The sequence below is a fragment of the Alphaproteobacteria bacterium genome (genome assembly GCA_040905865.1).
In the GTDB taxonomy this organism is placed as follows: domain Bacteria; phylum Pseudomonadota; class Alphaproteobacteria; order UBA8366.
Window position 1 is genome coordinate 1 of sequence record JBBDQU010000008.1, and the last position, 57186, is coordinate 57186.

The 57186-nt window shown below is 60.5% G+C and carries 53 protein-coding genes (1 of these 53 only partly in view); 26 read left to right on the forward strand and 27 right to left on the reverse strand.

Features of this window, described 5'->3' with window-relative positions; all coding sequences use genetic code 11:
• Positions 1-13: 13 nt before the first annotated feature.
• The gene (locus tag WD767_02305) at positions 14-784 is read right to left on the reverse strand and encodes a TlyA family RNA methyltransferase (protein ID MEX2614904.1); all 771 of its coding nucleotides are present in this window, start codon (positions 782-784) and stop codon (positions 14-16) included.
• Between the two features lie 451 nt (positions 785-1235).
• On the opposite strand from WD767_02305, the gene WD767_02310 reads away from it, so the two are divergent.
• From WD767_02310 to WD767_02320, 3 genes are all read left to right on the forward strand, one after another.
• Positions 1236-1784: a hypothetical protein gene (locus tag WD767_02310; GenBank protein ID MEX2614905.1), complete on the forward strand. Its 549-nt coding sequence runs from the start codon at positions 1236-1238 to the stop codon at positions 1782-1784.
• Between the two features lie 108 nt (positions 1785-1892).
• Entirely contained in the window at positions 1893-2462 is a 570-nt protein-coding gene (locus WD767_02315; GenBank protein MEX2614906.1) for a hypothetical protein, read from the forward strand.
• Complete coding sequence (locus WD767_02320; protein ID MEX2614907.1) at positions 2462-2995, forward strand: hypothetical protein; 534 nt, start codon at positions 2462-2464, stop codon at positions 2993-2995. Before WD767_02315 ends, WD767_02320 begins: the two co-directional genes overlap by 1 nt.
• On the opposite strand, the gene WD767_02325 is transcribed toward WD767_02320, so the two are convergent.
• From WD767_02325 to WD767_02340, 4 genes are all read right to left on the reverse strand, one after another.
• Positions 2950-3831, reverse strand: coding sequence for a hypothetical protein (locus WD767_02325; protein MEX2614908.1), 882 nt, complete (start codon positions 3829-3831; stop codon positions 2950-2952). The genes WD767_02320 and WD767_02325 overlap by 46 nt on opposite strands.
• A gap of 193 nt (positions 3832-4024) precedes the next feature.
• On the reverse strand, positions 4025-5941 hold the full coding sequence (gene dxs / locus WD767_02330) for a 1-deoxy-D-xylulose-5-phosphate synthase (GenBank protein MEX2614909.1): 1917 nt from the start codon (positions 5939-5941) through the stop codon (positions 4025-4027).
• A 19-nt stretch (positions 5942-5960) separates the two neighbouring features.
• Entirely contained in the window at positions 5961-6869 is a 909-nt protein-coding gene (locus WD767_02335) for a polyprenyl synthetase family protein (GenBank protein ID MEX2614910.1), read from the reverse strand.
• Positions 6862-7113 (reverse strand): exodeoxyribonuclease VII small subunit, encoded by a 252-nt coding sequence (locus WD767_02340; GenBank protein MEX2614911.1) that lies wholly within the window; start codon positions 7111-7113, stop codon positions 6862-6864. Before WD767_02340 ends, WD767_02335 begins: the two co-directional genes overlap by 8 nt.
• A gap of 296 nt (positions 7114-7409) precedes the next feature.
• On the opposite strand from WD767_02340, the gene WD767_02345 reads away from it, so the two are divergent.
• Positions 7410-7778, forward strand: a complete 369-nt coding sequence (locus tag WD767_02345; GenBank protein MEX2614912.1) for a response regulator — start codon at positions 7410-7412, stop codon at positions 7776-7778.
• 183 nt (positions 7779-7961) lie between these two features.
• On the opposite strand, the gene WD767_02350 is transcribed toward WD767_02345, so the two are convergent.
• Positions 7962-8891: a histone deacetylase family protein gene (locus tag WD767_02350; GenBank protein MEX2614913.1), complete on the reverse strand. Its 930-nt coding sequence runs from the start codon at positions 8889-8891 to the stop codon at positions 7962-7964.
• 227 nt (positions 8892-9118) lie between these two features.
• Between WD767_02350 and WD767_02355 the strand changes: the two genes are divergently transcribed.
• Positions 9119-10294: an efflux RND transporter periplasmic adaptor subunit gene (locus tag WD767_02355; protein ID MEX2614914.1), complete on the forward strand. Its 1176-nt coding sequence runs from the start codon at positions 9119-9121 to the stop codon at positions 10292-10294.
• A 13-nt stretch (positions 10295-10307) separates the two neighbouring features.
• A complete protein-coding gene (locus WD767_02360) occupies positions 10308-13499 on the forward strand; it encodes an efflux RND transporter permease subunit (protein ID MEX2614915.1) in 3192 nt (1063 codons plus the stop codon).
• A 49-nt stretch (positions 13500-13548) separates the two neighbouring features.
• Here WD767_02360 and WD767_02365 read toward each other — a convergent pair whose 3' ends face one another.
• From WD767_02365 to WD767_02375, 3 genes are all read right to left on the reverse strand, one after another.
• A complete protein-coding gene (locus WD767_02365; protein MEX2614916.1) occupies positions 13549-15327 on the reverse strand; it encodes an adenylate/guanylate cyclase domain-containing protein in 1779 nt (592 codons plus the stop codon).
• An 83-nt stretch (positions 15328-15410) separates the two neighbouring features.
• Entirely contained in the window at positions 15411-15575 is a 165-nt protein-coding gene (locus WD767_02370; GenBank protein ID MEX2614917.1) for a hypothetical protein, read from the reverse strand.
• Positions 15576-15614: 39 nt separating this feature from the next.
• Positions 15615-16493 carry a GFA family protein gene (locus WD767_02375; GenBank protein ID MEX2614918.1) on the reverse strand — a complete coding sequence of 293 codons (879 nt, stop codon included), beginning with the start codon at positions 16491-16493 and terminating at the stop codon, positions 15615-15617.
• Positions 16494-16602: 109 nt separating this feature from the next.
• Here WD767_02375 and WD767_02380 point away from each other — a divergent pair, with 109 nt between their 5' ends.
• The 5 genes from WD767_02380 (at position 16603) to WD767_02400 (ending at position 23477) form a co-directional block, all read left to right on the forward strand.
• The gene (locus tag WD767_02380; GenBank protein ID MEX2614919.1) at positions 16603-17799 is read left to right on the forward strand and encodes a class I SAM-dependent methyltransferase; all 1197 of its coding nucleotides are present in this window, start codon (positions 16603-16605) and stop codon (positions 17797-17799) included.
• 65 nt (positions 17800-17864) lie between these two features.
• Positions 17865-19310, forward strand: coding sequence for a thioredoxin family protein (locus tag WD767_02385; GenBank protein MEX2614920.1), 1446 nt, complete (start codon positions 17865-17867; stop codon positions 19308-19310).
• Between the two features lie 370 nt (positions 19311-19680).
• Positions 19681-20742, forward strand: a complete 1062-nt coding sequence (locus tag WD767_02390; protein MEX2614921.1) for a tricarboxylate transporter — start codon at positions 19681-19683, stop codon at positions 20740-20742.
• A gap of 97 nt (positions 20743-20839) precedes the next feature.
• On the forward strand, positions 20840-22855 hold the full coding sequence (locus WD767_02395) for a tripartite tricarboxylate transporter permease (GenBank protein MEX2614922.1): 2016 nt from the start codon (positions 20840-20842) through the stop codon (positions 22853-22855).
• Between the two features lie 79 nt (positions 22856-22934).
• Positions 22935-23477 carry a UGSC family (seleno)protein gene (locus WD767_02400; GenBank protein MEX2614923.1) on the forward strand — a complete coding sequence of 181 codons (543 nt, stop codon included), beginning with the start codon at positions 22935-22937 and terminating at the stop codon, positions 23475-23477.
• A gap of 23 nt (positions 23478-23500) precedes the next feature.
• Here WD767_02400 and WD767_02405 read toward each other — a convergent pair whose 3' ends face one another.
• On the reverse strand, positions 23501-24238 hold the full coding sequence (locus tag WD767_02405) for an SDR family oxidoreductase (GenBank protein ID MEX2614924.1): 738 nt from the start codon (positions 24236-24238) through the stop codon (positions 23501-23503).
• A gap of 169 nt (positions 24239-24407) precedes the next feature.
• Here WD767_02405 and WD767_02410 point away from each other — a divergent pair, with 169 nt between their 5' ends.
• Complete coding sequence (locus WD767_02410) at positions 24408-25160, forward strand: sulfite exporter TauE/SafE family protein (protein MEX2614925.1); 753 nt, start codon at positions 24408-24410, stop codon at positions 25158-25160.
• A gap of 64 nt (positions 25161-25224) precedes the next feature.
• On the opposite strand, the gene WD767_02415 is transcribed toward WD767_02410, so the two are convergent.
• The 5 genes from WD767_02415 to WD767_02435 all read right to left on the reverse strand — a co-directional run bounded on the left by WD767_02415 (position 25225) and on the right by WD767_02435 (position 29449).
• Positions 25225-26094 (reverse strand): alpha/beta hydrolase, encoded by an 870-nt coding sequence (locus WD767_02415; GenBank protein MEX2614926.1) that lies wholly within the window; start codon positions 26092-26094, stop codon positions 25225-25227.
• An 81-nt stretch (positions 26095-26175) separates the two neighbouring features.
• Entirely contained in the window at positions 26176-26964 is a 789-nt protein-coding gene (locus tag WD767_02420; protein ID MEX2614927.1) for a class II aldolase/adducin family protein, read from the reverse strand.
• Positions 26965-27154: 190 nt separating this feature from the next.
• The gene (locus WD767_02425; GenBank protein ID MEX2614928.1) at positions 27155-27676 is read right to left on the reverse strand and encodes a hypothetical protein; all 522 of its coding nucleotides are present in this window, start codon (positions 27674-27676) and stop codon (positions 27155-27157) included.
• Between the two features lie 97 nt (positions 27677-27773).
• Entirely contained in the window at positions 27774-28298 is a 525-nt protein-coding gene (locus WD767_02430; protein ID MEX2614929.1) for a nuclear transport factor 2 family protein, read from the reverse strand.
• A gap of 5 nt (positions 28299-28303) precedes the next feature.
• Positions 28304-29449, reverse strand: coding sequence for an amidohydrolase family protein (locus tag WD767_02435; GenBank protein MEX2614930.1), 1146 nt, complete (start codon positions 29447-29449; stop codon positions 28304-28306).
• A gap of 104 nt (positions 29450-29553) precedes the next feature.
• Here WD767_02435 and WD767_02440 point away from each other — a divergent pair, with 104 nt between their 5' ends.
• A complete protein-coding gene (locus WD767_02440; GenBank protein MEX2614931.1) occupies positions 29554-29811 on the forward strand; it encodes a hypothetical protein in 258 nt (85 codons plus the stop codon).
• 52 nt (positions 29812-29863) lie between these two features.
• Here the strand turns inward: WD767_02440 and WD767_02445 are convergent, their stop codons facing one another.
• Positions 29864-31366, reverse strand: coding sequence for a tripartite tricarboxylate transporter permease (locus WD767_02445; protein ID MEX2614932.1), 1503 nt, complete (start codon positions 31364-31366; stop codon positions 29864-29866).
• A gap of 352 nt (positions 31367-31718) precedes the next feature.
• Here WD767_02445 and WD767_02450 point away from each other — a divergent pair, with 352 nt between their 5' ends.
• Complete coding sequence (locus WD767_02450) at positions 31719-32621, forward strand: ABC transporter substrate-binding protein (protein ID MEX2614933.1); 903 nt, start codon at positions 31719-31721, stop codon at positions 32619-32621.
• 3 nt (positions 32622-32624) lie between these two features.
• Here WD767_02450 and WD767_02455 read toward each other — a convergent pair whose 3' ends face one another.
• Together WD767_02455 and WD767_02460 are read right to left on the reverse strand one after the other, a co-directional pair.
• Complete coding sequence (locus WD767_02455) at positions 32625-33494, reverse strand: TauD/TfdA family dioxygenase (GenBank protein ID MEX2614934.1); 870 nt, start codon at positions 33492-33494, stop codon at positions 32625-32627.
• A 33-nt stretch (positions 33495-33527) separates the two neighbouring features.
• A complete protein-coding gene (locus tag WD767_02460) occupies positions 33528-33974 on the reverse strand; it encodes a TerB family tellurite resistance protein (GenBank protein ID MEX2614935.1) in 447 nt (148 codons plus the stop codon).
• Between the two features lie 161 nt (positions 33975-34135).
• On the opposite strand from WD767_02460, the gene WD767_02465 reads away from it, so the two are divergent.
• From WD767_02465 to WD767_02490, 6 genes are all read left to right on the forward strand, one after another.
• Positions 34136-35038 carry an ABC transporter substrate-binding protein gene (locus tag WD767_02465; GenBank protein ID MEX2614936.1) on the forward strand — a complete coding sequence of 301 codons (903 nt, stop codon included), beginning with the start codon at positions 34136-34138 and terminating at the stop codon, positions 35036-35038.
• Between the two features lie 76 nt (positions 35039-35114).
• Positions 35115-35648 (forward strand): hypothetical protein, encoded by a 534-nt coding sequence (locus tag WD767_02470; protein MEX2614937.1) that lies wholly within the window; start codon positions 35115-35117, stop codon positions 35646-35648.
• 8 nt (positions 35649-35656) lie between these two features.
• Positions 35657-36787, forward strand: coding sequence for an acyl-CoA dehydrogenase family protein (locus WD767_02475; protein MEX2614938.1), 1131 nt, complete (start codon positions 35657-35659; stop codon positions 36785-36787).
• 10 nt (positions 36788-36797) lie between these two features.
• A complete protein-coding gene (locus WD767_02480) occupies positions 36798-38054 on the forward strand; it encodes an acyl-CoA dehydrogenase family protein (protein MEX2614939.1) in 1257 nt (418 codons plus the stop codon).
• Between the two features lie 24 nt (positions 38055-38078).
• Positions 38079-39290 carry a CoA transferase gene (locus WD767_02485; protein MEX2614940.1) on the forward strand — a complete coding sequence of 404 codons (1212 nt, stop codon included), beginning with the start codon at positions 38079-38081 and terminating at the stop codon, positions 39288-39290.
• Between the two features lie 126 nt (positions 39291-39416).
• Positions 39417-40841 (forward strand): YhjD/YihY/BrkB family envelope integrity protein, encoded by a 1425-nt coding sequence (locus WD767_02490; protein MEX2614941.1) that lies wholly within the window; start codon positions 39417-39419, stop codon positions 40839-40841.
• A gap of 47 nt (positions 40842-40888) precedes the next feature.
• On the opposite strand, the gene WD767_02495 is transcribed toward WD767_02490, so the two are convergent.
• Together WD767_02495 and WD767_02500 are read right to left on the reverse strand one after the other, a co-directional pair.
• Positions 40889-41554 carry a hypothetical protein gene (locus tag WD767_02495; protein ID MEX2614942.1) on the reverse strand — a complete coding sequence of 222 codons (666 nt, stop codon included), beginning with the start codon at positions 41552-41554 and terminating at the stop codon, positions 40889-40891.
• A gap of 25 nt (positions 41555-41579) precedes the next feature.
• The gene (locus tag WD767_02500; protein ID MEX2614943.1) at positions 41580-42584 is read right to left on the reverse strand and encodes a TRAP transporter large permease; all 1005 of its coding nucleotides are present in this window, start codon (positions 42582-42584) and stop codon (positions 41580-41582) included.
• Between WD767_02500 and WD767_02505 the strand changes: the two genes are divergently transcribed.
• Positions 42583-42888 (forward strand): hypothetical protein, encoded by a 306-nt coding sequence (locus WD767_02505; protein ID MEX2614944.1) that lies wholly within the window; start codon positions 42583-42585, stop codon positions 42886-42888. The two genes, WD767_02500 and WD767_02505, sit on opposite strands and share 2 nt — an antisense overlap.
• A 193-nt stretch (positions 42889-43081) precedes the next feature.
• Here the strand turns inward: WD767_02505 and WD767_02510 are convergent, their stop codons facing one another.
• The 4 genes from WD767_02510 to WD767_02525 form a co-directional block, all read right to left on the reverse strand.
• Complete coding sequence (locus WD767_02510; GenBank protein MEX2614945.1) at positions 43082-44359, reverse strand: TRAP transporter large permease; 1278 nt, start codon at positions 44357-44359, stop codon at positions 43082-43084.
• 84 nt (positions 44360-44443) lie between these two features.
• Positions 44444-44989 carry a TRAP transporter small permease subunit gene (locus WD767_02515; protein ID MEX2614946.1) on the reverse strand — a complete coding sequence of 182 codons (546 nt, stop codon included), beginning with the start codon at positions 44987-44989 and terminating at the stop codon, positions 44444-44446.
• A 150-nt stretch (positions 44990-45139) separates the two neighbouring features.
• Positions 45140-46195, reverse strand: a complete 1056-nt coding sequence (locus WD767_02520) for a TRAP transporter substrate-binding protein (GenBank protein ID MEX2614947.1) — start codon at positions 46193-46195, stop codon at positions 45140-45142.
• A gap of 400 nt (positions 46196-46595) precedes the next feature.
• Positions 46596-47630 carry a TRAP transporter substrate-binding protein gene (locus WD767_02525; GenBank protein ID MEX2614948.1) on the reverse strand — a complete coding sequence of 345 codons (1035 nt, stop codon included), beginning with the start codon at positions 47628-47630 and terminating at the stop codon, positions 46596-46598.
• A 366-nt stretch (positions 47631-47996) separates the two neighbouring features.
• Between WD767_02525 and WD767_02530 the strand changes: the two genes are divergently transcribed.
• A complete protein-coding gene (locus WD767_02530) occupies positions 47997-49841 on the forward strand; it encodes an EAL domain-containing protein (GenBank protein ID MEX2614949.1) in 1845 nt (614 codons plus the stop codon).
• Between the two features lie 19 nt (positions 49842-49860).
• On the opposite strand, the gene WD767_02535 is transcribed toward WD767_02530, so the two are convergent.
• Positions 49861-51465, reverse strand: a complete 1605-nt coding sequence (locus WD767_02535) for a thiamine pyrophosphate-binding protein (protein MEX2614950.1) — start codon at positions 51463-51465, stop codon at positions 49861-49863.
• A gap of 110 nt (positions 51466-51575) precedes the next feature.
• Here WD767_02535 and WD767_02540 point away from each other — a divergent pair, with 110 nt between their 5' ends.
• The gene (locus WD767_02540) at positions 51576-52589 is read left to right on the forward strand and encodes a hypothetical protein (protein MEX2614951.1); all 1014 of its coding nucleotides are present in this window, start codon (positions 51576-51578) and stop codon (positions 52587-52589) included.
• A gap of 28 nt (positions 52590-52617) precedes the next feature.
• Here WD767_02540 and WD767_02545 read toward each other — a convergent pair whose 3' ends face one another.
• Complete coding sequence (locus WD767_02545) at positions 52618-53400, reverse strand: fumarylacetoacetate hydrolase family protein (protein ID MEX2614952.1); 783 nt, start codon at positions 53398-53400, stop codon at positions 52618-52620.
• Positions 53401-53439: 39 nt separating this feature from the next.
• Complete coding sequence (locus tag WD767_02550; protein MEX2614953.1) at positions 53440-54072, reverse strand: glutathione binding-like protein; 633 nt, start codon at positions 54070-54072, stop codon at positions 53440-53442.
• A 428-nt stretch (positions 54073-54500) separates the two neighbouring features.
• On the opposite strand from WD767_02550, the gene WD767_02555 reads away from it, so the two are divergent.
• The 3 genes from WD767_02555 to WD767_02565 form a co-directional block, all read left to right on the forward strand.
• Positions 54501-55484: a tripartite tricarboxylate transporter substrate binding protein gene (locus tag WD767_02555; GenBank protein ID MEX2614954.1), complete on the forward strand. Its 984-nt coding sequence runs from the start codon at positions 54501-54503 to the stop codon at positions 55482-55484.
• A 122-nt stretch (positions 55485-55606) separates the two neighbouring features.
• Entirely contained in the window at positions 55607-56092 is a 486-nt protein-coding gene (locus tag WD767_02560; protein ID MEX2614955.1) for a tripartite tricarboxylate transporter TctB family protein, read from the forward strand.
• A gap of 31 nt (positions 56093-56123) precedes the next feature.
• Positions 56124-57186: the 5' portion of a tripartite tricarboxylate transporter permease gene (locus WD767_02565; GenBank protein MEX2614956.1), read on the forward strand. It continues 635 nt past the right edge of the window; the window shows 1063 of its 1698 coding nt (coding positions 1-1063); the start codon lies at positions 56124-56126; the stop codon falls past the right edge of the window.

A 57186-nucleotide genomic window follows, 5' to 3' on the forward strand; every position in this document is an offset into this window, starting at 1 on the left:
TTAGAAATCCGGTTTAATTCTGACGCGGCGCGTCGGCGTCGTTCCGCGCCGCCGCGACCAGATATTCGATATTTCCCTTCGCGCCGGCGATCGGGCTTTCCGTTACGCCCAGAACCGACCATCCGGGCTGGCTGTCCAGCCACTGTGTCACGAAATCACAGGCTTCTCGGCGCCGCTCGGGATCGCGGACGATACCGCCCTTGCCGATGGCGGCACGGTCCAGCTGAAACTGCGGCTTGATCAGGGCAACCAGGCGCGCGTCGGGCGCGGCGAGTGACATCGGGGCGGGCAGGACCTTTTCCAGACCGATAAAACTTGCGTCGCAAACGATGAGATCGACGGGGTCGGGAACGTCCCGTTGCGTCAGATGGCGGGCGTTGACGCCCTCCATGACGGTGACCCGCCTGTCTTCCCGCAGTTTCCACGCCAGTTGGCCACGACCGACATCGACCGCTATTACGCCTGCCGCATTCCGCGAAAGCAGGACATCGGTAAATCCGCCGGTGGATGCGCCTACGTCCAGGCAAAGCAGGCCCTTGGGGTCAATGGCGAAATGGTCCAGCGCGCGGACCAGTTTCAATCCGCCTCTTGAAACCCAGGGGTGCTCCGGGCCGCGCAGGGTCAGCGGCGCATCGGCATTCAGCGTCTCACCAGCCTTGTCGATCCTGCGGTCGCCGGAATAGACGAGCCCGGCCATGATCGACGCCTGCGCCCGGGTCCGGCTTTCAACCAGTTCCCGTTCAAGGAGGAGAACGTCGACCCGAACCCGCTTTACAGCCGGCATTTTTTCAAATGATCGTTCAATATTCTGACTGACTTCCGGCTGTGTGGCTGGCCTGCATGGAACCCGCCCCAGGGCCGGGTTTCGACGCTACGGTAACAAATATCGCACAGGGTACTATACAATTTTGCAATTCCCGGTACAGTTATGCCCGAAACGGGTGGGGCAATGAATCACGGCGATCCTCGCAATAGGTGACGGGCTGGGTGGCGACGGGGGAATCGGTTTTCCAGATAGAAATTACGATAGCATCGTTGCGTGTATTCCCATGTCTGCTGGAATAATAGCGAAATATGGGCAAATCATTTGACTAGGGAGTTTCAACAACAGAAATGGAATAGTTCGTGGCTGTTCGGTGCCAATATTTAATTCATAACCTGGAATATGGGTTTCACAAGTACCGGCACGTAATAATAATTCAATTTTAATCGTGTTGTTATATATTCGGCTGATTATGGAAAAAATACTAGAAACAGTACTTGGCAGAGACGGTAGCGATGTACAAAAGAGGGTATTGTATGACCTCGTAGCTATTGAAACGAGAGAGGCGGATACCTTACTCGATTTTCTGCATTACTATTGGAGCGCCCTGAACGGCGGCGGTACGCAGGTACCCAGAATTTCTGATTTCCAGGTTGAGAACATCCTTCAACCGGCGGCCCGCGAATATACCGGGTGGATCGATACCGCACCCGACGATCCCCGCTACTTCGTTATCCATCATAGTCCGACAATGAAGGCGCCGGGATTCGGCGAGGAGTATGGCAATATTCGCCTGCTCGACCTGCCGAATAAAATGCATTCCAGTTCGCTTGTTCTGGAATTCTTGCGTTGCAAGCGCTGGAAAATCCCCCTTTACCATGAAATCGATCAGCGGATCGGCGGCGTCAGGCGGCATTACACAAGATTGTTGCTGCCGCTGGCCAATGACGAAGGCGAAGTGACGCGGATTTTTTTTGGCTTCCGGTTAATTTCCCGTATTTCGCTGTCGCCTGAAGGATGACGCCTTGCCGCGAGCGTTTCGGGCATCAACGTTTCTTCTTCGTTGCGTTGGACGCGTCATGTACCTAAAATTGTAAAATTATTTAATGAATCTCGAAAGGAGGCAGGTTTGTATGCGCCTCTGGAATCAATGTTTGAAACGTCGGGTTTCGACGAACAGGCCCGCTCCCGATTCTCGATGGATGTTTTTTTCGAGCGCGAAGGCTGTGGTTCGGCGTTGTGGCACCTGTACCGGCACTGGAAAGCCCTGCCTAAGAAACAGCACGGACTGCCGGCGGCCAGTATGTGCAACCCCAAGCCGGCACTGCCCCGCGACGTCGCGAAATGGATCGCCTGGATCGATACGACCAAAGACGATCCGACACAGTTTATTATCTGGGAGCATCCGGAAAGCCATATTCCCGGAATGGGCGTGGAATTATCCGGCAAACTGCTCAATGATATTCCCGTGGCGCAACTGCATATCAGCGCATGCGCCATTGAGTATCTTTACTGCAAACACGAGCGCATACCCATGTACCACGAAATAGATCAGATTCTATGCGGGTATCGGCGGCAGTATACCCGCCTTCTGGTCCCTTTGGCGGATGAGAACGGGAACGTTTCGAGGATTTTCTATGCTATTCGGATGCTCAGTGAACTGGGGCGTGTGAACAGGCTGGCAGGTGGCGTTATCTGATGTACGGCGTGTTGAAGCGACTCGTTGAAACGGAGGGGCGAGATCAGCAGGAGCGGCTGATGCTGTCCATCGACAAGATGCTGCCGCGCGAACAGAATAACGCGATTGGCCAGTTATTCGACTACTGGCGGTATAAATCATTGCCGAACGGCCTGCCTTGCGTGGACGATTTTGATTACAAATCGGCTTTGCCGGCCGACGTCTTGCGCAAGATTTGCTGGGCCGACGTAACAGCGGAGGATCCGTTCAATTTTGTCACGCGCGACCATGCAAAATTGACGGCATTTCAGGACGCATCGAATCACCGGCTCCGGGACCTGCCGAGCCGCATGCACTACAGGGCCTGCGCCAGCGAATACATGCTCAGCATCCGGATGCGGCAGCCGATATTTCACGATATCGATCAGACGGTCGGGAACATCAGCCGAAATTACATGCGGCTGATGCTCCCGGTTGCCGATGAGACCGGACGGGTGGTCAGGCTTGTTTATGCCGTCCGCATTGTCAGTGGCGCAACGTCATCCAACTCCTGAGCCATCTCGGTGTAAATCTGGTTCATCATTTCGCCGCGATGCATCCAGTAGATATCCATATCCTGTTCACCATTGCGTCCGGGATACATGCCGGTCAGCAGGTGGCGGCGGTTCAGTAGCCCCTGCCTGTGATGTCCATATTGCCGGTGGTTGGGCGTCGCCGTGATGAAACCGATATAATAATCGGTCAGGAAGTGCCGCAGGGCCAGGATTCGCGAAGTACGGCTCATGAAGCCTGCCAGTCCATTTTGCCGCCAGTCCGGATGGACCCAGCCGCCGCCACCGAAATTTATTCGGCCGCGCAGCACCGGTACCGATTCGACGAAGTGGACCGGATAGTGGCGGAGCGACGGGCATCGATTGCCGAAGAAACGATGCGTCGCGATATACTCCTCGACGAAGTTTTCCGTTTCCACGAAGCGGTTCGCCTGGCAGGCGATCGTTTCGCCCTGGTTGTCCACGAGGTGGAGCCAGAACGAATTGCCTGGCCGGATGTCGTTTAGCAGCGGATCCAGCGTCCTGGATGCGCCGACGGTACCGGGCGCGGTACTCATCAGCTTTCGCCATTTTTCCAGATCGTCGTCGATTTTTATCTGCAGATCGAGCGCCTCCGCGCGTGCTATCTGCATATCGATGAATGCCTGGATATCGATCATTTCCTTTTCGGTGAGCATCGTCATTTTGATTCTCCTGCCTGAGTGTTTTTTGGATAACAGGAAAATCGTCTGCCTTCTGAGGTTGCAGCGAAAGCTTTTTCGCCAATTTCTTGATTCAATCCCCGGCAACGAAGCGGGGATTCCGCAAATCAGGATCGATTCAGGCGCATAGACGATCATTTTCCGGTCGGACCGGGGATACAGAGGGAATTTAATGGCGGTGCTATATCTTCAAAAAGACAGACCAGTTTCACATGGTTGGTGGATCGGCCAAGGCGATTCCAACCAATCATGACCTGATCTAACGCTCCGTTATCGCCTTCCGGTCTTGTTCCTGGCGATTTGGCGGAGAAGTAATTCCCGCCGTCAGGGGTCAGGCGCGGGCGGGTTCTTCCACCCAGTCATGGCCAAGTGCGGTTAGCGCGGTAGCGACAATGTGCCGGGCATTCAATCCGGCATTGTCGTATTGATTGAACTGGCTGTCCTGATCGATAAACCGGTCCGGCAGACAGAGGGGGCGCACCTTCAGTCCGGAATCCAGTTTTCCGGTCAATGCCAGGAACTGCAGCACATGACTGCCAAACCCGCCAATGGCGCCTTCCTCGACTGTGATCAGGACCTCATGTTCGGAGGCCAGCCGCCGGATCATGTCCTCGTCCAACGGCTTCATGAAGCGGGCATCGGCAACAGTGGTCGACAGGCCGCGTGCAGCCAGGTCTTCCGCCGCCTTGAGCGACTCGGCCAGGCGTGTGCCCAGCGAAAGGATCGCAACCGTATTACCTTCGCGCAGAATCCGGCCCTTGCCGATTTCCAGAGGCACGCCGACACTCGGCATTTCCACACCGACACCATCGCCGCGGGGGTACCGGAACGCCGAGGGGCGATCGTCGATCCGCACGGCGGTGGCGACCATGTGGACCAGTTCGGCCTCATCCGCCGCCGCCATGATGACGAATTCCGGCAGACAGCCGAGATAGGTCATGTCATAGGCGCCGCAATGGGTAATGCCGTCGGCGCCGACAACGCCGGCCCGGTCGATTGCAAATCGCACGGGCAGCCGCTGGATTGCGACGTCATGCACGACCTGATCATAACCGCGCTGCAGAAAGGTAGAATAAATCGCGGCAAAGGGCTTCATGCCTTCGGTGGCGAGACCGGCTGCAAAGGTAACACCATGCTGTTCGGCAATGCCGACGTCGAAGGTCCGGTCCGGAAACCGTTCCGCAAACAGGTCGAGGCCGGTCCCGGAGGGCATCGCCGCCGTAATGGTGCAGATCCGGTCGTCCGTCTCGGCTTCCCGGATCAGGCTCTGCGCAAAGACCTTGGTGTAGGACGGGGCGTTCGAGATGCCCTTCTGCTGCGCGCCCGTGATGACATCGAACTTGCCGACGCCATGATACTTGTCGTCGGATTTTTCGGCGGGATCGTATCCCTTGCCTTTCTGGGTGACGCAGTGAACCAGGATCGGGCCGGATTCGGTATCGTCGCGCACGTTCTTCAGAATCGGAAGGAGGTGGTCCAGGTTATGGCCGTCAATCGGCCCGACATAATAAAAGCCGAGTTCCTCGAACAACGTGCCGCCCGTGACCATGCCGCGCGCGTACTCTTCGGCCTTCTTTGCTGCCTGTCCCACCGGTTTCGGAAATTTGTTGGCAATGATACCGCCCAGATGCCGGAGCGACCGGTAGGGTTTGGACGAGATAAGCCGTGACAGATGCGCGCTCAAGGCCCCGACCGGGGGCGCGATTGACATGTCGTTGTCGTTCAGAATGACGATCAACCGGGCGTCCATCGAACCGGCATTATTCATCGCCTCATAGGCCATGCCCGCACTCATCGCGCCATCGCCGATCACGCAGACCACGTTTCGCTTTACGCCCATCAGGTCGCTGGCGACTTTCATCCCGAGACCCGAGGATATCGACGTGGAACTGTGCGCCGCGCCGAAGGGGTCGTACTCGCTCTCCGAACGTTTGGTGAAACCGGACAAGCCGCCGCGCTGGCGCAGGGTCCGGATGCGGTCGCGCCGGCCGGTCAGTATCTTGTGGGGGTAACACTGGTGACCGACATCGAAAATCAGGCGATCATGAGGGGTATCGAAAACGTGGTGAATGGCGACCGTTAACTCCACAACACCAAGGCCGGCACCGAGATGGCCACCGGTCTGCGACACGGCATCGATGGTTTCGGCACGCAACTCGTCGGCAAGCTGCCGGAGCTTAGTCTCCCCCAGTTTGCGAATATCGCTTGGAAACGTTACCGTATCCAGCAATGGCGTACTGATTTTCACGCCGTTTCTCCTTGTCTAACTAGCTGCGCCTCTCCACGACGAAAGTCGCAGCATTTCTCAATAGGTCGGCGGCTTCCTCAAACATGGCCAGATGCTCCACCGCTTGCGCCGCCAGCAGTTTTGCCTGCGCACGCGCTCGCTCTATTCCAAGTATGGATACGAACGTGCCTTTACCAGCGCTGGCATCCTTGCCGACGGTTTTCCCTGTTTCCTCTATCGTTCCTTCGACGTCAAGCAGATCGTCTGAAATCTGAAAGGCCAGTCCCAGATCATGGGCATATCCCCGCAACGCATCCCGCGCATCCACCGATGCCCGACCCAGAATAGCACCCGCCTCACATGAAAATGCGATAATCGCCCCTGTTTTCAACCGTTGCAGGCGGGTAATCGCGCCGATATCCAGTTCCACGCTTTCCGCGGCCAGGTCCAGCATCTGTCCGCCGACCATGCCACGCGCCCCGGCGGCCCTGGCCAGCGCCGAAATCAGTTCGGTGCGGACTTCGGCATTTTCATGGGTGCGGTGATCTGCCAGAACCTCGAAGGCCAGTGTCAGCAGGGCGTCGCCGGCGAGGATCGCAGTGGCTTCGTCGAACTGCTTGTGAACCGTCGGTTTGCCGCGGCGAAGGTCGTCATCGTCCATTGCCGGCAGGTCGTCATGCACCAGCGAATAACAGTGAACCAGTTCGATCGCCGCCGCCACGCGAAGCGCCGCGGCCTTCTGTACGGAGAACAGTTTCGCACTCTGGATGACCAGAAAGGGCCGGAATCGCTTGCCGCCGCCAAATGTCGCGTAACGCATTGACTCGAAAAGACGGGATTCGGGCCCGTCAGGGTTACTCAACATGCGATCCAGCACACTTTCCACATCGCTTGCGGCTTCGCGAAGGGACTTTTCCAGTGCGAATGTCGATGGGGCTACGCTACTCAATGTTTGCTTGCTCTGTTCTGGCGCCTTCATTGCTGAATGAAATGCGTTCAATACGGCTCTTTGCTTCGGCCAATTTGGCTTCGCAATGCTTTTTCAGGGCGGCGCCGCGTTCGTAGGATGAAATCGCTTCGTCCAGTTTTGCATCGCCTGATTCCAGGGACCGAACGATTTGTTCGAGTTCCTTAAGGGCATCTTCGAACCCCATTTTGGCAATGCCGTCCTGAATATCCTCGCCACCCGCCATAACGTGCCTTTCAACTGCGACAGTATTCGTCCACGCCGAAGTCTAGTCATGGGGCGAAGAACTGTCCAAGGCTATGTTCCGCCGCGGCGAGGAGGTGAAAGCGGAAACGGACCGTGCTGTTGATCCGCAGGTCAACTGGCGTTGTGAGGAACCAGTGTAAACGAAATTAATCATTCATATATAAGTTGCCGTTTATCTATAGCTGCCGTTCGTGTTGCGGCAATTGCCTGAAGACTGTCGGACTGGCGAACGATATGGTCATGCGGCCGGAAAACAGAACAATGAAAGCTGACGCCATGAAAACGTGTCTGGTAGTCGACGATTCTGAACCTGTTCGGATTGTTGCCCGTGAAATGCTCGAAAACCTTGACCTGAACGTCCTGGAGGCGGCTGACGGCTTAAGTGCGCTCGCAATCTGCGGCGAGGCTATGCCCGATGCCATACTGCTCGACCGCAACATGCCGGTCATGAACGGCATAGAATTCCTGCACGCGCTGCGTACGCGGGACGGCGGGGACCGGCCTGTTGTCATAATCTGCACTGGCGAAATTAACGTAAACCTCATTCAGGAGGCGATATCCGCCGGCGCGGACGAATATGTGTTGAAGCCATTCGACAGCGTCATGGTGAAGCAGAAACTGAACCGCACCGGCATTATCGGGTAAGGCGCCGTCCCTTGTAGCACATCAGGATTTGAAGGAACCGCAACACGTTCCATTCAAACCTGTGAAGGTGTCATATCTTCAATAAGACAGGTCGCATTCACGTATTGGTTGGATCGCCAGAGGCGATTCTAAACAAATACGATCTGACCCTGGGAGCAATAGCGCCCGATTCCGGCCCTCTGCTCATGCCTGCATCAGAGTCTTTACGTGAATGGCGGCACAGCGCGACAGGGCGGCCAGGTCATAGCCGCCTTCCAGGGCGGACACGAGGCGGCCCTCGCAGCATTCATCCGCGACGCGCGCCAGTTCGTCGGTCACCCAGCGGTAATCGTCGTCGGTGAAGCGCAGTCCGGCCAGGGGATCGTCCGCGTGGGCATCGAAACCGGCCGAAACCAGCAGGATTTCCGGCGCGAAGCGGCGCAACGCGGGGAGCACGCGCAGGGTCATGGCTTCCCGGAACATATCCGAACCCGCGCCGGGCGGCAGCGGCACGTTGACAATATTGTTGCTGCAGCCGGTTTCACGGGGCGATCCCGTTCCCGGATAGAGCGGCGACTGGTGGGTGGATGCGTAAAACAGGTTCGGCTCGTCGTAAAAGATTGCCTGCGTGCCGTTGCCGTGATGAACATCGAAATCGATGGCGGCAATACGCTCCATCCCGTGCTGGCTGCGCGCCTGCGCCGCGCCGACCGCGATACTGTTGAATACGCAAAACCCCATCGGAATGGCCGGTTCCGCGTGATGGCCGGGTGGCCGAATCGCGCAAAAAGCATTTTTTACAGTACCGGCGATCACGGCATCGACGGCGGCGCAGACCGCGCCGGCGGCGCGAAGAGCCGCCTCGCCGGATGCCGGCGAAACGACGGTGTCGGCATCGATCCGCGCATAGCCCTGTTTCGGTATTTCGTCGAGTATCCGCGTTACGTGATCGATCGGATGGACCCTCGCGATCTGCTCGATGGTTGCCAGCGGCGCCTCGATTCGGTCCAGTGACGCAAATACCTTTTCGTCAAGGGCGGCCAGGACGACCTTCAACCGGTCCGACGATTCGGGGTGCCCCATGCCGGGATCGTGCCGAATACAGGTTTCATGCGTATACAGGGCCGTTGTCATGCAAACATCCTTGTGATCGATACGTTTTCTGCTGCAGTGCGGTGTGTTAATATGGCATGAGTGCAATATTCCGTGCATTGGCGTAAACGTCAAAGTTATTGCTGGAATATCGCGTCGAACTCTGGGACTATCCGACTGTCAAGATATAGCTATTTTTACACGTAATAATGAATGCATTTGCGATACGGTGCGGGGCCGTAAGGGCGGTTCCGGTGGTGAGGTCAGGTATGAGCAGATTTTGGTTGGGGTTGACGGGGACGGCAGCCGTGTTGCGTTTCGCCGCCATGGCGACCGTGGCGGTGCTGATCCCGGCGGCCGCGGCGGCGCAAGGCATGGCGGCATCGGTCAATGTCGATTTCGTCATCGAGGAACCCCTGTCGCAGACTTCGCCCGTGATCGGGCGATTCGTTTCCAAGCAATCGGGTATTGTGGCGGCTCTGATGCGCGGGCCCGTCGGGGACGTGGCGGTGGCCGTCGGTGATCGGGTCAGGAAAGGCGACGTTCTGGCCAGCCTGGTAACCGAGCGGATCCGCTGGAGCCGGGAACTGGCGGCTGCGGAACTCAAGGCCAGACAGGCAAGGCTGAGGACGGCGAAGGCGCAGCTTGCCCTGACGCAACAGGAACTGGCCCGGCTGGCGAACCTGAGGAATTCAGCCGCCTTTTCACAGGCCCGGCATGAAGACAAACGTAACGAGGTGGCGAAGTTCCTCAGCGAGGTCGGCGAGCGCGAGGCGGAAATCAGCAGTGCGGCCGCGGAATTGCGGCTGGCGGAGATCGATTTGTACAACGCGCAAATTCGCGCGCCTTACAATGCGATTGTGTCGGAAAAGCACGTCTCGCCGGGGGTCTATCTGAATGTTGGCGATCCCGTCGTGACACTGGTCAATGGGGAAGCGCTGGAGATCGAGGCGAATGTTCCGGCGGAACGTATCAGCGGCCTCGTCCCCGGCCGCAGCGTGGATATCCGGCTCGACAACGGCATGATCCAGAAGGCGACGGTCAGGGCGCTGGTGCCGACTGAGCATACGCAGACGCGAACCCGGCCCGTTCGTTTCAGTCAGGCCTTCGACGCTGCATTCGCGACGGAACGCGCGCTGGCGATGAACCAGAGTGTGACGGTACTGGTGCCCCTTGGAAAGCCGCGCAATGTCGTATCCGTGCACAAGGACGGTGTCATTCCGCGGGGCGGACAGAACATCGTGTTCGTTGTCGAGGGCGGCAAGGCATTACAGCGTGAGGTGCAACTCGGCAGTGCGGTTGGCAATCGCTTCGAGGTGCTGGAAGGATTGCGGGTCGGCGACGCAATCGTCGTTCGCGGGAATGAGCGGCTTCACCCCGGACAGGACGTGACATACGAGGGCATGCCGAAGGACGAGACGGCTGTGGCTTCGCCAAAGCCGTAAGCGGTACATTGACATGAACCTGATCCGGCTATCTATAAAGCGGCCTATCGCCGTCATGGCGGCGGTAATCCTCGCGGTCCTCTTCGGCCTTGTCGCGCTGAATACGATTCCGATCCAGTTGGCGCCCGACCTCCATCGTCCGATTATCACGATTTCGACCAACTGGTACGGTGCCGCCCCGTCGGAAATCGAACGCGAAATCCTCAATCGCCAGGAAGAGGCCCTGAAGGGGCTGGAAGGCCTGAAGCGGATGGTCGGCAATGCCCAGGACGGCAGTAGCCAGATCGAACTGGAGTTCAGTGTTTCGCAGAACATGGACAAGGCGCTGCTGCTCGTCGCCAACCGGCTGGACCGGGTCAACGGCTACCCTGAGGAAGCCGACGAACCAAGTTTGCAGACTTCCGGCGCGGATGACAATTCCATTGCCTGGTTCCGGCTGTCCCGGGTGCCGGGCAATGACCGGCCAATTCACACCTTCGGCGATTTTGCGGAGGATATCGTCAAGGAACGTCTGGAACGCGTGTCCGGCGTCGGGCGCGTCGACGTCTATGGCGGCGCTGAACGGGAAATGCAGATCATCGTCGATCCCGCGAAGATGGCGCGCTATGGATTGACGGTGACCGATATTGTCGACCGCCTGCGCGGTGCCAACGCCTCCATCACGGGTGGCGATGTCGAGGAAGGCAAGCGCCGCTACATCGTGCGGACGGATAACGAATTCAAGTCGCCTGAACAGGTCGCCGCCGTGATGCTGCGATCCGACAGTACGACGGCGGCCAGCCAGGTCGGCCGGGTCACCGTTGGCGACATTGCGACAGTCGGCTTCGACTATAAAAAGCCCGTCGCGCGGATCAGGACGCTGGGCGATGAGTCGATTGCGATGAGCGTCAAGCGAGAGACCGGGGCCAATGTCATCGACACAATGAAGGGCGTTCGCGCGGCGGTCGAGGAACTGAAGCGGAGCGCCTTGTCGGATCAGGGCCTGGAAATTGAGCAGATTTACGACGAAACGATTTATATCGAATCGGCAATCGATCTGGTGATCCAGAACATCTATGTCGGCGGCGCCTTTGCCGTCTGCATTCTGCTGCTTTTCCTGCGGTCCGGCCGGGCGACGCTGGTAATCGGGCTGGCAATCCCGGTTTCGGTCATCGCCTCCTTTGTCGCCATGGCTGTGCTCGGGCGGTCGCTGAATGTCATCTCGCTGGCGGGTATTGCCTTCGCCGTCGGCATGGTTGTCGATGCGGCCATCGTGGTGCTTGAGAATATCTACCGGTTGCGTGAACGCGGTATGGCCCCTGCCGAAGCGGCCTATCGGGGCGCACAGCAGGTCTGGGGCGCAATTCTGGTTTCCGCGCTGACGACCGTAATGGCGTTCATCCCCATCCTGATCATGCAGCTTGAGGTGGGGCAGCTTTTCCGGGATATCGGCGTTGCGATTTCCGTTGCGGTGCTGTTGTCACTGGTCGTTTCGATAACGGTCATTCCGGCTCTTTCCCAACGCCTGCTGGGACACAGTGTGAAATCGCCGGGCGAGGGGATCCGGCTTCCGATCGTCGATACTTGTGCGCGGGGTTTCGTGAAAGCGGCAACCGCGCTTGCCTCGGCGGTCGTGCGCAGCAGGATGCTGGCCATCGGCGTCGTGTCCGTCGTTACCCTGGTAATGATCTATTCCACCTGGCAGTTTCTGCCGAAACTGGAATATCTGCCCAAGGGCAATCAGAACCTGATCATCGGATTCATCCTGCCGCCGCCGGGATATAATCTGAAGACGACCACCGATATCGCGCGGGATCTTGAAGATGCGGTGCGGCCGAACTGGGTCAAGGAAACCGGACCGGAAGATGCGTCGGACGGTACGCCAAAAATGTCGCATTTCTTTTTTGTCACCTTCCGCGACCTGACCATCGTCGGCGCCATCGCGGCCGATGGCATGCGGGTCGGCGAACTGATCCCGGTCCTGAGCCAGCCTGTTTTCCGGGAGCCAGGCACCTTCGGTGTGATGGCCCAGCGATCCATCTTCGGACGTGGCGTACGGGGCACCCGGTCTATCGACCTGGATATATCCGGGCCGGACCTGGAGACGGTCATCGGGGTCGCGCAGCAGGCAGCAGGCCTGGTGGAGGGCGTATTGCCGCGAAGCGCGGGAAATCAGATGCGGCCGCAGCCGGGGCTTGAACTCGGGGCGCCTGAATTACGTATCAGGCCCGATCCCGTACGTCTGGCGGATAACGGTGTCACGGCGCGCGATCTCGGCGATACGGTCGATGCATTCAATGACGGGCTTCGGGTCGTCGAAATCACGGTTGGCGCGAAGCGGCTCGACCTCATGCTGACGGGGTCGCATTCCGCGGTCGCCGAAACGCAGGGAATCGGGAACATGCCGATCGTCACGCGATCCGGCACCATACTCCCGCTACGGTCGCTGGCCGATATCGAAGTGACGGCCGGTCCGACCTCTATCCGACATGTGGAGCGCGCGCGGACGGTTACCCTCGAGATTCAGCCGGCGGACACTCTGGCGCTCGGCGAGGCGGTGGAGCTTCTTCAGCGTGGCGTGGTCGACAGGATGGCGACGGACGGGCTGCCGCCTGGCGTTCATATGCGGTTCTCGGGCGCGGCCGACAAACTGGCGGAAACCTGGGGCGAGATGCAGATCGACCTGCTGATGGCGCTGATCATCGTGTATCTGGTAATGGCGGTGCTGTTCGAAAGCTTTGCCTATCCGCTGATCATTCTATTGTCCGTTCCCCTGGCGACGGCCGGTGGCGTGGCGGGGCTGGTCGCCCTGAACGTGGCGTACTTCCAGCCGCTCGACATGTTGACCCTCCTTGGCTTCGTGATCCTGATCGGCATTGTCGTGAATAACGCCATCCTGCTTGTCCACCAGACCCTCTACCATATCCGCGACGAGGGTATGGCGCTCGAAATCGCAATAGTCGAAGCGACACGGAACCGGATCCGGCCGATTTTCATGTCCACGCTGACGAGCGTCATGGGCATGCTGCCGCTGGTGATCATGCCCGGCGAGGGGTCTGAAATCTATCGCGGGCTGGGTTCCGTGGTTATTGGCGGGCTGGCCCTTTCCGCCGTGCTGACGCTGGTAATTGTGCCACCCCTCCTGGGCCTGTTCGTCGGTATCCTTGAGCGCGACCGCTCGGGCGGCGCCATCGCGAAGGATGCCGCCGTAAACCCCGCGGAATAACCGGCGATCAATTGCCTCACCCCTGGGGGCAAGCCGGCCGGTTTGCTGTTCAGTTTCCCGGGCCATCGACCGTTGCCGCGTCCGCGGGCGGCGTCAGCGCCGATGCGGGCAGCCGCAGGAAAGAAACCGGCGTATCGAATCCCTTGAACCGGCTCTCCACCGCTTCGAGCGGGTAGGCGGCCAGCATTTCGGCGACGGCCGGATCCTTCACTACATCTTCCGAGAGAACGATGTCGCCGCCGTTGCTTTCACCCTGCAGGCGCGCGGCCATGTTGATTGTCGATCCGAAATAATCGAAACGCTCGCTCAGCGTTACCGCGATGCAGGGGCCGCAATGGACGCCGAGCTTGATCACGATATTCTCGCCGGAGGATTCCCTGTTGAACTCCCGAACGCCCTGCTGGACCCGTATGGCGGCGCGGACGGCGTCGGCGGGGTCGTGAAAGGCGGCCATGACGGCATCGCCGATTGTCTTGACGACGCTGCCGTTACATACGCGGACGACCCGCGCCAGAAAGGCGAAATGCTCCCGCACCAGACCATAGGCCCTGGCGTCGCCGACACGTTCATAAAGCGCCGTGGATCCGCGCAGGTCGGTAAACAGTAGCGCGACCCGCGAAATACCGACCTGGTCGCCGGGACGCAGAATCTGGTGCGAAAACAGGTCGCGAAACGTTTGCAGGATTGTCACCCGTTCGGCGATGAGCGCGTCCGCCACCCAGTCACGGGATTCGACAATCAGGGTGCGCCGGAATGCGGTCCTGTTTTCCGCCTGGACCGTATCGTTGGCCGACGTGCCGTCAGACGTAACGGCGTCCGTGTCGATGATCGTGGCGGGAAACCCGCCGCCCGCATACGTGAATTCCGCCTCCCCACCGGCTTCCAGCGTTCGGACACGGTATTCGCCGGGTGCGAGGCAGGCCGAAATATCGCGTTTTTTGCCGGGATTCAGCGAGATCTGCACTTTGACATGTGGTGTGGACATGGGCCCGAACAGGCAGAACTCGCCCTTCTGGATTTCCCGGATAGCCGGATCCGGATGAAAGGTCATTTCCACGTTGCGCGAAAAATCCGCGTCGTAATCGATGTTGCACGAAGGACAATGCGCGCCGTGCGGCAACTGGTCGAGCGACGTGACCGTGGCTTTCGCGCCGCGGCAGCGCGGGCAAAGCAGGTCCCAGCGCAGTTCCAGAAGGCCGTCCTTGACGGCTTGCAGGCACATTTCGATGGTGTCCTGCTCCGCCGCGCCCCATTTCCGGGCCAGTTCGATCGGGCGGATGCGGGCCAGGTCGACTTCCGGCGCGGACAGTATCCAGTCGGCCAGTCGTTGCGATAACCCATGATCATTCGGCGATTCAACGATGCGCGCTAATACCCTGTCGAGGCGGCTGCGGCCGCTGGGCGCCAGCGTGGTTTCGGGGGTGTCGAACGGCGCCTCGCGCTGCCCGGCGGCCCAATCGTTGGCGCTGGCGGCCAGCAGGGCAAACGATTTTTCGACGGCGCCAAAAAAGGCCGTCTTCAGGAGCAGGGCACCAAACAGGTTGGCGGGTTCCACCTCCAGCGTGTAATGGCCCGTCGCGCCATTCGCGCCGTTCGGTTCCAGCCGCAGGGTTGCCGATAACAGCCGGAACGGTCCGGCGGAAAAGACCCGGTCGTGGCGAAACCACTGTTCATTGACCCATTCCACCGGGATCTCCTCCCAAGCCAGTGCGAAAGGGCCCTTGCGCGCCCTGGCAAAGAACCGGACCGACCCGTCCGGTTGCGCGATTTCCTCAATTACATGCTTCGGCAGACCGGCGGCTTCGTTGAAACGCGCAGTGTCCGCCATGGCGGACCAGATCGCCTTCGGGGACTGCGTAAACCGCCAGACGAAAGTTCTGGAATATCTGCGGGGCATGCTTGCGGACGCGACTATGGTCGGCGGCCGAACGTAAAATCCGCCTGGACAGTCCAGAACGCGATCCCGACACCCGGCTTTGCCGGCTGCGGCGGATCATCATGACGAAGCAGCGCGCGATCCGGGCATTGCTTCACGCAAATGACCGCATCGGATCCAGGGTTGGGGTGGTCATCCATGCGGAGTCTCCTCTCTGCGTCTGCCGCGCCGGGTGCTACCTACGCGTCCTGAAAATAGGCAATAGGCCGTTTATCCGGTCCTTCGCCGAATTGCGGTAAATCGTCTTCTATCGTGAACCAGGGGGCAACGTAATTCATATAGATCCGGTTGAATGGCCGGATCACCGGATCGTCATCCAGGGAGGCCAGGGGGACAGTGACGAAGGGACGGTCGCCGCCGGGCCTGACCATGCCCGAACCGCAGATCCGGCAGAAACTGTGCGTAAAGGTGATTGCATCCGGCACGCGGTAATGCACGACCAGTTCTTCGCCCCGCACATAGTGGAAAGCGTCCCGGGCGACGGACCCGTTGGTGGTATGCGCGGCGGCGCGAGCTTTCTGGCAGCGGTGGCAATGGCAGTGGTACGAAACCCGGAAGGGTGCGGTGATCTCATAGGCGACGGCGCTGCAAAGGCAACTGCCCCGCAGGGCGTCGAAAGAATCCGGCCTGTGCGCATGCTGTTGCGGAACCGGCAGCGTCGTATTTCCCGCCTCATAGGCTTCTGCGCGCGGCAGGCTGTCCGCAATCGTGTCCCATGCAGCTTTCGATCCCGTGAAGATATGCATCGTGGGCCGGATGCCCGGATCGTCGTCCAGGCATCCGGCCGGCATATCGACATTGCCGTCATTTTCCATCGATGGCGCGACCGATCCGCAGATCGAACAGAACGCGCGGTGATATTGAGCCGAAGACTGATAGCCGGTGATATCCGTCGCGCCGGCAACCAGCCTGTACCGTTCCCGCGCTACCGAGATATAGGTCGCGAATGGCGCCCCATGCGCCTTGCGGCACATCGAACAATGGCAATGGCGCATGCGGGTGAAAGGCGCCTCCGCCTCCCAGCGCACCGTACCGCAGAGGCAGCTTCCCCTTGTCATTTCCTGCTCCGAAACCAGTTCTGTATGTTGTTTTGTATTCGCAGGTATGGTGCGCGCGCTGTCAATGTCGCGTGTTTAAAAATGTCGTTTCGCTGAGGGTGGTAGGGGAATGCTGCTGGATGTGTCACTGGCTCTCGAATGGGAAAGCGGGACGCCACGGGGGACGGTCCGCCATCGCGACTGCCTGTTCGCCGGTGGAGTCGATCCGGTCCGCGATGCGCTGCCAGGTGCTCTGGCGGCGCAATTGGCGGATTTGGCGATAGGGGAATCTGTCGTACAGCCGGTATCGGCAGCGGCGCTGACCGGCTGCGCGGTGGGGGCGGTGTTCGATCTGCCGGCGGAGGCCCTGCGCAATCCGCATGCCCTGGGATCGGCGGGTAAGCCGTTTGCCGGACGGTTCTACCCCAGCACTGTTTTCGCCCTGCCGGAAGAACGTCAAGCGCGCCAAACGATTCCGGTCCGCTACCTGGGGACGGAAGGCGGCATGATGAGGCTCGATTCCCGTCATCCGCTGACGGGTCACGACCTGCAATTGACGGCGACCGTCATTTGCCGGACCGACGGCTCATCGGTGGACCGGCCGCCCACCGACTGGGGCCGCTGGCTTGCGACGGGGCCGGGGATGCAGGCCTGCTGGCGCGGCAGGGCGACGGCGTTCATCCATGACGGCGCCTATGCACGGTCCGACGACGCGGCGGATCGTAAATTCTACGACATGCCCCGTATCACCGCTCATATCGACAGCCGGGCGCAGCAGACCGTCGGCGATTATTACGCCGGGTATATCCCGTCGGAAGGCGATGTCCTCGACCTGATGAGCAGCGCCCATTCCAACCTGCACCCGGAACAGCGCTTTGGCTCACTAACCGGTCTCGGCATGAACGCGGCCGAACTGGCGGCCAATGCGCGGTTGACGGATTCCGTCGTTGCCGACCTCAATACGGAACCGACTCTGCCGTTTGCCGATGCACGCTTCGATGCGGCCATCTGTACGGTATCCATAGACTACCTGACCGATCCGGTCCGGGTCATCGGGGAGGTGGGGCGCGTGCTTCGTCCCGGCGCGCCCTTCGCCATCACCTTTTCGAACCGCTGGTTTCCGCCAAAGGTAACGCGGCTGTGGACAGAACTGAGTCCCTTCGAACAGATCGGGCTGGTGGTCAGCTATTTCGAGGCAACGGGCCGGTTCGACAAACTGGAAACGGCCTCCTTCCGGGGCCTTCCACGGCCGTTGGACGATCCCTACGCCGGACAGACGAATGAATCCGATCCGGTTTTCGCGGTGACAGGATTTGCCCGCCGCTGATTTCCCGTGCAGCCGTACGAGTCGCCCGGTACCGTATCGGAATAAAAGATTACGGGAGTAATTACATGATTGACGATTCCATTTTATCGGATGGCTATATCGCGGTCGTGAAGCGGGACTGTCCGACTTGCGAACTGGTGGTGCCGGTGCTGGCGCGGCTTGCCGGTGACGGCGGACTGAAAATCTACACGCAGGACGACCCGACCTTCCCCGAAGGAATCGACGGGGTGGCGGACGATCGGTCACTGGATGTATCGCACCGGCTGGGTATCGAGATCGTGCCGACGCTGATCCGTATGCGCGATGGTGCGGAGGTGTCGCGCACCTATGGCTGGGACCAGGGCGAATGGGCGGCGCTGACCGGGCTGGCCGGCATCGGCGCGGACCTGCCGCCGCTGCGCCCTGGCTGCGGTGCGCTGAATGTCGATCCCGCCCAACTGACCGAATTGAAAATCCGCCACGGTGAAACCGGGATCACCGCGCGCGAGATCGCCATCGGTGAACAGGAAGACGATATCGAGGCGTGCTTCGACCGGGACTGGAGCGACGGGCTGCCCGTCGTGCCGCCGACTGCGGCGCGGGTGATGAACATGCTGACGGGCACGTCGCGCGACCCGGGTGAGGTGCTGGGCGATATGCCGCCGCTGCTGGCCCCCTGTACGGTGGAAAAAGTGGCGATCAACGCGGTCATGGCCGGCTGCAAGCCGGAATACCTGCCGGTCGTGCTGGCGGCGGTGGAGGCGGCGCTGGACCCGCTGTTCGGGCTGCACGGGGTGATTGCCACAACGCGCTATGTCGGACCGGTCGTGGTGGTCAACGGGCCCATCGCGAAACGCATCGGCATGAACGCAAAGGGCAATGCGCTGGGCCAGGGCAACCGCGCGAATTCGACCATCGGGCGCGCCCTGCAACTGGTGATCCGCAATGTCGGCGGCGGCAAGCCGGGCGGGGTGGACCGCGCGGCGCTGGGCAATCCGGGCAAGCACACCTATTGCTTTGCCGAGGACGAGGAAGGGTCCGCCTGGACGCCGTTGACGGTTGACCAGGGGCTGGAAGCGGGCACCAGTGCCGTGACCCTGTTCGCCGGTTACGGGCTGCAGGGCGTGGTGGATGAACGGGCGCGCACGCCCGAGGAGCTGGCTGCCAGCTTCGCCGCGAGCCTGCGCGTATCCGACAACGTGAACAAGTTTCCCGCGCCCGACTGCATGGTCGTGGTCTGCCCGGAACATGAAATTACTTTCATGAACGGCGGCTGGGACAAGGACCGGGTGCGCCGGGAACTGATGGACCGGCTGACCCTGCCCTATGATGACGTGAAGGTGGGTGCGGGCGGCGTCGCCACGGGTGCCGGGCCGGAATGGGAAGGCAAAATGGTGCCGAAATTCGGCGAAGGCTGCCTGATGATCGTCCGCGCCGGCGGCGGCGCGGGCAAGTTCTCGGGCATCATCGGCGGCTTCTCGCCGCGCAGCCCGGTCGCGAGCAATCCGGTGACGAAAGTGGTGCGGCATTGAGGTGCCGCGGCAGGAAAATTGCCGCAATTCCCGGTTCCATCCCTTCAGGCAAGCCGGTTGATGGACTTGCTGCAATCTTTGGTCTGGATAGCAGGCGATTGTTCCACTATCGTGCCTGATGCAGGGTTCGGAGCAGAGCGGTGTTGGCCCGCACCCCGTAATCCTGCGACTATGTTATCCGGGTTATCCGGGCGGTTTGAACTTCAACGACACATGAGGTCGGCGGATCGGCATTCGCTTTTTCACACCTCTGAAGCGGCCATGCCGCGGGTGCGAAAGGAGTGAAATGCTGACGAACGAATTCTATGGGAGTGAAAGAATGAAAAAGGTCAAGAAGACGATATCCCAGGCGGCTGCCGGTCTGGCGGTCATGTCATTCGGCATGTTCAGCTTCGGGAGCGCGACGGTTGCTGTCGGCGCCGAATTAAACCTTGAAGGGGAAACCGTTACCTTCGCCATACCCTTTTCCGAAGCGGGCGGTTCGGCGAAATGGGCTAATTTCTATGCGCCGCTGCTGAGCGAAGCGCTGCCGGGCAAACCGACCGTCGTGGTAAAATACATGCCCGGCGCCGGGTCGACCAAGGGCGCGAACTGGTTTCAGACACAGAAATACAAGGATGGCACGCTGGTATTCGGCACGTCGGGTTCAACACAGTTTCCCTATCTTCTGGACGATCCCCGGGCGAAGTATGAATACAACGACTGGCATGTGGTCCTGGCCTCCGGCACCGGCGGCGTGGTCTTCCTGCCGCCCGATATCGCCAGGAAATTCGACGGCGACGCGGATGACTTGAAGGACATAAATTTCATCTGGGGCGCGCAGGGCCCCACGCAGCTTGACCTCGTGCCGCACCTCGCCTGGGAAATGCTCGGGATGAAGGTCGAGCCTGTCTTCGGCATCAAGAGCCGGGGCGACGGGCGCCTGATGTTCGAGCGTGGCGAGGCGAATATCGACTACCAGACCTCCGCCGGTTACCTGAAGAGCGTGGTCCCGCTGGTCGAAGCCGGCAAGGCGGTCCCGATGATGAGCTGGGGCACCCTGGATGATAACGGTAATATCGTTCGCGATCCGACCTTCCCGGACCTTCCGACGTTCAAGGAAGTCTGTGAAGCGACCGCTGGCTGCAAGACGTCTGGCGAAGCCTGGGATGCATGGAAAGCCTTCTTCATTGCTGGCTTCCCGGCACAGAAGATGGTGTTCCTGCCAAAAGGCGCACCCAAGGACGCCATCGCGACCTACGACAAGGCGTTCAAGGCCGTCCTGGCGCGTCCCGATTTCAAGGAACTGTCGGAAGTGACACTGGGGGATTATCCCCAGATGACCGGGACGGCGGCGGAAACGGCGCAGAAACTGGCGACAAATGTGCCGCCGAGCGCGAAGGTCTATGTCAAACAGTGGCTGCACGACCGGTTCGGCGTGAAGCTGCAATAGTCTGAGCCGAGGCTTTGCCCCCGGGTGTCACGGCGCCCGGGGGTAACTCATTCGGCTTTTTTCCGTCTTCCAGGCGATATCCCAAGGTCGACCCCCCATGGATATGTTGGCAACCGCCCTTCCTGCACTGGGGAGCGCCTTGGCGCTGATAATGCAGCCCGAACAGCTGATGTTCCTGGCTGCCGGCGTGCTGCTCGGCCTGTCTGTCGGGGTATTCCCGGGACTGGGCGGAATCGCCGGGCTGTCGCTCGTGCTACCCTTCATGTTCGGAATGGAGCCGGTGTCGGGGCTGGCGCTGATGGTAGGCCTTGTCGCGGTCGTCCCCACCTCGGACACCTTCGCAAGCGTGTTACTGGGTATTCCCGGTTCATCGGCGAGCCAGGCAACGGTCCTCGACGGGTTTCCTATGGCTCGGAAAGGGGAAGCGGCGCGCGCCCTTTCCGCTGCCTTTGCATCCTCCCTTTTTGGCGGGCTGTTCGGGGCCTGTGTCCTGACCTTCTTTATCCTGATTGCGCGGCCCCTTGTTCTGGCGTTCGGCCTGCCCGAGATGCTGATGATCACCATTCTGGGGCTTTCGATGGTCGCGATCCTGGCCGGCCGGATCCCCGTCAAGGGCATCGCCTCGGCGGGGCTTGGCCTGATGGTCGGCACCATCGGCGAGGCCGCCGCCGGCGGCAACCTGCGCATGGCGACTTACGACGTTCCCTATCTGATCGACGGTTTGTCGCTGGTCATCGTGGGCCTGGGTATTTTCGCCATCCCCGAAATCGTTGCGCTGCTCCGGCATGACAGGACGATCTCCAGATCGGGCGGCCTGGGCGCTGGCTGGTTGACAGGGGTTCGTGACTGGTTGCGGAACATTTTCCTGTCGATCCGGTGTTCGGTTATCGGCGTCATCGTCGGCGTCATCCCCGGGCTCGGCGGTTCCGTCGTGGACTGGATTGCCTATGGCCATACCATACAGTCCAGCCGGGACAAGTCGCGATTCGGTCAGGGGGACGTACGGGGCGTGATCGGCCCGGAATCATCCAATAACGCCAAGGAAGGCGGCGGCCTGGTGCCCACCCTGATCTTCGGCATACCCGGCAGCGGCTCCATGGCTGTATTCCTGGGCGGGCTGGCGCTGCTGGGGATCGATGTCGGGCCGCAGATGATCACCAATGACCTGGACATCACCTATACCATCGTCTGGTCTCTGGCGTTCGCGAATGTACTGGGCGCGGGGCTCTGTATCGCGCTGTCGACCCCGATCGCGCGGCTGACCACCATCCGGTTCACGTTGCTCGCGCCGTTCCTGCTGATGATGATCGCCTTCGCGGCGTTCCAGTCACGCCAGTCGCTGGGTGATCTGGTCGCGCTCTTTTCGGTCGGCCTGCTGGGTATCTTCCTGCGCCGGTTCGACTGGTCGCGGCCGGCCTTCCTGATCGGCTTCGTGCTCTCGCACCAGGCCGAGAATTTCAGCAGCATGGCGAACCAGGTTGCGCAGGCGAAATTCCGCATCGCGTTCGAGGCCGGGTTCGAGTATATCGCCTCGCCCATCGTGCTGATCATTCTGGCGCTCACCGTTGTTTCAATAATCGTGGCCATCCGGCAGGCCAAGCAGATTCTGCCGGAAGGCGATGTCCCCACCGGCAGGAAGCGGGCGCCGTTGATCTTCCTTCTGGCGATCACCGCATACCTCGCTGTCGCCTGGGTTGACGCCATGCTGATCGACCTGACCACCGACAAGATATTCCCTGTTCTGATCTCGTCGGTATCGCTTGTCTGCTGTCTGGTGCTGCTCATCCGCATGATGCGGGCGCCCGAGACGGATGGCATCTTCGCCGACCGCGAGGCCGGCCGGGAAGCCACGGACGCAACACATGGCCTCTGGAGCAACCTGGCGTGGTTTGCCGCGCTGCTGGTGCTGTCCTCCCTGCTGGGCTTCATCCTGGCGCTTGCAATCTTCCTCGTCACCTTCATGCGGGTCCGGGCAGGGCTAACATGGGCGTGGACCCTGATTTATTCGGCAAGTGGCATCGTGTTCATGATCGCGTTGGCGGGAACGCTGAACCGCGACTTCCCGCCGGGGCTCCTGCAGAACTTCGTCGAACTGCCCTGGCCATTCGTATGATCCGGAACGCCGGCATTGATGTCATGGGCTCGCCACGTGTGGTATGGTTGGCAGCGTAACGAGGTTAAGAGGTGACAGGATGAACCAGACGAGGACGCTGTACGACCCGACGTCGGAGCAGCAGGCTGCCGGGCGGCCCCGCCTGCCGAGGCCCGCATCGCTGGACGGGCTGACCGTCGGTGTGCTGGATATTTCCAAGGTCCGCGGCGATGTCTTTCTCGACCGGTTGGCGAAGCGGCTGGTCGAGCACGGCATGAATGTGAAGCGCTACAGGAAAGCCACCGTGGCGCGGCCCGCCGCGCTGGAAATCCAGCAGGCCATCGCCGCGGAATGCGACGTGATGGTCGAAGGGCTGGTGGACTGAGGCGCCTGTACGTCGTGCTGTACGCATGACCTTGCCAACATCGAAGCCCGCGGCATTCCCTCGGTCGCCGTCGCAACGGAGCAGTTCATCCAGGCCGCCGCCACGCAGGCGGGGCTGCTCGGCACCGATCCGGACTACATCTGGGTGCCGCACCCGATCCAGGACCGCACCGATGCGGAACTGCAGGCGATGGCGGATAAATACCTGGACCAGATCCTGACGGCGCTAACGCGGCAGGTGGCGCAGGCCGCCGACTGAGCAGGAGCGGCAGCGCCGTGACGTTACGGCATGCCGCCGCCGACCCGGATATTCGCGCCCGCGACATAGGACGCCTTGGGCGACAGCAGCCACACGATCGCTTCGGCAATTTCTTCCGGCTGCGCGACGCGCCCGATAGGAATCTTCGGTCCGTCCCGCACCAGCCGGTCGGCGGGCGGCATGTCGGTTTCGGTCAGTCCGGGCGCGACGGTGTTGACCCGGATACCCTCGCCGATCACCTCCTGCGACAACCCGATGCCGAGGCTGTTTACCGCGCCTTTCGACGCCGCATACTGGATGCCGACATTTGGATTCCCCTTGTTTGCCGAGCCGGACGAGACGTTGACAATTGCGCCGCCCGCGCCGCCATGCGCGGTGGACATCCGTAGCACCGCCTCGCGCGAACAGGTGAACAGCCCGGCGACGTTCACCGCAAGGACCTGCATGACATCCGCTTGCGTCAGGGCATCGAGCCTGCCGCGCGGCCCGTAAATACCGGCATTGTTTACCAGCCCGGTCAGCGTGCCAAGTTCGGCGTCGACCGTCCTGAAAAGCCGGATAACGTCGCTTTCGACGGCGGTATCGACCTGTACGGCGATGCCGCGCCGGCCCGCCGCCTCGATATCCGCGACCACGGCCAGAGCTTCATTCTTCGCCGATTTATAGGCGACGCATATGTCGTGTCCCGCTGCCGCGCAAAGCCGCGCAGTCGCCGCGCCGATGCCCCGGCTGGCGCCAGTGATCACGGTAATCTGTTTCATAATCTCCAACTCCTGAATGGACGGTATCACCGGTTGCAGATCGGGCGGGTCCGGCTATGCCGTATGACGTTATTTACAGAATACACCCTGTTGCATATAGCGCGTTTTACCGTATTCATATGCCATCCTCCCGCGCGCGGCGTCGTTTCAATAATCAAAAAAGGCAATAATGGACGCGGACCAGATCGCCATCCTGACGGTAACGTCGTTCTTCACCTCCATGATCACGTCCGTTGCCGGGGCGGGCGGTGGGGCGATCCTGCTGGCGGTACTGCTGCAGTTCATGCCGCCATCGGCGGCGATTCCGTTTCATGGCTCGGTACAGTTCGCCGCCAATGTCTGGCGGTTCTGGCTGTTCCGAAAGCATATGGACTGGCCGATCATCATCCGGTTCTCGATCCTGATGCCGTTCGGAATCGCGTTTGGCGTCTGGCTGTTCCGGGGCATGCCCGCTGTGCTCGTGCAGATATCGATCGGGATGTTCATCTACGCCACGCTTGCAGGGCGTTATGTGCGCCCGATGCGGACGGAGTTGCTGCCGCTCTGGACCTTCGTCCCGATCGGCTTTATCGCCGGCGCGATGAATATTGTCGTCGGAATCTTCGGGCCGGTGGTGGGGGCGCTGATTGTGAAGCGCGGATTGCCCAAGGAATCGGTGGTGGGCACCATGTCCGTCTTCGGTTTTCTGTCGAATTTCCTCAAGGTCGTCGGCTTCACCTATGTCGGGTTCAGTATTTTCGAGTACGGCCCGGCGCTGCTGATCATGACGCCGGCGGTGCTGATCGGCACCTCGCTCGGCAAGGTTGTCCTGGGGCGGTTCAGCGAGGAAATGTTCCGCAAGGTATTCCAGGCGCTGCTGCTGATCATGGCGACGAAACTGGTCTTCTATGACGGCATTTCCTGGCTGGTGAACAACGGCTGAGGCGATTGCGATATTTCATTGCATCTGACCGCAAACCGCCTGTTTTCCGCATCGCACTTTTAAATCACCTCAGGCCCATATCCCGGAAGATCGCCTGCAGCAGCGGGCCGTCCGGGTTGGCGAACTGTTCGGCGACCTCGAAGTGATGCAGCCCGGGCAGGTCGAGTTCGGCGGCGACCGGATGACCGAGCCGGCGCAGTTCCTTCGCCCAATCCTTCGACTGACGGCGGAATTCCTTCTGTTCGCCCTCGCCATAGGCGATCACCATCGGCGGCATGCGGTCGGGAATATGCCGCATGGCGCTGAGCCGGCATTCGGCCGCGGCGTCCAGGTTCAGGTATTCCTGGCGTGAACACAGCCGCACCGGCTTCAGATCATACATGCCGCTGGCCGCATAGGCGCCCCTGATGACGCCGGCGGGCAGGCCGTAATCCTTCGCCCAGTCGGTAACGGCAATCAGGCCGACCACATGCGCGCCGGAGGAATGTCCCGCAACGTAGAGCCGATCCGGGTCGGCGCCGAATTCCGCCGCGTGATGATAGGCCCAGACGACCGACGCCTTGCACTGGCGCACCAGTTCGTCCAGCGAGACCTGCGGGACGAGGGCGAAATTCACCGGAACAAAGGTGGCGCCGGCGTTGACGAAATGCGGCGCCTGGAAACTGTTATTGTCCTTGTGCCAGCGCGTCCACGCGCCGCCATGGAAATAGACGACCAGCGGCGCGCCTTTTTGCGCGGCGGGAAAGATATCGACCTTTTCGTCGTCGCTTGGGCCGTAGGGCACATCCAGCCGGCATTCCAGTTCGGCCCGGACCTGCGCGCTCAGCACACCGTGGCGCGCCATGTATTCATTGGCGTTGGGCACCAGGATGCGCTGGTTGTACTGGTCGTCCAGCGCTTGCTGGTCGTAATGCAGCCAAACCGATTCCGGCATCCGCGTCGCTCCTGTATGATCCATTCTGAAAATGAAAGCGGCGCCGTCCCTCCCGAACGGCGCCGCCTGACCCGGGTTCCGCTAGTGGCGGTAGGACGGGTCTATCTTGTCCAGCTTGCGCATCAGCGCCGCGAATTCCATCGCTCCGATGCCGGCGCCTTCATTGTTGTTTTCCATGAAGCCGTCGATACCGGCGCCTGAGGATTGCGCCTCGTTGTCGGACAGCACGATCATTTCGCCGGCCGCTGCCGCATCAAGCTGGATCTGGCAGGCCCGTTCCAGCCGGTACAGGCGCAGGAAGGCGTCCGGCACGGTGCGGCCCGTGGTCAGCAGGCCGTGGTTGCGCAGGATCATGGCCTTGTTCTCGCCCAGATGGGACAGCAGGCTTTCGCGTTCATCCGTATCAAGGCTCGGCCCTTCGTAATCGTGATAGGACAGCTTGTTATGGAAGATCGTCGCAAACATGGACACCGGAAGCAGCCCGCCCTTCAGCGCCGCCACGGCCATGCCGGCGCGGGTATGGGTATGCATGACGCATTTGTGCTCGGTCGAATTGGCCATGTGCACGGCGGAATGGATGACGAATCCGGCGTGGTTGATGGGGTAGTCGCTGGGTTCGACGATATTGCCGTCGCAGTCGATCTTGACCAGGTTCGACGCCGTGATCTCGTCATAGTTCAGCCCGTAGGGGTTGATCAGGAAATGCGGCTCCGGTCCCGGCACGCGCGCGGTCAGGTGGCCGTATATCAGTTCGGTCCAGCCGAAATGGTCGACCAGGCGGTAGGCTGCTGCCAGTTGTACGCGCAGTTCCTGCTCAGCATCCTGCGCCGGTAAATCGTAATAATCGGTCCTGGCGAGCAATTCATTCATGACCCATTCCTTCCGGGCAGTGGTGACGGCCCCAAATCCTAGTATGCCGCAGCGGTGCTTGGCAATCGACGGGACGGCAGGCACAGGTAAGGTCGTTTCACCATTACTAAAGAATTCGAGGCCGGGTATTTGTCATTTTTCAGTCGGTATTTGCGACGCTTGTTAATTACCTTTCATTAACGTTGTTCCGTTACAAGTACCGCCAGTATTGAAGCCGCCGGCGCGACCGGAACGTTTTTGACCACTTTATCGAGAAAGCGAGAGAACCAATGGCGACCACGACGACGACCATGACCGCGAAAAAATCCACCGGTGCCAGGAAACCAGCTGCCCGGAAACCGGCGGTGAAAAAGGCCATACCGAAGAAGGCTGCCGCCAGTACGAGGACCGTGAAGAAGCCGGCTGCAAAAAAGGTAACGGCGAAGGCCGCGGCGGCAAAGGTTGCGCCGAAGAAGGCTGCGGCGAAGAAGCCCGTTGAGAAAAAGGCTGTTGCCGGGAAACCTGCCGTGATGAAATCCGCGCCTAAAAAGGCCGCTGCGAAGAACGCCACGCCCGCCAGCAAGACGGTAACAAAGAAATCCGTCGCGAAGAAGCCGGTCGCCCGCAAGGCGACACCGAAGAAGATTGCGTCAAAGGCGACGGCGGTGAACAAGCCGGTCGCCGGCATGGCAGCGCCGAAAAAGACGGTTGCGAACAAGCCGGTGACGCGCAAAGCCGCCGCCCTGAAGCCGAAGACAACCAGCCGCGGCCGCACGAGCTCGCGTAAGGTGGCCTGATCGAAGTATTCCGGGCCATGTCCCCGAATAGTCTTATCCGGAATACGGTGGTCCTTGCGGGCCGCCGTTTTTCGTTTCCCGAGAATTGCTCGGGTAGGCTGCGACCAGCGCCTGTATATCGGCCCAACCCTTATCCTTGGTGGTCATGCAGTCGACCGTGATCACCATCTTCGCGATTTCCCAGACGCCCGCGTTGCGGCGGAACGCCCAGTCGTAACTGCCCCATCCAACATAGGATTCGCCATTGCCCGCCTGCATCACGAACCAATTGGCCCATCCGGTCGCCGCGTCGTCGCCGGTCACGTCGATCACCCGGTTGACGATCAAGCGCTTGCGGTTGGCGAATTTCGACATGTAGTCGCGGAAGGTTGCGACGATCCTGGCGCGCCCGACCGCGGGTTTGACCGACCAGGGGATGATTTCCGACACGGCGTCTTCGGCATAGATCGCGTTCAGTTCCGCGTCGATATCCTCGTCCACCGCGCGGGCATAGCGGGTAATCAGCCGGTCGATCTCGATCCGCGCTTCCAGCGCGCCGATGCGTTGTTCCAGATTCATGTACGTCAGGTTTTCAGACGATAGAAATCGACCGCGTTATCGCAAGTGATTTTCTGCACCACATCGGCCGGCAGGTGGCCGAATTGTTCGGCGATGTACTTGTCCGAATCCGGCCATACCCCGTCGCCATGCGGATAGTCGGACCCCCACATCAGCGATTCGACACCGATATCGTCGACCAGCCTGGTGCCGATCGTATCGAACTGGAAGGTCGCCTTGCACTGGCGGCGCCAGTAGTCGCTCGGCTTCATCTTCAGGCCGAGGTCGTGGAAGCGGTCCTCCCATTCGAAATCCATCCGGTCCAGCGCATAGGGCAGCCAGCCGATACCGCTTTCGCCCAGGGCGATGCGCAGCTTCGGGTAGCGTTCCAGCACCCCCTTGCCGATGATCGCGGCGATGATGTTGACCAGATTCATCTGGAAGCCGGACACGACGGTGAAGGTTGCAGCGCGCGCACTCTGCTTGTCCAGCCCTACGCGCTTCGCCGGGTCCAGCGCCGGGAAGGTGTGGAAATGCAGCGGCATGTCGACATCGTCCATCGCCTGCCACAGGGGCTCCCAGCAGGGATGGTACATAGGCTCCATGTCCCAGGAGCAGGACAGTTCGACCCCGCGCAGGTTCAGGTCGTTCCTGACCCGGTAGATTTCCTGCACCGCCGCGTCGATATCGCCGTAGGGCAGGCAGGCGAGGCCGATATGCCGGTCCGGGTAATGCGTGCAGAAATCCGACAGCCAGTCGTTATAGATACGGTACATCTCGTTTGCCGCTTCATGGTCGGCCAGCTTGCTGGCGGCTCCCAGGATGCCATACAGCACTTCGGCATCGACGCCGTCGATTTCCATGTCCTTCACCCGCAGATGCGGGTCGGATACGCGGCGGATATCCTTCTTGCCGTCTTCATACAGGTTCGTCGCGGCCATCAGGTCGGCGCGTGCATGGGTGCCCGGAACGTACTTCACGCCCGCCGGGCCCAGCCCGTTCTTCAGCCCGAAGGACGTGCCGTTCCGGCAGGTCCAGTAGGGCCCGTCCGGCCCATCGGTGACATAGGGCATGCGGTCCTTCATAGACGGCCGCGCCTCGGTCACGAAAAGGTCGGGCGGCATCCAGCAAAGATCGATATGGCAATCGGCGGAAACGCGCTTGTACTCCATAATCCTCATCCTCCCAAAGATGGTGTGGAAACGTATCGGCGTTCGGCAGAGATTGTAGGCATATGGCGACGTGAGCGGCAATGGGCGCCCTTGCGGGGTGGTGTATGAGATTTTGTGTCAGCAGTGTGAGAGGGGGTACTCGTTGGATTGCTGAAAAGGCCTGCCCCAGGGCCGTCGCCTGCCTGTGCGACGACCTCGACGAACTGCTCACCTGCTTCCGATACAAAACCACCGGACGACAGATCCGGCGCACGGTCGTCCTCAACGCCAACCAGACACCGGAATATTCCGATATCAGGCTGGCGGGACATGAAGGCGGCGACTTCCTGTTCGTGCGGAAAAACTGGGGCAGGTCGCCGTAACAGAAGGACATTGTCCTCCCGGCGTCTGAATCGCACCGCAAATTACGCAGCCTCACCCCGCCTGCGCGCGGCGCGTCTGCATCGATTTTACAAACCGCAAAATGAGCGGCAGCAACCAGATCGTCAGGGTGATGGCGCCGAGTACCGCCGAAATCGGGCGGTCGAAGAAAACGGTTGGATCGCCACGGCCCTTGGCCAGTGAGTTGAAGAAATTTTCCTCCACCATCCGGCCCAGCACGATGCCAAGGATTGCCGGGGCAACGGGAATCTCGTTCTCCTCCATGAAATAGGCGACGAGACCCAGTACCAGCATCACCGAAACACCCAGCATCGACGAATTGATGGCGAATGACCCGACAATGCAGAACAACAGGATGACCGGCACCAGGATCTCGCGCGGCACGGTTATGACATGACGCGATATCCGGATCGCCGCCCAGCCGATGAAGACCATCGCGATATTCGAAATGAAGAAAATGACGAATAATGCGTATAGCAGATCCCCGGCATGCATGAAGATGGTCGGCCCCGGCGACAGGCCCTTCATGAACAGCACGCCGATGACGATGGCGGTGATGGCATCGCCGGGAATGCCGAATACCAGGGCCGGCACCCAGGCGCCGCCCAGGGACGCATTGTTGGCCGAGGTGGCCTCGACCATGCCTTCGGGATGGCCGGTGCCGAATTTTTCGGGTTCCCTGGAAAATTTCTTGGCCAGCGCCATGCATATCCATGCCGCCATGCCGCCACCGGCGCCCGGCAATGCCCCGACCAGCACGCCGACCACCCATCCGCGAACCATGTTGACCTTGTACCTGATCAAGGTCGGCAGCAGGTTCCGGAAAATCGAGCCGACCTTGCCGAGTTCCGGCCGGATATAACTTTTCATTGTTGCGGCGTTCCGGATCAGTTCGGAGACGGCGAACATGCCGATCATTGCCGGAATCAGGTCGATGCCGGCGGCGAGTTCGGGATTGCCGAAGGAGAAGCGGGGATACCCGCTCATGATATCCTCGCCTGTCGTGGCGACCATCAGACCGATCAGCAGCGAGATAACGCCTTTCACCGGGTTTCCCGTGGTGATCAGGGCCGAACAGGTGAGGCCGAGGCAGGCCAGCCAGAAATATTCCAGCGACGTGAAGTTCAGGGCGAGTTCCGCCAGGACCGGGGCGGATAAGGCAAGCGCAACGCTGCCCATCAACCCGCCGATCGCGGAACAGACGACGGCAATACCGAGCGCGAGTTCGCCCCTGCCCGTCCGGGTCATGGCGTAGGCTTCGTCGGTATACGCGGCCGAGGAGGGGGTCCCCGGCATGCGCAGCAGTGCCGCCGGAATGTCGCCGGCGAAAACCGCCATGGCGCTGCAACTGATGACCGCACCGATTGCCGGAACGGGGTCCATGAAAAAGGTTATCGGGATCAGAAGGGCCGTGGCCATTGTCGCCGTCAGGCCGGGAATGGCGCCGACGAAAAGACCGAAAATGGCGGCTGTAAAGATGACGAACAATACGTAGGGGTCGAAAACGAGCCCGAAGGCGGCAGGGAGGTGTTCCAAAATCGGTTCCTTGAACGAATACCCAAAAACGCACCGGTTCAGCCTGCGCCGGGGCCTCGCCCAGACGGATTTCAACCGGCATTAGGCCTGATTTTCTGGTTGCGCAATTGCCGCGATTGGCCGCAGACAATTCGTCCGTTTCAGCAGGTGATTGAAACGATACGCACACTGCTGGGGTTCCCGCAATACGGATTTTGTCATGTTTGCCAGTTAATTATGCGTTCACCGGAAGTTCGCGACAGCCTCCGAATACCGGCTTCTGAACGCCGTCTTCGCCGTCTGGGCGCATTCGCCGCATGGACCGCACTTGACGGCTGGTAATATAGTTTCGGATCGGTGCGGATGGGGAATCATGACGGCGACAAACGTTAATTTTGCAGTGGCGCTGCGGGCGACAGCGGAATGCCTCGGCATGTTCGCGGCGGAGGTCGGGCTGTTCGCCGCGAACGGGATCGCGTTTCAGTTGAAGGGGTTTGAGACCGCAGCGGAAAAAGGCATGGCGGGGTTGAGCGACGGGACGTGGGATTACCTGGAAATCGGAGTAACGCCGCTGATTCCGCGCATTGCCGACGGGGAGGATCCTGTGGTGCTGCTGGCGACCACGGCGGTCAATTCGAATTTTCTGATGGGGCGTCGGGATGTGACGGATCTGGCGATGCTGGCGGGGGGCAGGATCGGCTGCCTGTCCAATACGGGCCAGACGGCCTTTGCCGCCAATACGGTGCTGTCAAAATACGGCGTTGCCGATGCCGTCGAACTGGTGGCGCTGGGTACCTATCCCGCCATCTTTGCCGCCGTTGCGGCGGGCGAGGTGCAGGGCGCCATCCTGGCCGCCGACTACCGTTTTCACGGCGTGGTGCATCACGGGATGAACGCGCTGGCGGATATCGGCGCGGCCACGGGCCTGCCGGGCACGGCGCTGATATCCACCCGTCGCATCGTCGCCCGGAACCCGGCGCTGACCCTGGGCATCGTGCGGACCTATGTTCAGGCTATCGAGCGCTTCAAGTCCGATCCCGGTACGGCGATCCCGTTTCTGCACCGCCATCTGAATATCGACGAAGCGGAAGTCGTTTCCGGAATCCACGGGTATTTCGCGGAAACCTTCGAGCGACTGCCTTATCCGGCAGCGGAAAACATCCGGATCGCAATCGACGAGACCGCGAAAAAACGTCCGGATGCCGCACGTCTTACGCCGGACGATCTGATCGATACCAGCTTCCTGGATAGTATCGCGTCGGAATTGCGCGGGTAGCGGTCAGGCCGCAGCGAATTCATCCCGATCCGAATGAAAGCGCCGGATCTGCGTCCGGTGCATGCGGCGCTGCGCATCGGCGTCGAAGGAATCACGCCGGTGCAGGACTTCCAGGTTGCTCCACATCAGCGCATCGCCGACCCGCCATTCATGGCACATGTAGAATTCCGGATTGTCTATATGCGCCCAGAGCCGGTCGAGCAGCCTGTCGCTTTCCGCGACCGACAGACCCGGGATATAGCTGCGCGGCCGGCGGCCGAGGAACAGGGCCTTGCGCCCGCTGGCGGGATCGGTGCGGACCAGCGGATGGTGCGCGCCGGGCGTCTGGCGGACATCGGTTATTTCCGCATAGCCCTTGCGGCGCATGCCGGCGCTGTTATGGGAGGAATCGTGGATCGCCGCCTTGCCTTCGATTTCGGTCTTCAGATCGTCGGGCAGGGCCTCGTAAGCCCGGTACATATCCGCGAAATAGGTGTTGCCGCCCGTATCGGGAACCTGCAGCGCGTACAGGATGGCGGCCCGCGGCGGGTTGTCCTGATAGGTCATATCCGCATGCCAGACCGCTTCGCCGGCGCCGAGATTGCCGGCCGGCTTGCCGTCCCGGACGATATTGGAAATCACGTTGATTTCAGGATGCCGCTTGTGGAACGGTTCGCCGAAGGGGTTGGGCGCCGGGACATCCAGCGTGCCGAATTTTCCGCTGGCGGCGACGAGTTGTTCATCGGTGATTGACTGGTTCCGGAACAGCAGCACCAGGTACCGTGACAGCGCCTGCTGTAAGGCGGCGGCAACGGCATCGTCGATACTGCCGAGGTCCAACTCATTGACCTCAGCGCCGAGCGGCTGCGGCAGCGGTGATATGTCGAGGTTCATTGCAGGTGTTTCCTTTTCTTGTTCTTCTGACGCTTACGCTGCGGTGGCGGCGTCGAATTCACCCCATATCCGGTCTTTTTCGACCGAGAGACTGGCGCAGATACTGTCGAATTCGTGTTTTTCGCCAGCCGAAATCGTACCATCGGCGGAAATGATCAGATACGCAATGCGCAGCAATGTCCGTGCGGCCTTGTAATCGTCGGCATAACGGGAAATCCTGCCGCGCAGGACATCGTCCCAGCCATCGGGATCGTCGCGAAGATGTTCGAGAAATTCGTTCATGATGCCTATCGCCTGGTGCGGGTCGTGCACCTGCAAACGTTCGACGGCGCCAAGGACGGCGTCGATGCGGTAGCGCTCGCTCAGGCTGACGTCGTCGTCGGCGTTTGAGGCCAGAGCACAGACGGCCATTGCCGCTTTCAGGAACGATTTGTCCCAGTAGCGCGCCGTATCGTGCCGCAATTTCTCGATAACGTTCATGCGGACAATATAGCAAAATCCGCATACGCTGACAAAAGCCGCGATACATGGGACATTGCGCCGCAACCGCTGGCATGGCGCGGCACGGTTTTGTATATCTCGGCCGGGCACGAACGCGCCATGATCTGGAATGCAATTAGTATGTGCGCATAGGAAATAGAATGGACCGGATCAGGTTTGCGGCGGTGTCGCGAAATTATTTCAACATGCCGCTCTGGGTGGCATGCCATTGCGGGCTGTTCGCGGAAGAAGGGCTCGACGTCGAAGTCGAACTGCATGAACCCATAGACGAGGTGACGCGGCGGCTTGAGGACGGGCGTGTGGATCTGGCATTCGGGGTGACGGAGCATGTGATTCTCGACCGGGAGGCCGGCGGGCAAACGATTATCGTCGGCGGCAACGTAAACAAGTTGCCGTTCTCGTTCATCGCCGGAAAGGATGTCCACTGTTTCGAGGATTTGCGGGGCAGGACCATCGGCGTGTCATCGCGCAAGGCCGGCAGTTCTTCGCTGGTCATGAAATTGCTGGCGGCGCACGGGCTGGAATACCCGAAAGATTATGCGATCGAAGAGGTCGGACCGATCCTCGCGCGCTGGGAAAAACTGCAGTCCGGTGAAATCGATGCCGGGCTGCAGGGCGCGCCGCTGAATTATATCGCCGTCGACCAGGGTTACCCCACCCTGGCGGAACCGCGCGATGAATTTCAGTTTACCGCCCTGCATGTCAACAGCCGGTGGGCGGAGGAGAACGCTGACCTGATGGCGCGCTTCATGCGCGCCTTCGTGCGTGCGCACCGTCGGTTTTTCGCGGATCGTGAGACGATGGTTAAAATTGCCGGGGAAGAAACCGGAATCGCGGAAAAATACGCGATCACGGCATGGGAGGAATATACCGCGGCGGAAATCTTTCCGCCGGATGGCGACGTCAGCAGCGCCGGCGTGCAGGCGCTGATCGATATCAGCGCCCAGATCCGGGCGCTGCCAAACCGCCGGGGCCGGTCGGCCGAAGATTATATCGACCGAACCTGGCTGCATGTCGCGCAGGCGGAAACCGCGGGGGAATAGCGGCGGGCCGGATTGTTCCGGCGGCGGGAAGGGGTATAGTCCACTTCCGAGCGGAACGAATTGAGGGAAAAGGTAAATGACAAGCACGTTCTACATGGTGGAAATGCACTATCCGCCGACCGAGGATCGCCGGAAATTCGACGATTTTTACTGGAAGCATATTTCCATGCTGCTGACGATTGACGGGTTCATGTCGGCGCAGCGATTCGAATGTATCCATGAGGCACGCTCGCCCTTCCTGGCGGTCTACAAGGTCCGGGAACCGGGTACGATGACTGCGGACAGCTATACGTCGAAGGCCGGTCGTACCTCGGTGGCGCCGGAATTCCGCGAAAAGATGACGAACTGGGACCGGAACCTCGTGCAGGGCGATATCGAGAACATGGAAGTCGGGCTGAATGGCTGGATGATTGTGATCGACCGGCTGTCCGATAACGCGCTGCCGCTGCCTGAGGGATATGCCTCGCTGAACGTGGTCGGGCTGGATGCGACCATCGTTGAACGCGGGATAAGGATCGGACAGTCCGGCGAACCCGATGCGCCCGGCGATACGGCGGGTTGGTCGGTTCGGACCTTCCGCCCGCTGCATCTGACGCGTTATCCTGCCTGAGGAGCGCGATGCAGTTCACCTTTACCGAGGAGCAGGAGGAATTCCGGCGTTACCTGCGCCGCTTTCTCGACGCCAAATCGCCCGCGGTGGAAGTCCGGCGATTGATGGAAACCGAGGATGGTTATGACCCGGCGGTCTGGCGGCAGCTTTGCACGGATCTCGGGCTGCCGGCAGTCCAAATTCCGGAAACCTATGGCGGGCAGGGTTTCGGCTTCGTCGAACTTGGCATAGCACTGGAGGAAATGGGGCGCGCGCTGTTGTGCGCGCCGTATTTCGCATCCGCGGTGCTGGCGTCGAACGCCATCCTGAATGCGGGAACCGAAGAACAGAAGCGGGAATTGCTGCCGCCTCTTGCCGCCGGAGAAGTCGTGGCGACGCTCGCCCTCGCCGAGGAAAGCGGTCGCTGGGACAGTGCCGGTATCGCCATGACGGCAACCCGGACCGGGAGCGGGTACACGCTGGATGGCGTCAAGAGCTTTGTGCTGGACGGCCATACGGCGGGACTGATCGTGGTTGCGGCCCGTCGCGCCGGGACCGTTGGGGATGCGGGTTTGTCCCTGTTTACTGTCGACGCCGAAGCGCCGGGATTGAACCGGCGCCTGCTCCGGTCGGCCGATGCCACCCGCAAACTTGCACGGCTTGAATTCAGCGGGGTACCGGCAGGACTGCTGGGCAAGGAAGGCGCGGCGGCAGCGCCCCTTGCGAAGACACTGGATCAGGCGGCGGTGTGCCTTGCCAGCGAAATGGTGGGTGGGGCCGAGCATCTGCGTGAATCAGCGCTGGAATATGTGCAGATGCGCATGCAGTTCGGGCGCCCGATCGCATCCTTTCAGGCGATCAAGCACAAATCCGCCGAATTGCTGCTCGATGTCGAACTGGCGAAATCGGCGGCCTATTACGCGGCGCAGGCGGCGGATGACGATGCGGATGACCTGCCGGCGGTTGCCTCGCTGGCCAAGGCCTGCGCGGCGGATGCCTATACCCGGACAGCGATAGAGGCGGTGCAGATGCATGGCGGTATCGGATTCACCTGGGACAACGATACCCATTTATGGTTCAAGCGCGCGAAAAGTTCCGAAGTATTCCTCGGCACGCCGGCATATCACCGCGAACTGATGATGCAGCGCTGGAACGGGTAGGGGGCGAGGAATGAGCGAACCGACCGAAGGCTCCGTCCGGCAGGAATCGCGTAACTGGCTGGAAGCCAACTGGGACCCGGACCTCAGCCTTGTCGAATGGCGTAACCGGCTGGTCGATTCCGGCTGGGGCGCGCCGACATGGCCCGTGGCGTGGCATGGCCGGGGATTGTCGGATCCGCTGGGCCGCGTGGTCGAGGCGGAAATGGATCGCATCGGCGCCGTCGGTGTGGCCAGGACCGGCATTCGCAATCTCGCCGCGGCGACGATCCTTGTCCACGGCACCGATATGCACAAGGAAAAATTCCTGCGCCGGATCCTGACCGGCGAGGATACCTGGTGCCAGTTGTTCAGTGAACCGGGGTGCGGATCGGATCTTGCCGGCGCGACGACGCGGGCGGATTTCAGGGGCAACAAGTGGATCGTCAACGGCCAGAAGGTCTGGACGACCAGCGCGCATCACGCGCAGTACGGGCTGCTGCTGGCGCGCACCGACTGGGATGCGCCGAAGCATCAGGGCCTCAGCTTCTTCATCATCGATATCGAACAGCCGGGCGTCGATGTCCAGCCGCTGCGCCAGATGAACGGGCATGCCTCGTTCAACCAGGTGTTCTTCACCGATGCGGAGATCGCGCCGGAATTCATCCTGTCTGAAACCGGTAATGGCTGGGCGGTTGCGACCACGACGCTGATGCATGAACGGCGCGGGGCGGATTCGCTGCGCCGCTACGCGAAGGCTTCCAACCGGCCGGGCCGGGTGTATGAGGAAGAAGCCGCCGAAATCGCGATCCAGCTGGAACCCTATAAATGGTACCCGCAGCGCGCCGGGCGGGTCGACCTGGTCATTGAGCGGGCGAAGGCGACGGGTGCGTTCGACGACCCGGCGGTCCGGCAGGAAATCGCGAAGCTGCTGACGCTGTCCAGGGCGGCGGAATGGACGGCGCGCCGCGCCCGCGCGATGCAGGATCGCGGCGGGCCGCAGGGACCGGAGGGATCGCTCGGCAAACTGGCGGCCAGCAATGTCGCGCGCATGGCGGCGCGGGTGCATACCTTGATCGCCGGCGCGGATGCGATGCTGGCCGGTCCGGACGGCGCGCTGGACGGCGTTATCGCCGAGGTGCTGGTTTCCGTTCCGGCGGTCTCCATCGCCGGCGGGACCGATGAAATCCAGAAGAACATCATTTCCGAACGCGTCCTGAAAATGCCGAAGGAACCGCGTTCCGATACAAAGGGGCCGTTTCGCGACGTGCCCCGCAACACGGTCGGCTGACCGGAAAACCGGGGGATTGCTTAAGTGACTGACAGACCGCGCGGCCCGCTGGACGGTATCCGGGTCCTTGACCTTACCACCGTCATGCTTGGTCCGTTTTCGACCCAGATCCTGGGGGAAATGGGCGCCGACGTCATCAAGATCGAATCGCCGGGCGGCGATATCGGGCGCATGACAGGCGTTGGAAAGAGCCCGGGCATGTCGGCGGCCTATATGATGAAGGGCCGCAACAAGCGCAGCGTCGTGCTGGACCTGAAGATGCCGGAAGCGCGGGACGCGCTGAAGCGCCTGGTCGAGACCGCCGATGTCTTCGTGCACAATATCCGCCCGAAGGCGACGGTCCGCCTCGGAATCGACTATGACAGCATCGTCAAATGGAAGCCGGATATCGTTTACGCGGCAGCCACGGGGTATGGCGAGGACGGTCCCTTTGTCGACAAGCCCGCCTATGACGACCTGATCCAGGGGGCCTCCGGTCTGGCGGCGCTGTTCGGCGCCGTGACCGGCACGCCGCGCTATGGCCCGACGGTCCTGGCGGACAAGACGACCGGCATGTTCCTGACCTATGCGATCACGATGGCGCTGTTCCACCGCGAACGCACGGGCGAGGGGCAGCGGGTGCATGTGCCGATGTACGAATCTTTCGCCGCCTTCGTGATGAACGAGCACATGCAGGGCCGCATGTACGAACCCCCGGTCGGCCCCGCCGGCTACCAGCGCATGCTGACTCCGCACCGGCGCCCCTATCCGACGGCGGACGGGCATGTCTGCGTGTTGCCCTATAACGACCGTCACTGGAAGAAATTCTTCGAAGTGGTGGGTCGTGGCGATCTGATCGGGGACGAACGGTTTTCCAGCCAGGCGGCGCGGTCGGCGAATATCGACGCGCTGTACGGAATCGTCGCCGAGGTCATGCCGACACGAACGTCCAGGGAATGGCTGACCCTGCTGGAAGCGGCGGATATTCCCGTGATGCCGATGAACACGCCGGAAGATCTGTTCGATTGCCCGCATCTGAGCGCGGTCGGCATGTTCCCCGTGGTCGATCACCCGACCGAGGGGAAGCTGCGCCATATCAAGGTGCCGGTGAGCTTTTCCAGGACGCCGGGCGGCTATTACCGCCATCCCGAAAGACTTGGCCAGAGCACCGAGGCCGTGCTTGCGGAAGCCGGGTTCACGGCGGAAGAAATCGCGGCGTTGCAGGACAAAGGCGCCGCGGGCCGCCCGCCCGAATAGGCGCCCGTTCCGCCTACCGGGAGGGGCGATCAGGAACCGGCCGCCCGACCTCGCGTTCATTTTGTTGTGCTATCCGATGGAAACCGTGAAGATGGCGCAAAAGGTCGCAGCTGACGGACCGTATTCGTGGACGACGAAAAGCAACAGGATCAGGGGTTTCGTTTCGCAGGGCGTACCGTGCCCAGCATGAGCGAGGCGAAGGATGCGATTGGCAGTATGGTCTGGCGCTACCGCGAGGAGTCGCTGCCGTTCTGGAAGGCTGTTCTGCTGCGCAGCTTCCGCATTGGATTCGCCACTGCACGAGACCTGATGGAAGGTCAACTCACCTTGCGGGCGATGAGCCTCGTCTACACGACGCTGTTGTCGCTGGTGCCGTTGCTGGCGATCAGCTTTTCGGTCCTCAAGGGATTTGGCGTACATAACCAGATCGAACCCGTCCTGAACAATCTGACCGCGCCTCTTGGCGATCAGGGTGGCCAGATTACCCGCCAGATCATCTCCTTCGTGGAAAATGTAAAGGTCGGCGTACTTGGCTTTATCGGCTTCGGACTGCTGTTCTACACCGTCGTGTCGCTGATGCAGAAGATCGAGCGCGCGGTAAATTATATATGGCGGGTGACGCGGGAGCGCTCCTTCGCCCAGCGTGTTCGCGATTACCTCAGCGTCGTGTTGGTTGGCCCGGCATTGGTGTTCGCCTCCGTCGGTATCTCGGCGACCGTTGCCAATAACGCCGTCGTCCAGTCGCTGATGAAATTTCAGCCCTTCGGCTGGCTGCTGGAAGTCGCGGCCATGGCCGTTCCGTACCTGATGGTTGTGGCGGCTTTCACCTTTATCTACATGTTCATGCCCAATACCGGCGTGCGCCTTCGCTCCGCCTTTGTCGGCGCGCTGGTTGCGGGCGCCTTGTGGAATATTGTCGGCTGGGGGTTTGCTTCCTTTGTTGTCGGTTCGACCAATTACGATGCGATTTACTCCACCTTCGCAACGCTGATCCTGTTCCTGATCTGGCTTTATATCGGTTGGCTCGTCCTGCTGACGGGCGCCTGCATCGCCTTCTATCACCAGAACCCGAGCGCCACCGCCGGGGCGCACAAGCCGCTATCCCTGTCCAACCGCGTAAAGGAGCATGTCGGCCTCATGACGATGGCTATGATCGGCCGGCGCTTCCATGCGGGCGAGCGGCCCTGGACTCTGGAGCAACTGACCAGCCGCCTGAAAGTTCCCGGCGAGGTGGCGGAACGCGCCATAGAAGCGTTGGAAACCGGGGGGCTGGTGTTGCATACGGGCGAGGTTCCATCCCGCTACATGCCGGCCCGTCCGCTGGAGAAAATAACGGTGATCGAAATCCTCGACGTCGTCCGCAACGCCGGAGAGGAGCGGGTGCTGTCCATGGAACGGTTGCCCCCGGATCCGGCAGTGGCGCATGTTGGCGAGGACGTGAAAGAGGCGGTGATGCGGACGCTGCGCGGCCGAACGCTTCGTGACATGATACTTGACGACGGCACCCTGCATGACCTGACGCCCGACACAAGGCGTGCAGCCGGCGGCTGACTCGGCTTTCTCTCGATCCGGACGGGGCGCACGGCTTCTGAACCGGTTCAGGCCCAGCGAACGTTGTCGGCGCGGTCGTCGGCGGTCAGCAGCGTCGTGGTGAATACCGACGTCCAGTCGCACAGGTCGTAACGCCGGCTCAGCTTGCGGCGCACCTCCGCCTCACCGGGGCTGTCCGGAATCTTGGACCGTTCCCACATGGCGAGGTCGGGGCGTCGGGTCATCAGCAGGGTTCGCCGCAACTCATCCGGGTCCTGCCCATCGTCGCGGTCGAGGAACCGCCACATGCCGATTATCTGCGAATCATAGGCGGATTCGAAACCGGGCCAGGCGCCGGCGCAGAGGTCCAGGAACTCTGCCCAGTGGGCCTTCGGCGTGTCGAACCAGCGGAATGCGAAATTGCCCTGGCGGCGTGGCGGCTCGATCCGTTCCGGCCGCAATGTCGGAATCATGGCGGCATTGGTCGCAGCGCGTATCCCCGCGATATCCGCCAACAGTATCCGGTCCGATTCCGGCGCGCCGCTGCCGTCGGGCCAGGCAGTGATGACGTTCAGTTCGTCCCGCGGCGTTCCGATCTGGCTACGCCATATCCCGTAGAGAACGCCACCCTGCGCCGCGAGGCGCGCCGCGCCGGCGTCCCGCAACGTGTCGGATACTGTCTGCCACTGACGTGGCGCACAATCGATACGGTGGTGCACATAAAGGTCCGGCATCGGGCTATTCCTTAATTACGGTCGTTCATTGCGCGCCAAATACGAGATTGGGCAGGACCAGGGTGATCTGCGGCACATAGGCGATTAACAGCGTATAGCAGAGCAGCATGATAAAGAACGGGATCGAGGCGGACCATGCCTTTGTGATCGGATAGTTGGCGACGCCGCAGGTTGTCAGCAGAACCGACGCAACCGGCGGGGTCTGTTCGCCGATGACCACGCAGAAGATGAACAGCATGCCGAAATGGACCCGGTCCATGCCCATCTGGTCGACCAGCGGCAGGAAGATCGGGACCAGCATCAGGATCATCGGTGCGCCGTGCAGGAATGTGCCGGCTATCACCAGGAAGCTAACGATGACGAGCGTCACGAAAAATGGCGACAGACCCCAGGACATGATTTCCGTCGCCATGGCTTGTGGCACGCCCTCGGAGATCAGGTAGTGGGCGAATACAGAACTGATCGACAGCAGCAACAGGACGTTGGCCGCCCGCCGGCCGGCGACCATGAAGCTGCGTGGCAGATCGCGCACGCGCATGCCGCGATAGACGACGATGGCGGCGAAAATGGCAAGCGAGGTGCAGATTGCCGACGCTTCGGTCGGTGTGAAGGCGCCGCCGACAATGCCGAAGATGATCGTCGCCGGGATCAGTAACGCGATCCAGGTCCGGTTGAACCGGTGGACGACGTTGCCGAAGCTGAAAGGTTCGTGCGTCGGGTATGCGCGCTTTTTGGCGATGACATAGGCAACTATCATCAGGCAGACGCCGTAGCCGACGCCGGGGATATATCCCGCAATGAACAGCCGCGCGATGGAGACGTCGGAAACGACGGAGTACAGGATCATGCCGATACTCGGCGGGATGAGGATGCCAATCGAGGCCGAATAAGAGGTCACGATGATGGAAAAATCCTTGGCGTAGCCGCGCTTTTCCATCTCGGGAATCAGGGATCGAGCCGACGGAGGCCGCATCGGCCACGGCCGACCCCGACACGTTTGCGAACAGCATCGAGGTGACGATATTGGCATGGGCCAGCCCGCCGGACATCCAGCCGACAAGGGCGCTGGCGAAGTCGATCAGCCGGGCCGCGACCGCGCCGGAGCCCAGTACCTCGCCGGTCAGGATGAACAGCGGAATGGCGAGTATGACAAACGAAACCAGCCCGTCCGTCATCTGGCCGTGGAAGTTGATCAGGTTGTGGTCGCCAACGATATAGGACAGAAGGCCTACCATACCGAGAGACAGCGCGATCGGCAGGGCCAATACGATGAGAAGGATGATCAACAGGATAAAAAAGCCGGCCATTTTCGTTCTCTATGTAAGTTTTTCTGATAGTTAGGCTATACCTAATCCGTCATCGGCGTATAGCGATCTTTTTGGAAGGGAGACGGCGATCCCGTAAACTATCCGCGCGTAAAATCGACTCGCCGCGCCATTATAAGTATATATACCTATCTTGCGCGTTCCGGATTTTGCGGCGTTTTGCCGGTGGGGGCGGGCGTCGTCCGGGGCTGTCTCCCGACCCTTAAGGACCCAGGATCAGGTTTGGCACGAAGAGCGTAACCTGCGGAACATAGGCGATCATCAGTGTGTAACACAGCAGCATGATGAAGAACGGAACGGACGCCGCCCAGGCGCGGGTTATGGGGAGATTCGCCACGCCGCACGTGGTCAGCAGTACCGACGCCACCGGCGGGGTCTGCTCGCCTATCACCACGCAGAAAATGAAGAACAACCCGAAATGCACCCTGTCCATGCCGATCTGGTCGACCAGCGGCAGGAAGATCGGCGTCAGCATCAGGATCATGGGCGCGCCGTGCAGGAAAATGCCCGCCAGCGTCAGGAAGATAAAAATGACCAGGATGACGGCCCAGGGGTCGAGTCCCCAGGACATGATTTCGGCCGCCATGGCCTGCGGCACGCCCTCGGTGATCAGGTAATGGGCGAATACCGAACTGATCGACAACAGCAGCAGGACGTTGGCCGCCCTGCGACCGGCGGTTATGAAGCTCTGCGGCAGGTCGCGGAACCTCATGCCCCTGTATACGAACAGCGCGGCGACGAGCGCCAGGGCAGTCGTGATCGCAGCGGCCTCGGTCGGCGTGAAAGCACCGCCGACAATGCCGAAGATGATCGTCGCCGGGATCAGCAGCGCGATCCAGGTCCGGTTGAAGCGGTGAACGACGTTGCCGAAGCTGAAAGGTTCGTGTGTCGGATAGGCGCGCTTCTTGGCGACGAAATACGCTACCGCCATCAGACACAGCCCATAGCCGACGCCGGGAATGTAGCCGGCGAGGAACAGCCGCGCGATGGATACGTCGGAGACAACGGAGTACAGGATCATGCCGATACTGGGCGGAATCAGGATACCGATCGATGCCCCGTAGGACGTGACGACGACGGAAAATTCCTTCGAGTAGCCGCGCTTTTCCATCTCCGGGATGAGGATTGAGCCGACAGCGGCCGCGTCCGCCACGGCGGAGCCGGACACGTTGGCGAACATCATTGCCGTGACGACGTTGGCGTGCGCCAGCCCGCCGGACATCCAGCCCACAATGGAACTGGCAAAGGCGATCATGCGGGCGGCGACGGCGCCCGAGCCTAGAATTTCACCGGTCAGAATAAACAGCGGGATCGCCAGGATGACAAAGGAAACCAGCCCGTCCGTCATCTGGCTGTGGAAGTTGATCAGGCTGTCGCCAGCAACGACATATGAAAAGAGGCCGACCATCCCGAGCGACAATGCGATCGGCAATGCGAGCATGATCAGGAAGATGATCAGGAAGACGAATAACATGGCCATTGTTGCGTTCCGATTTCAGAGCGGTTGGAGGTCGTACGGCGGAGAGCCGCCACTGCCGATCAACCGAATTGTTGACGGTTTCGTTCAGCTTTCCGCGTCTATTTCCGTGACTTCCGGATCTTCCATGCAGATGAGGTTTTTCAGGATGACCATAAACATCAGGGCGCCCCAGACCGGCATGCTGCCGTAGAAGATGAATTTTGGCGTTTCCGAGTAATCGAGAACGAATGTCCAGGTGATTCTCACGTATTCGATACCCGTCCAGAACACGACCGCGAAAAACAACAGCATGAGCAGGCTGTTGAACACAAAGATGGCGCGGCGGATTGTGACATTCTTAATGAACAGCAGCAGGACTTCCGCATAGAACAGCGCATACCGGTCCATCAGGACGACACTGCCCGGCACGAACAGCCACAGCAGGGTGTATTGGGCGAACTCATCCATCCACCCGAAGGTATGATTGAAGAAAAACCGGCCCGACACGTTGACGGTGATCAGGACGACTTCGATCGCCAGCGCCGTCGCCGTGATAATATCGCAAAGTCGCAAAATACTCCGGTAACCCGCATTCATTGCCGGCGGCAGTTTGTATCCCGCCCGGAAAATGCCTGCATTCTGTTCACTCATGACGTGATTCGCCCTTTAAGAGGGGAAGCCGGGGAGCCGTTGGACATATTCCGGGCCCGCCTTCCCAGTGTGGAGTTAGTACGTATTAGTATATTAGCCGGCATCCTGGCGCGCCAACCGGCGTACACCGGGATGCCGGCAATGGATGTTTCAGTTCTGAACCTTCCAGTCCGTGTAGCCGCCTTTGGCAACGGTTTCGATCGCCGTGGCCCATTCCTTGCTGGTTTCCTCAATAAAGGAGTCGTAGACCGGCTGGGCGACCGCCCGCCACTTTGGCAGATCCTCCTCCTTGCAGTAATTGATCTTGTAGTCCGGCTTTTCCACAAGCATTTTCTGGATGATCTCCACGTCAATCTTTGCGCTCAACTGGCGGGTCCAGCCTTCCGTGTCGCGGGCAGCCTGTTTCAGGATCGGCTTGGCCCAGTCGGGCAGCTTCTGCCAGAAGGGCTGGCCGGTGGCGAGGATGACCGGATTGTACACGTAATTGCAGATCGACAGATACTGCGTCACTTCGTGGAACTTGGTGTCATAGATCAGCGATAGCGGGTTGTCCTGGCTGTCGACGACGCCGGTCTTCAGCGCCTGGTACAGTTCCGAGAAGGTGATCGTCGCCGGGTTGGCGCCCAGCGCCTGGAAGAGGATCATCTTCGACTTACCGCCGGGAATGCGGTGCTTGATACCCCGCAGATCTTCCGGGACGTTGTAGGGATGCTTGTTGCCCGTGAACTGCCGGTAGCCGAAACCGAAGAAGCCGAGCAGTTCCATATTGTATTTGCGGAAATCCACCTCCATCTGTTCGCGTAGCGGGCCCAGAACGACGCGGGAAACCGCCTCGCGATCCTTGAACAGGAATGGCAGGTCCCAGAAACGCTGTTCCTTGATCCGTCCGGTAAAGGAAGAGATGTGCAGGAACGCGTCATGGGTCCCGGCCACTATGCCTTCCAGCTGGGTGTTCTCTTTGCCGAGCAGCGACGATGCGTAAAGTTCGACCTTGATCCGTCCGTTGGAGTTGAGGTCCACCAGGCTGGTGAAATACTCGATGTCCTTGGCAAGGATCGATGTCGGGCCGGAAGTGATGCCGACCTTCATGACGACTTCCGGGTCGGCTGCGGTCGCTGCGGAAACGAACCCGAAGGTCGCCGCCACCAGCGCCGCGCTCACCGCGGCGCCATTTAGCCAATTGGGTGGTGAACTAGTGTGCTTCATGATTATAGACTCCCTGTCTGTTCAATTGCACCGGTGATTTTTTTTGGTGCATTATAATTTTATGTGTGCCGCCGTCCGGTCAGCCGAATGACATGCAACGGCCGTTGGGACGCCAACCTGAGAATAGTAGGATTGTCGAACGACAAAGGTCAAACGAATGCGGCGGAAAACGCCTGCTCAATCGGGCGCAATGCCTGCCACAGCTATTTTCGATTGTTTCTTCCGAATGACGGCACAATCGGGGTTGTGCATCTTTGTCGTCTTTCGTAGCGGGCGCCGCGCTTTCCTGTATCGATAAGCCTGCGCCGGATCGGGGGTATTCTCCGGGTTCCGGCCGGCCGCGATTACCTGAATGCGCGGCTCGGCCGGAATGACCGATAGTTACATATTGCCGGTTGCCTCAACCGCCGGCGGCGGCCTTCGCGATCTTATCGTACCATTCCTGGCTCGTGTCCTCGATGAAGGCGTCATAAACAGGCTTGGCGACGGCCTGCCACTTGGGGAGATCTTCCTTCTTGCAGTAGTTGATCTCAATGTGCGGCGCTTCCTGCTTAATCTTGTCGAGAGTCTCGTTGTCGAGCTTGACCATCAGGTCATAAGACCAATCCTCGCTCTCGCGACCGACTTCCTTGATGATCTTCTTGTACTTCTCCGGCACCTTGTCCCAATAGGGCTTGCCAACGGCGAAGATCTGCGGGTTGTAAATGTAATTGCAGATCGACACGTACTTTGTCACTTCGTGGAACTTGGTTTCGTAACTGATGGACAGCGGGTTGTCCTGACTGTCGACGACGCCGGTCTTCAGCGCCTGGTACAGTTCAGAGAAGGTCACTGTCGACGGGTTCGCGCCCAGCGCGGTGAACAGGATCTGCTTCGACTTGCCGCCCGGGATGCGATGTTTGATTCCCTGCAGGTCCTCGGGCACGTTGTACGGGCGCTTGTTGCCGAAGAACTGCCGCCAACCGTATCCCCAGAGGGCAATCAGCTCCATGCCGTATTTGCGGTAATGCTCCTCGATCTCGGGCCGCAGCGGACCCTGGGCCACGCGCTTGACGGATTCCACATCCGGAAACAGGAACGGCAGGTCCCAGTAGCGCTCTTCCTTGACCCGGCCGGTATAGGCCGAAACATGGGCAAAGGCGTCATGGGTTCCTGCAACCAACCCTTCGATCTGGGTGTTTTCCTTGCCGAGCAGCGACGAGGCGAACAACTGTACATCGACTGCGCCGTTGGTTCTCTCTTTCATCATCTCGCTGAATTTATTGACTTCCAGCGCAGGAAGGCTGGTCGGTCCCGGCGTGATTCCGACCTTCATCACCAGTTCCGGGTCGGCCGCCTGTGCGATGCCTGAATACCCGCCAATAAACGGCGCGGCGAGCGCCAGCGTAACGATGCTTTTCTTGAGCCATCGTTTACTCAATACATGATTATTCATCGATAATCCCCCTGTTGTCGTGTGCGAACGGCGTCGTAACGAAACGGTCCGCTACGAATGTTTCCCTGCGGACCGCATGCGACGAAATCAATCGCGCGCGTGCCGGAGCGCATTCCGCGTAGTGTAGTTATGTTTTCACATTATTTGCAAATGAGATCGTAAAGGAACAACGGAGTACTGAACCCGGCGCCAACTATAAGAGTGCCAAGCATTGACGCGTATGGTCGAATTCAGGTCGATGAATAATTTGGCTGGATTAACTTTAAACGGAAAATTAACGATAGTATTCTATTTTTAGTGTTATGTGGCTCGGGCAGAGGTGCAATAAAGAGTATGGGAATACGGATGGGGGCAGCAGGGAGGTCTATGAACGTCGTAGCCAAAACCAAATTAGTCTACCTGGATCCTGCTGAAGCACTGCGGCGCCGCGTTCGCGAACTGGAAGATGTCGTGGCGCGCATGGAAGCAAGCGCCGCCGACAATATTGCGCAAGCCAGGGAACTCGCGACGGGCAAGGACCTGATCGAACAGGCGCGGGCCAGCGCGGAGGTCAATGCAAAGCACGTCAATGCCATACTTGATGCGGTTTTGGATGGCATATTCTGCGTCGACGCTTCGGGAATCATCAAATCGGCCAACATGTCCGTATTCCGGATGCTCAATTGCAGCGCGTCGCAGTTGGTCGGCGCCCGGCTGCATGATTTCCTCGACGATCCTGAAGAGCAATCGCCGTCATTGCGGGCGGGCAGGACCCTGGACGACATGGTCGGAAAGCGGCTGTACTGCGTTGCCCGGCGGCGGGGCGGAACGTCTTTTCCGGCGGAAATAATCGTGTCTCGCGCGGCGATTTCGGATCAGGTCACCTTCACGTGCGTTTTGCGCGACGTTACCGAGCAGAAAAGGGCGGAGCGTGAAATTCAGCAACTGGCGCTTTTCGATCCGCTGACCTCCGTTGCCAACCGGTATGAGTTCGAGGCCCGCCTGAATGGGGCGATAAGAATGGCGGACCGGCAGGGCCTGTCGGTTGCGCTGATGCTGCTAGACCTCGACAAGTTCAAGGACGTCAATGACGGGTTCGGGCATCCGGTCGGCGACGCCCTGTTGAAGCATACCGCCCGGGTTCTCGAGCGGTCCGTACGGCAAAGCGACACTGTTGCCCGGATCGGCGGCGATGAGTTTGCGATTATCCTGAATAGTGTGGAGGACCCGCTGAGAATTCGGCAGGTCGCGGATCGCATTGTCGAGGAACTGTCGCAACCCGTCGTACTCAACGGCAATCTGGTGCCGGCCGGCGCCAGTATCGGTATCGGAATTTTTCCGCGAGACGCCAGGGATGCAAACGAACTTATTCGCCTGACCGACCAGGCCCTTTATGAATCGAAGAAGCGGGGTCGCGGCACCTTTCAGTATTATGACGAACTCATGGACCGGCGCGCGCGGCACGAGCGAACACTGGAAACCGACTTGCGTGTCGCAATCGTCCGCGAAGAATTCGAGCTCCACTACCAGCCCCAGGTCGATTCCAGGAATGGCGCGCTTCTGGGCGTGGAAGCGCTCGTCCGCTGGCGGCGTCCGGACGGCACGCTGGTGATGCCGGGGAAATTCATCCAGCATGCTGAAAAGACCGGTATTATTAATGAAATAGGTTCTCTTGTGCTGAGGGCGGCATGCCGCGAAGCGCGGTGCTGGCTCGATGCCGGGGTGCAGCCCTTCCCCGTCGCTGTGAACGTATCGCCATCTCAGTTCAGGAATGGTGACTTCATTGGCGAAGTCGAAACCGCGCTGGAAGTGGCCGGTATCGGTTCCGAATGGCTGGAACTGGAAGTGACGGAAAACATCGCACTGGATACCTCGAGCAACGTGCTCGAGACCTTCCGGAGGATTGAAGGTCTCGGTGTCGGGATTGCCATCGACGATTTCGGAACCGGCTTTGCGTCATTTGCGTATCTTCGGAAATTCCCGCTCCGGAAACTGAAGATAGACCGGTCGCTTGTTCGCAAGTTGACGCGGCCGGGGCCTGACCGGGCTATCACCGAAGCGATCGTCAATCTGGGACGCAGTCTGAATTATATCTCCATTGCGGAGGGCGTCGAAACGGACAGTCAGGCGGCGGCCATTCGCCTGACGCCCTGTTCGGGAATGCAGGGTTTTCTGTTCAGCAGGCCGCTTCCTGCCGAGGATTTCAGGGGATGGCTTCGCGGCCGGTACTGATTGCCTTCCCTATCGGGGATCAGTCGAAAACCGTTTCCATGTAATGCGCCGGATCGACATAGGTTTCAATGACGCTCGGCCCGTCCTCGGTGAATGCCGCCGTGAGCCGTTCCTTCAATTCGGCGATATTGTCAACGCCAACAGCCGGCGCACCGAAATAATGCTGCGGCGTCGGCCCGCTGTTTCCGGTTCCCAGCGCAATCCCTGAATTTCCGTATTGCCGTTGCGACTGTTTGATATGGATCAGGCTCAGCGTGCTGTCGTTTAGCACGACAAAGGGAATGGCGAGTCCCATTCGCCGCGCCGTCGCCAGTTCGCCGCAGGTCATCTGGAAACAGCCGTCGCCGATAATGCAGACGACCGGCAGGGCGGGAAAGGCGATCTTGGCGGCGATGGCGGCGGGAAAACCGAATCCCATTGATGACCATCCATTGGTGATCAGGAATTCACGCGGCGCATGGGCGGGCCATTGACTGGCGATCTGGTGCGTATGCGCGCCGACATCGAAGGCCAGGACACCGTTGCGCGGCAGGATGTCCCGTACCGCGTCGATAACCTGGTATGGCGTCAACCCCTGCACGGCGGGGCGTAGCGCTGCCTGGAAATCCCGTCGGTGGTTAGCAATGGCGGATTCGGTCCAGTCATTGCCGAAAGCTTTGGCGTCCGTCAGCCGCTGCAGGGAATCGTCCAGGCTGCCCGTGACTTCCGCCGCGACGGTGACCGACGGGGCGACATCGACAGCTTCGATATCGATCTGCAGCAACGGCACATCGGCGATCCAGGCCTCGAATTCCACCTCGACGGTGTCATAGCCCAGCCCGACGATAAGATCGGCGCTGCGCAGCAGCTTGCGCTGGATCTGCCGGCGGGCGCGTTCGATGCAGCCAATCGACAGCGGGTGGTCCTCGTCGATCATGCCCTTGGCCATGGTGGTCGTGGCGAAGGGCATGCCGTACTTTTCGACGAAGCGGCGCAGCAGTTCGGGGTTGCGCATCCGCATGGCGGAGGAACCGATGACGGCGATGGGCCGTTTGGCGCGGGCTATCAGTTCCAGGGCACGCGCGATCGCCGCCTCGTCCGCCTTGAGGTCGAATGCCGGCGCCGTGACCGGCGGGGGGACGTCCTCGGTCGCGGGGGCCAGCATCACGTCCTCCGGCAGGTCGAGATGGACCGGGCCCATCGGCTCGGTCAGGGCGACGCGGATCGCGTTCTGCACCGTATCGACGATATTGCCGGGGCGCAGGGCGTAGCTTGCCTTGGTGATCGGCTTGAACAGCGCATGATGGTCGATCAGCATCTGCAACCGCCGGCCCAACTGGATGGTGTTCAGGTTGCAGGTCACCGCGATCATCGGCGACCGGTCCAGCCAGGCGTTGCCGACGCCGGTGGCGAGGTTGGTGGCGCCGGGTCCCAGCGTCGCGACGCACAGGCCGGGCGCGCCGGTCAGCCGTCCGGTGACGTCGGCGGCAAACCCTGCCGTGCCTTCATGGGCGGTCAGCACGAATTCGATGCCGCCCTTGCGCATGGCCTCTATGAAGGGCAGGACATTGCCGCTCGGAATGCCGAAGCCGTGGCCGATGCCGGCATCCTTGAGTATTCTGATGATCAGGTCTGCGTTATTCATGGCTGGCACCGATATCCCTTTTTCCTGCGTTCCGTAGGCGGGTGTGTATTACCATGGGCGCGGCGAAACAAGGGGCCGCATGGGATCGGGTGCGGGGGTAAGGGGAAGCGATGAACGACCTTTTTGTTGTCGGCGGCACAATGTATCCCGATGCGGCGCGGATGAATGAATGGCGCCAGTATGAAAAGGCCGTGGTGTTGCAGGTCAATCCGGAAACCCGCGATGTCAGGCGGTTGCTGGACTATGTATCGCCGCCCGAGGTCTGCCCGGAACATCCGTCCGTAGTGTTCAAGGCAGGGGCGATTGATGCGGCGCGACTTTATCTGTGTACCCAGACGGAAATCCTCGTCTACCGCCGGTCCGATCTTAGCGTCGAACGGTATATTTCGAAGCCGCTGTTCAACGATCTGCACCATGTCGCGCCCAGCGGCAGGGGAACTCTCCTGGTTGCGGTAACCGGGCTGGACATGGTCGTGGAAATGGCGACGGACGGTACGGTCCTGCGCGAATGGAATGTACTGGGTCAGGATCCCTGGCAGCGGTTTTCGCGCGGTATCGATTACCGCAGGGTGCAAAGCACCAAGCCGCGTCAGGCGCATCCGAATTTCGTCTTCACCATTGGCGACGATGTCTGGACGACGCGGTGCGATCTGAATGACGCGGTTTGCCTGACGACGCCGGGCAGGCGGATCGACCTGATCGGCGATCGGCAAAATCCCGTGCAGTTCGTGCATGACGGGGTGGCCGCAAATGGCAGAATCTACTTCACCTCGGTTGATGGACATATCCTTGTCGCCGACCCGGACAGCCTGCGGGTGACTGATATTGTCAGGATCGGCGACATTCTCGAATACGAATTTCCGCTCGGCTGGTGCCGGGGCATCAAGGTTCTCGACAGTGACCGGGTCATCGTCGCGTTCAGCCGACTGCGGAGCACAAAACTGAAGGACAGGGTCAGCTGGGCCAAGGCGCAGGTGAAGAAGGTCGCCGGGATCGGGAATTACGAAGCATCACTGCCGCTGCTGCCGACGCGGATCTGCTGTCTCGACCTGGGCGCGCGCCGGATGGAATGGGAACTCGACCTGGAAGAATACGGGATGAACGCGATCTTCTCCGTCCTGTAGTAAAAAACCGGAAAAGATCGCGCTGGCATCAGGATTCCCGCGTGATCGGGTTGCTCAATACCCCGATGCCGCTGATCTCGATCTCACAGACATCGCCCGCCTTCAGTTCCGGCGAGTGGCCTTCGGTGCCCATCCAGATCATGTCGCCCGGATACAACGTCACGTATCTGGTTATCGCCTCGATATAGGTGGGGATATCGAACAGCATCTTGTTGGTCGCAAACCGGATGGTTTCCTTGCCGTTCACGCGGACTGTCGTTTCCAGGCTGTCCAGGTCGACATCCGTCTCGATCCAGGGGCCCATGGGCTTGAACGTGTCGGTGTTCTTGGCGCGCCACAGGGTCCGGTCGCCGCTCTGCCACGTCCGTTCGCTGAAATCGTTGCCGATGGTGTAGCCGAACACGCAGGACAGCGCATTTTCCCGGGTCAGGTTTTTGGCCTTCTTGCCGATAATGGCGACAATTTCAGCCTCGTATTCCGTGCGCTGCGTCGCGTCCTTCGGGATGACGATGGCTTCGTTGTGCGCGATCAGCGCATTGTTCGCCCGGTATCCGATATCCGGTTTCGGCGGGATGTTAGGCTCGATTCCCTTGGTTTTTGCCTGCTCCAGAACGTGTTCCAGATAATTCAACCCGGCAGCGTAGAACGTGACCGGTTCTATCGGGACCAGCGGTCTGGCGCCGGCCAGCGGCACGGTTTCACCGGTTTTCTGCGGGTTTTCGTAAAGATTCCCGGATGTGAGGGCGATAGTATCGCCCTCTATAATTCCGTGAACCGGCTTGCCGTTATGTTCGATACGTATCCAACGCATTTTTATTCTCCCCCATAAGGCCCGCCCGGATCGGGCTGGCTACATATTGATGCCGCCCAGCGTCGGCATGCCCTTTTGAACGGCCGGGCGGGCGCCGACGGCGTCATACCAGCGCTTCACGTTCTGGTATTCGTTCAGGTCCACCTTGTGGCGCTGGTGCCGGTGCGCCCAGGGATAGCAGGCGATATCGGCGATCGTGTATTCGTCGCCGGCCAGATATTCATTGTCCTCCAGGCGGCGGTCCATCACGCCGTACAGGCGCTTCGATTCCTTGACATATCGTTCGCTGCCATAGGGGACCTCGACGTCCAGGCCCAGGAAATGATGGGCCTGTCCCAGCATCGGGCCGAACCCGCCCATCTGCCACATCAGCCATTCATAGGTGGCGATTTTCCGGCGGGGATCCGTCGGCAGGAACCTGCCGGTTTTCTCCCCGAGATAAAGCAGGATCGCGCCGGTTTCGAAGACCGATACCGGTTTGCCGCCGGGCCCCTCGGCATCGACAATGGCGGGAATGCGATTGTTCGGCGATATCTTCAGGAAGTCGGGATTGAACTGCTCGCCCTTGGATATGTTTACGGCGTGTTCGGTATACGGCAGTCCGGTTTCCTCCAGCATGACGGAGATCTTGCGGCCATTGGGCGTCGCCCAGGTATACAGATCGATGCTCATGATAATTCCTCTCGTTGCCGGCCTGAACCGCGGGGCGTCATGCCTCCGGGTCGGTGCTCAGGCCAAAACCCTTAAAGGGATATTTCGCCATGCAACCATGAATGCCGGAAGGTTCAGGCGCGGATACTAAATTCACACATCACGTGTGTCCAACGGCGTGGAAAATCCGCCCGCCGCACTCTGCCATTGCTTGAACCTGGAATAACTTCAACAATCAAAAAGGCGTTCCCGGCGCCGCACGGTTTCGCCAATATAACTTGACTACGTTGACACAGGGGGCAAAAGCATTATCGTCGTGGTGTGAAAAAAGGATTGGGTCGAAGTTGCCTCGCGGGAGGTTTCCAGTGTCAGAATACACCGGCAATGTCCTGTTGGTCTGCTTTCGATCCTAATAATGTTCAATTGAACCGGATAGGAGAGGATACACCATGAAACCAACAATTCGTGCAGCAGCGGTCATTACGGCCGGCTTGGCATTTACAGGGTTAACGACCGCATCGGCCACCGCCGTGGAAATGCCCTGCAACACGGCCCGTCTCATTGTGCCATGGGGCGCGGGCGGTGAATCCGATATTTTGATGCGCATTGTGCTCGAAGGGTATAACCGCCTGGGCGGCAAGCCCGAACTGCAGGTTGTGACCATTACCGGTCAGGGCGGCGTCAGGGGGACCAGGGAAGCGAAGGATGCGAAGCCCGACGGATGCACAGTCTTTTCGACTTTCGAGCATCTTCTGGCGGGCAACCTGACCGGTCGCCTGGATTTCTCGTGGGATGCGTTCGAACCCATCGCCAGGATTACGACCACGGTGTCGCTGATGGGCGCCGGCCCCAATGCGCCGTTCGACAACTACAAGGAAATGAAGGCCTGGGCGAACGCCAATCCCGGCAAGCTTCTCGCGGCCGGCACGCTCGGTTCGACCAGCCATTTCTCGCTGCTGCAGATCCAGGATGCGCTCGGCATCGAGGATATGAAGGTGGTGTCCTATGACGGCACCGCCGACCGGATGAAAGCGATTCTCGCCGATACCGTCCATTTCGGGCAGGTTTCCGAATCCACTGGCGCGGAACATGCGCGGGCCGGCCGGATCAAGCTTCTCGGGATCAACTACCACAAGCGTTCCGAGGTGGTGCCGGACGTTCCGACGGCGGCTGAACAGGGCTTCCCGGTGAATATCACGTCGAACCGCGGCTGGGTGCTGCCGAAGGGCACGTCGCCGGAAATCGTGCAGTACTATGCCGACATGATGGAGAAGGCCGCGAATGACCAGAAGGTCATCGATGCGATTGAAAGAGTTGGCAGTTTCGTCGAGTTCGAGCGTGGCGAGGACTACGTCAACTGGTGGAAGACCACCCATGAGGACTGGACGCGTATCGCGAAGAAGCTGGGCGTCTACAGGGCGGCGACCAATTAACACAGGACACTGACAAGGTTCGGCCCGTCGCGGAATTGTCCGCGACGGGCCGAATTTCCGGAGGATACGAATTCGGGCGGCCGAAGGCGCCGCCGATACACACAGGGAGGTAGCTGATCGAAATGCGCTCACTGAACAAGGATGTCGTCATTGCGCTGGTACTGCTTGCGGTCACCTGTGCCTATTTCTGGGAATCGTTCAACATCGTCGACCCCGGCTACGGCAGCATGGGGCCGAAGCTCTGGCCCCGGGTCATCCTGGTGCCGCTTTTCATCCTCTGCGTTGTCTATCTCATACAGTCGCTGCGGCGCGGCGCGGCGGAAAAGGGGGAACCGTTCAGCCTCGGCGCATGGTTTGTCAAATACCGCAACCCGATCTACTGTTTCGCCATATTCTTCGTGTTCCTGCTGGTGCTCGATTACCTCGGCATGCTGATCGCCGGCGTCCTGGTGACATTCGCGCTGCTGACGGCGATCGGCGAGCGGACGCCGCGGGCGCTCGCGATGCACGTTGTTATCTCGGTGGTTTCCGTCGGCGTCGTCTGGGCATTGTTCACTTACGTTCTTCGGGTCTACCTGCCCGAGGGCGAACTGATTCGCGTCTACTGACCCTTCGCGGCCTCAAAGGAACGCAAAAGAAATGTTAATAGAAAACATAGGCCTTGCCGCGGAGCAGGTCTTCCAGTTGCACAATCTGGGCCTGATGCTGATCGGCGTGTTCTTCGGAATCATCGCCGGCGCCATTCCCGGTTTCACGGTGACGATGGCGGTGGTGCTGTCGCTGCCCTTCACTTTCGGCATGCCGCCGGTCAACGGGCTGTCGACGATGCTGGGTATTTATGTCGGCGGTCTGTCGGGCGGCCTGATCTCGGGCATGCTGATGGGGATACCTGGTACGCCGGCCTCCATCGCAACCACCTTCGACGGCTTCCCGGCGGTGCGTCAGGGCAAGGCCGGGCTGGCGCTCGGGCTTGGCGTGTGGTCGTCGTTCTTCGGCGGTCTGATCGGCGCCGTGGTGCTGGCGACGCTGGCGCCCGGCATCGCGGTGATCGGGCTTGAGTTCGAGCCCTGGGCGCTGTTTTCGCTGATCATCTTCGCGCTGACCATCACGGCAAGCCTGGCCGGCGAAAACATGATCAAGGGGTTGATCGCGGGCTCGTTCGGGCTGCTGTTCGCGGCGCTGGGGGCGGAGGAAATCAACGCCATCGACCGGCTGCATTTCGGGTTCGAAGCATTGTCGGCCGGTTTCGCCTATCTGCCGGTGCTGATCGGTTTGTTCGCGTTCAGCCAGCTGCTCGGCGATATCGAGGACCCGAAGGTGGCGCGGGCGCCGCTGATGGTGCAGCCGAAGGACGGCCTCAGTATCAAGATCGAGCACTGGAACGCCATCAGGGCCATCGCGAGCGATTGGGTCAACCTGGTGCGGTCGTCGGCGATCGGCGTCTTCGTCGGCGTGCTGCCGGCGGCGGGCAGTTCGATCTCCAACATCCTCGCCTACGATCAGGCGAAGAAGGCCTCGAAGACCCCGGAAAAATTCGGTACCGGCCATACCGAAGGCATCATCGCACCGGAGGCGGCGAACAACGCCACGGCCGGCGGTGCGCTGACGACGATGATGGCGCTGGGCATTCCGGGATCGGCGCTGTGCGCGATCATGCTGGGGGCGCTGCTGATCCACAACGTTGTGCCGAGCCCGCTGTTCA

What these genes read in the sequence shown, in the direction of transcription:
- WD767_02385 (MEX2614920.1), top strand. Translation starts at nt 17,865, where the DNA reads ATGATTGACGATTCCATTTTATCGGATGGCTATATCGCGGTCGTGAAG.
- WD767_02355 (MEX2614914.1), top strand. Translation starts at nt 9,119, where the DNA reads ATGAGCAGATTTTGGTTGGGGTTGACGGGGACGGCAGCCGTGTTGCGT.
- WD767_02310 (MEX2614905.1), top strand. Translation starts at nt 1,236, where the DNA reads ATGGAAAAAATACTAGAAACAGTACTTGGCAGAGACGGTAGCGATGTA.
- WD767_02470 (MEX2614937.1), top strand. Translation starts at nt 35,115, where the DNA reads ATGACAAGCACGTTCTACATGGTGGAAATGCACTATCCGCCGACCGAG.
- WD767_02450 (MEX2614933.1), top strand. Translation starts at nt 31,719, where the DNA reads ATGACGGCGACAAACGTTAATTTTGCAGTGGCGCTGCGGGCGACAGCG.
- WD767_02365 (MEX2614916.1), bottom strand. Translation starts at nt 15,327, where the DNA reads ATGGCGGACACTGCGCGTTTCAACGAAGCCGCCGGTCTGCCGAAGCAT.
- WD767_02395 (MEX2614922.1), top strand. Translation starts at nt 20,840, where the DNA reads ATGGATATGTTGGCAACCGCCCTTCCTGCACTGGGGAGCGCCTTGGCG.
- WD767_02515 (MEX2614946.1), bottom strand. Translation starts at nt 44,989, where the DNA reads ATGAGTGAACAGAATGCAGGCATTTTCCGGGCGGGATACAAACTGCCG.
- WD767_02455 (MEX2614934.1), bottom strand. Translation starts at nt 33,494, where the DNA reads ATGAACCTCGACATATCACCGCTGCCGCAGCCGCTCGGCGCTGAGGTC.
- WD767_02525 (MEX2614948.1), bottom strand. Translation starts at nt 47,630, where the DNA reads ATGAATAATCATGTATTGAGTAAACGATGGCTCAAGAAAAGCATCGTT.
- WD767_02535 (MEX2614950.1), bottom strand. Translation starts at nt 51,465, where the DNA reads ATGAATAACGCAGACCTGATCATCAGAATACTCAAGGATGCCGGCATC.
- WD767_02505 (MEX2614944.1), top strand. Translation starts at nt 42,583, where the DNA reads ATGGGCCAGCCCGCCGGACATCCAGCCGACAAGGGCGCTGGCGAAGTC.
- WD767_02340 (MEX2614911.1), bottom strand. Translation starts at nt 7,113, where the DNA reads ATGGCGGGTGGCGAGGATATTCAGGACGGCATTGCCAAAATGGGGTTC.
- WD767_02440 (MEX2614931.1), top strand. Translation starts at nt 29,554, where the DNA reads ATGAGATTTTGTGTCAGCAGTGTGAGAGGGGGTACTCGTTGGATTGCT.
- WD767_02510 (MEX2614945.1), bottom strand. Translation starts at nt 44,359, where the DNA reads ATGGCCATGTTATTCGTCTTCCTGATCATCTTCCTGATCATGCTCGCA.
- WD767_02420 (MEX2614927.1), bottom strand. Translation starts at nt 26,964, where the DNA reads ATGAATGAATTGCTCGCCAGGACCGATTATTACGATTTACCGGCGCAG.
- WD767_02545 (MEX2614952.1), bottom strand. Translation starts at nt 53,400, where the DNA reads ATGCGTTGGATACGTATCGAACATAACGGCAAGCCGGTTCACGGAATT.
- WD767_02375 (MEX2614918.1), bottom strand. Translation starts at nt 16,493, where the DNA reads ATGACAAGGGGAAGCTGCCTCTGCGGTACGGTGCGCTGGGAGGCGGAG.
- WD767_02465 (MEX2614936.1), top strand. Translation starts at nt 34,136, where the DNA reads ATGGACCGGATCAGGTTTGCGGCGGTGTCGCGAAATTATTTCAACATG.
- WD767_02325 (MEX2614908.1), bottom strand. Translation starts at nt 3,831, where the DNA reads ATGATCGTCTATGCGCCTGAATCGATCCTGATTTGCGGAATCCCCGCT.
- WD767_02475 (MEX2614938.1), top strand. Translation starts at nt 35,657, where the DNA reads ATGCAGTTCACCTTTACCGAGGAGCAGGAGGAATTCCGGCGTTACCTG.
- WD767_02550 (MEX2614953.1), bottom strand. Translation starts at nt 54,072, where the DNA reads ATGAGCATCGATCTGTATACCTGGGCGACGCCCAATGGCCGCAAGATC.
- WD767_02380 (MEX2614919.1), top strand. Translation starts at nt 16,603, where the DNA reads ATGCTGCTGGATGTGTCACTGGCTCTCGAATGGGAAAGCGGGACGCCA.
- WD767_02410 (MEX2614925.1), top strand. Translation starts at nt 24,408, where the DNA reads ATGGACGCGGACCAGATCGCCATCCTGACGGTAACGTCGTTCTTCACC.
- WD767_02390 (MEX2614921.1), top strand. Translation starts at nt 19,681, where the DNA reads ATGTCATTCGGCATGTTCAGCTTCGGGAGCGCGACGGTTGCTGTCGGC.
- WD767_02405 (MEX2614924.1), bottom strand. Translation starts at nt 24,238, where the DNA reads ATGAAACAGATTACCGTGATCACTGGCGCCAGCCGGGGCATCGGCGCG.
- WD767_02540 (MEX2614951.1), top strand. Translation starts at nt 51,576, where the DNA reads ATGAACGACCTTTTTGTTGTCGGCGGCACAATGTATCCCGATGCGGCG.
- WD767_02415 (MEX2614926.1), bottom strand. Translation starts at nt 26,094, where the DNA reads ATGCCGGAATCGGTTTGGCTGCATTACGACCAGCAAGCGCTGGACGAC.
- WD767_02500 (MEX2614943.1), bottom strand. Translation starts at nt 42,584, where the DNA reads ATGCCAATATCGTCACCTCGATGCTGTTCGCAAACGTGTCGGGGTCGG.
- WD767_02305 (MEX2614904.1), bottom strand. Translation starts at nt 784, where the DNA reads ATGCCGGCTGTAAAGCGGGTTCGGGTCGACGTTCTCCTCCTTGAACGG.
- WD767_02350 (MEX2614913.1), bottom strand. Translation starts at nt 8,891, where the DNA reads ATGACAACGGCCCTGTATACGCATGAAACCTGTATTCGGCACGATCCC.
- WD767_02435 (MEX2614930.1), bottom strand. Translation starts at nt 29,449, where the DNA reads ATGGAGTACAAGCGCGTTTCCGCCGATTGCCATATCGATCTTTGCTGG.
- WD767_02555 (MEX2614954.1), top strand. Translation starts at nt 54,501, where the DNA reads ATGAAACCAACAATTCGTGCAGCAGCGGTCATTACGGCCGGCTTGGCA.
- WD767_02560 (MEX2614955.1), top strand. Translation starts at nt 55,607, where the DNA reads ATGCGCTCACTGAACAAGGATGTCGTCATTGCGCTGGTACTGCTTGCG.
- WD767_02370 (MEX2614917.1), bottom strand. Translation starts at nt 15,575, where the DNA reads ATGGATGACCACCCCAACCCTGGATCCGATGCGGTCATTTGCGTGAAG.
- WD767_02495 (MEX2614942.1), bottom strand. Translation starts at nt 41,554, where the DNA reads ATGCCGGACCTTTATGTGCACCACCGTATCGATTGTGCGCCACGTCAG.
- WD767_02480 (MEX2614939.1), top strand. Translation starts at nt 36,798, where the DNA reads ATGAGCGAACCGACCGAAGGCTCCGTCCGGCAGGAATCGCGTAACTGG.
- WD767_02360 (MEX2614915.1), top strand. Translation starts at nt 10,308, where the DNA reads ATGAACCTGATCCGGCTATCTATAAAGCGGCCTATCGCCGTCATGGCG.
- WD767_02520 (MEX2614947.1), bottom strand. Translation starts at nt 46,195, where the DNA reads ATGAAGCACACTAGTTCACCACCCAATTGGCTAAATGGCGCCGCGGTG.
- WD767_02530 (MEX2614949.1), top strand. Translation starts at nt 47,997, where the DNA reads ATGAACGTCGTAGCCAAAACCAAATTAGTCTACCTGGATCCTGCTGAA.
- WD767_02430 (MEX2614929.1), bottom strand. Translation starts at nt 28,298, where the DNA reads ATGAATCTGGAACAACGCATCGGCGCGCTGGAAGCGCGGATCGAGATC.
- WD767_02320 (MEX2614907.1), top strand. Translation starts at nt 2,462, where the DNA reads ATGTACGGCGTGTTGAAGCGACTCGTTGAAACGGAGGGGCGAGATCAG.
- WD767_02460 (MEX2614935.1), bottom strand. Translation starts at nt 33,974, where the DNA reads ATGAACGTTATCGAGAAATTGCGGCACGATACGGCGCGCTACTGGGAC.
- WD767_02345 (MEX2614912.1), top strand. Translation starts at nt 7,410, where the DNA reads ATGAAAACGTGTCTGGTAGTCGACGATTCTGAACCTGTTCGGATTGTT.